Origin of the sequence: Burkholderia sp. Leaf177 (assembly GCF_001424345.1) — a bacterium.
Lineage (GTDB): Bacteria > Pseudomonadota > Gammaproteobacteria > Burkholderiales > Burkholderiaceae > Caballeronia.
Genome location: NZ_LMPF01000004.1, coordinates 57,672 through 114,652, shown reverse-complemented (window position 1 = coordinate 114,652; position 56,981 = coordinate 57,672). Strand labels below are relative to the sequence as shown.

Sequence of the window (56,981 nt, the reverse complement as noted above, 5' to 3'; positions counted from 1 at the left end):
GTTGCAGCCGACCGGCGTTGCGTCGTTCAGTGCGCGGCCTTTTGCTGGATCGAGTGAAGCTCAGGCAGCGTCGAGAGCGGAAAACGGCACGAACTGGTTGCGGCAATCGCGGATGACGCAGGGGAATTTGCCCGTCGCGCAGCCGTTGGCGCTTTACGATGCGTTGTTCGGGCGCAGGGATATCGGCGCGGGGACGGCTGACGGGACGACTTCGCTGGCGTCGTCCGAACGATATTCGCCCGCTGAGCCAAGGCCGCCCGCGTATGCGGAAATGCCCGGCGCGCCGAATATGGCTTCGGATGAACAGCCGCTCGGCTTCGCGCTTGGGCAGATTCACGGCATCTATGTGTTGGCGCAGAACGCGCAGGGCTTGATCATCGTGGATATGCATGCGGCCCACGAGCGCATTCTTTATGAGCAGTTCAAGAACTCGCTCGCCGATCGCGCCATCGCCGTTCAGCCGCTGCTAATCCCGGTGACGATGACCGTCGATGCCGTCGAGATGGGCGTTGTGGAAGAAGAACGCGAAGTGCTCGATGCGCTCGGCTTCGATCTAGCGATTTTGTCGCCGGGATCGATTGCGATTCGCGCCGTTCCCGCCTTGCTTAAAGATGCCGATTTGCAGTCGCTGGCGCGTGCTGTTATCGCCGATTTGCAGGCGTATGGTGGCTCGCGCGTTCTCACCGAACGTCAGCACGAGTTGCTCGGCACGCTGGCTTGCCATCACGCGGTGCGCGCGAATCGTCGCCTGACGCTCGATGAAATGAACGGCCTGCTGCGTCAAATGGAAGCCACCGAGCGCGGCGATCAATGCAATCACGGCCGTCCGACGTGGTTTCAATTGACGCTTGGCGATCTCGATCGACTTTTCATGCGCGGACAATGAGCGCGCAACGCGATGTTCGGCAAGTAGCGTGTTTGCTGGGGCCGACGGCATCGGGGAAAACCGCTGCGGCGCTCGCGTTCGCGCAGCGTTTTCCTGTCGAGATTATCAGCGTGGATTCGGCGCTGGTTTATCGCGGGATGGATATTGGGACTGCAAAGCCGACTGAGGAAGAACGCGCGATTGCGCCGCATCATTTGATCGATATTATCGATCCGACCGAGGCTTATTCCGCCGCGCAGTTTCGGAACGATGCTTTGAAATTGGTGGCCGAGATTGAAGCGCGTGGGCGGATTCCGTTATTGGTCGGCGGAACGATGCTGTATTACATGGCATTGACGCGCGGGTTGAATGAATTGCCTGAAGCGAATCCGGAAATGCGTGCGGCGCTCGATGAAGAAGCCGCGCGCGATGGATGGCCCGCTTTGCATGCGCGATTGGCGGTGGTTGATCCGGAGACAGCGGCAAGGTTGGCGCCGAATGACTCGCAGCGGATTCAGCGCGCGATGGAAGTTTTTATGCTGAGCGGCAGGGCTTTATCGGCGATATTGAAAGACCCGAAGAAGAGCCAGGAGGGCGAACCGGAGTTCGTGCCGATTGCGCTGGAACCATCGGATAGAAGCGTGCTGCATAAGCGGATTGAAAAGCGGTTTGATTCGATGCTCGAGGGTGGGTTTATCGATGAGGTGAAAAGGCTTCGAGCGAGGGGCGATTTGAGCCCGACGATGCCTTCGATGCGATGCGTGGGGTATCGGCAGGTTTGGGAGTTTTTGGATGGGGTGGTTGATTATCCGACCATGCGGGATAAGGGGGTTTTTGCGACCCGGCAACTTTGTAAAAGGCAGTTGACTTGGTTGCGGGGGATTGAGGGGCGGCACGTTGTGGATTGTGCGCGGGAGGATGCGATGGAGATGGCGGTGGGGGAGATTGAGCGGGTAGTTCGGTTCTAACTCTTTAACCGGGTCCGATACCGCGTTACCAAAGCCGTTTGACGCGTCGATTTGGCGCATATCGACCGCGAAGGATCGGTCGCCTTCGTCCTCTTTCGGACCGATACACGTCGGATCCGCGCAGCAAGCGGCCACTCACTTGCCAGGATAAAAGTTGCCGTTCGCCGTTACCGACCGCACTCGTGTCGTCAGTCGTGGTACGCCTCAGCACGGGATGGTGTCCGACGCACGCACTACTCGGTTCATTCATAATAAGCCAACTCGTCGGCAACACGTCGAGCAAAAGCACCGATTTCCTCGCCCTAACATGCAAGACAAAATGACCCGCCCCAAGAGACTACATGCATCTGATCTCGGTTCGCGTAACTGGGACTTGCCGAACGGCTTTGAATTTCTCAAAGGCTTCCGTTTCCATTCTATCGTTGAATACGCGGTAGCTGACCGCCTTCAACGCCGAATCGAAGTGCTCCCCACCACGTTGAGGCGCACGATCGAGCGGGCATCGAAAGTCGACCAATTGGAGCAGAAGTACGCGATGTTGGAACGGGAGTTAATCCAGCAAGGAAAGAAACATAAGAAAATACTAAAGAGACACAACAAAGAGCTAAAAGACGCTCACGCTGCCGCCATGGCATTTGTAGGCGCCGAAAAGCTGCAACTGGAGGCGGAGGTAGCACAGCTAAAATCGGCTCATCGTGAGCTAGCGGAGCTCTGTCAGCAACTGGAAAAAAACAATGCGCAACTGCTCGCCAACAAAATCCACCCGATGCAAGAACAGCCTGAGCAACGTAGCCAAAAAACTTTCTTTAACGTAGTCGATGAAGGCGCCAAGTTTCAAGGCCTGCCAATCTCTGGCGGGTTGCCGAGCCTCGGCAAACATTCACGATAGATCAACGACACGTGGTGTCGCACACACGGCTGGTCGCAATTATCGCAAACCGGCCAGACGCGTGCCGATCTTCTCCGTCAGGAGAAGATCAAGTCAGCATGCCTCAGTAAGTGAGCACGTGAGCGTCGTCAATCAAACCTTTGGGGAGATCATCAATACCCTCGCTACTGAAATGGGCAACAATTGAATCCCCGAACTGCGTCTGAATTGTCGGCGGCACATCGTTGTCGACAACAATAATTTGAGCCGAAACTCCTTTCTTTTCGGCGCGATCTGCTGACGAAAACATATAACTGTACATGTTGAGGTACTTGTTAGGATCGGATACCTCTTCTCGTCGGTCTTCAGTCGTATTTGTTTCAACATATTGCTTTTGCGTTTTTCCCAAATATTTTCCGACGGTATCGACCATTAAGAAGGTCGGTAGATTACAGGATGAATCTATTGCCGTCTCCAATAAGCTTAGGTAGAAACCGATAGAAAGGATCGTTCGAAGGCCTCCGGAAGTTATATCGCTATAGTCTCGTGACCGGAGTACCGGAAGAAGGCTCCGCTTACTGATAGACACGTCTCGCTGATCCTTAATCCTAACTCTATGCAAATATGCACTCAAAAAATCACCAATCTTCGACAAAACGCCTTCCAGAGACGGCGCCGCTGCTCTCAATGTCTCAAGTTTTTCCTGCATTCCCGCGATACGTTCGTCGAGAGTAACAATTTCCGCAAGAATGCCCTTTTGTTGATTCCGCACTTTGATCGCTTGGTGGAGTTGCTTTCGGCTTTCGCCAAGCTTGGCCAATTCCGCTGACAACCCATCACGCTCTGATAGATATGGCGTAATCATTTCCTTCGTTTCGTCATCGAGAAGTCGGCGTGCCCGATCCCGGTCTTCATTCAGCAGTTTCAACTCCGACGTCAGCATGACTTGCTTGTCTTGCTCACGCTGGATAAGATCCTTCAGGTCGCGTACCCGTTTGACAAGCACATTTGCTTCTTGGGCGGCACGATCGCCCCCGTCAATCGAAAACTCCGCCTTAATGTTTTCTAAGTTGACAGTGCTATCGCATAGTGGGCACGAAAATGAATCGGATTGCTCGCCTATTACCGACTTCGAAGTTCGTATCGATTTCAGTTTTTCAATGTCAGTTTGATAATCGTTTCTCAGCCGTACATAGCGATCAACCGCACGTTCGGATGCGGCGCCATCTTTCTCCATTAATGAGATCCTCGCCGAGATCTCAAGGAGAGTTTCTTTTAAAAACGAATAGCTTTCGCTACCAGCAATCATTGCTGCGTTTATCGTGTTCAATTGCTGTCTCAGAGACTCTTCCTGAAGTGCGACTACATCGTGGGCGTCAGCGAGCTCCGATTCCGACTTAAACTCGGTTTCCCTTAAAAAATCAGAGACTACATCGTACTTTTCTTTTTGGCTGTCTCTTCGTTTAACAAGACTTGATAGGTCCCCCTGAGCGTCGGAAACGTTGGTATCCAAAAGGTTAAATAAATATTTGAATGTCTGTTTGTTTTTGGTCGCAACGACATAGTTATTTCCGCCTAATAATGCTTTGCTTCCCACGTCATCTTGTTTGAGATAGCAATATTTAAAAACATCGCGGAAGCTAAGGCGAACCATCGCGGAGTCCACCTTTGACGGAGATTGACGCATCTTAATATTTGGAATATTAAGCGCAGTCATCATGAAGTCTGAAAAGAAGCCGTCCCCGGACTCTGGCAAGCCAAAATTTGGGGTTAATTTTTTGGGGAAAGTCAGCTCAATGGAATTCAGCTCGCCAGTATAGACCTCGATCGGTTCATTTGGCTTAAAGATGTCGCGCTTGATAACGTAGGGTAGACTATTTAATCTGACCTCCATCATAATGAACCGGACCGATAGTTCGATCTCTCTGTCGTACACAAATTTCGATGACCCTAGCAAGTAGTTAATGCATTCAAGCACACTTGACTTTCCGGTTGTTGAATCACCGTAGACGATATTTACCCCTTGAGTAAATCGAATAACGTAGTTCTTCCGTTTCCCGACCAGGACAAGTTGTTCAATAAGAAGGCTAGGCTTATTTTTTTCCACTCACGTCACCTTCTAAAAATATCATTAATAATGTTGTTTAGAGACGACGTAGATTGCGTCTTTGCGGGCTCGAGCGCGCGCAGAAAACGGCGCACCTTATCAAAGTGGTTCCCGACCAACGCATTCGATGCTTGCTCGCCCTTCTCGGTCAGAGAATAAACAAACCCGTCTGCTTTCCGATAACTTGCCGCTATCAAGTTCAAAGATGCTAGATGCCTGAGCAAACCTTTCATCCAATGATGGTCGAACAAAGAATCAACATTGACAGACAAACTGGTGACGGACAGAACGTCTTCCGTCGTTAAGTCGATTTGCGTCGATCCTAACCGCGTTAGAAGCTGCCCCAAGATTATTGGATTTTTAATAAGATACATAAAGATCAACAATCGCTCATTGTTCAGCAATGCTTTCCCTTGTTGACTTTTGCCAAGCATACTTATCGATAGAAGTAAAATTCCAACGTTTAAAAATCTACTGCTATCTGGAACTACGTAGGGCAGAGGTCGCATGATTACCAGTTCTTTTCAAGTTGGACTTTTAAGGTTTCCAGTGCTTCTATCGATTGGTTTTCGCTCCACCACACATCGTCCTGAAGATCATTCGCGATCTGGTGGAGCATCCCCATTTTGTGCAGCCCCTGGAGCATAGGGAAAGCTGTTTTCAAGTAGTTAGCATCCTCCAAAACGATCTTTTGATGGACCTCGTTCACCAACAATGTTGAATCTCCGCCCCTGCTCACAAAGTTTTCATAACAATTCTGATATAGCGTGCGGATTCTGTCATAGATTGTCCGCAGTCTTTCCTGGTCGGCAGCGCTGCTGAATAGTTTTCTTGCGTATTCCGCATTTAAAAAATGCTCTTTTGAATGTTTGACTGCGGCATTGTGGACGTCAGCCAGCATGAGCTTAAGTACGAACGTTTCGTCTCTATATTGACTAGGGTCGACCAAGCGCTTCGGGGTTAATCCGGCTTCCAACTCTCTCTGATGGAGAAAATTATCGAGAAACTGTTTGATCGCAGTAATGGCAATGCTGGAAACTCCGCCAGGTCTGGAGATACTGAGATGGTCGTCATTACAGGCGATTGTATCTTGAGGTAAATTGTCTGTCCCAATGGCGCTCTCTTTAGTGACGATGTCGTCATACATCCCGTAGAAATATTTAATGCCTGGCTTTAAATTATATTTAACCCATTCATTATTCATTGTAGGACATAGTTCACTCAGCGGTGCGAGATCGTTGATCTGTTTGTTATTCGAAAGCAGCTTCCCGTATGTCGCAAGATTTGCCCCGAGATGGGGAACAGCTAAAGAAATGAAAAGTTTTATTTTGCTTGGTTGGCCTTGGCGAAGATCATTCAAAATGCACGCTTTGGTAACTAGTCCACCCATGCTGTGTGCTACTACGATGATATTATCGTAGGCGGCTAGTGCGAATCTAATTTGTGTGCTTAAGAGAGCAGAAATGTCCTCAATACTGATATTTTTCTTCGATTTTGTTTGAATATTTGTAAAAAGAGATTTTAAGCGACCGATATTGGAATTGAATTCGACAAAAAGGCTTGAGAGCTTTGTGAAATATTCGAACGTAGCAATGTCAAAATTTTCTTCAATGGAGGGGAACTGTGATAGCTGATCGAAGAAATAACCGTGTTGCGTATTCATCCATGTTTCTTTTCCACCGGTAAAACCGTGAACAAATAATATAAGTGTGTCCCGCTTGTTGTTTTTTATGAACTCGATCATCATTTCCTCGGAACTAAACGGACGTCATTTTTCGTAAGAATAGCCCAAAATCTAGATTGATACCATGCTCAATGCATGCGTGTTTTGCTCATGCTGCCATTAGCTTCCGCCAACAAAAAGAAACTGCAGAAATTCGGGACCGATCCCCTGAAATTAGTCCTTCAACGACTTGCCTTTGGATTCCCTCGGGCGAACAGCCGTCTTAACGCAAAAGCCGCCGCTCCCTTCGCGCATGCTTGAAAGGCGATCGGTATCAATAACTTCCGATCGCGATGAATCGAACCGACAATGTTTAGCATGCGGCAAATCAACTCACTGCATTAATCGCATCCCTGCCCGCTTTGCCGCTTTAGCCGCGGCATCGGACAAATCCTCGCCTTTACCGGTATAGATAGCCGTGCGCGAAGAACTGATTAACATTCCGGCACTCCTTGACGCACCGCCCCGCACGAACCGTAGCCTGATATCCCTCCCTTGCGCGCCAATTTACTGAATCAAAAGCGGCATCTCGCCAACAATCGACCTTACGACTTCGTTTTCTCTCTCAAACGTATCCCCAACCACCAGCCCAAACTGCCCCCATTCCCCTTCTCGGCCGCAAGCCGCGCCAAAACGTTATACAACAGCGTCAATCGACATAAAGAACTGTAGATCCGATCCCCAGCATTGGACGCCCGGCAAAGCATGATCACGTCCTTCCCTTTGCGCTCCGGATATAGCTGAACGGAATCAAACCCCATATACGGATTAACTAATACGGCATCGGCTTTATATCGATCGAAAGCCTCGGTCGCGTACTGCTCGGCGGTACTTCCAGTATTCCCGCGCTTTGCATCCAGCATCACCGGAAGACCGGATGTTCCGAATGAATTTGCTCGATCAACTGCTCAAACTGATCTCCCGTCTATGGCGGGCGACGCGACCAGTCTGAAGCAGGACAAAGCCGCGCGTCCTGACGCGCACCGTTTCGGTGCAAGCGGGGACGCCGCGGCACGCTCATTGCTGCACAATTGACCAAGCAGACGGCCAACCGTCTGTGCCTTTATTCAAATCCATAGGAGGGACGGATCATGAGTAAGTTAACAAGTACATTGATCGCGGCAGCGGCGGCACTCACGTTATCGGGCGGCGCTTTTGCACAATCTGCCGGCGGCGCGGCTGGCGGTGGTTCATCGGGCAGTACCGCTAGCCCGTCAAACCAGGTCAGCAATTCATCGAATGACTATGGCACGCCGGGCATGACCAATTCCGGCAGCGGCATGGGAACGAAGGCGCCCAACTCGGGCTTGCCCAATGCCAACAACGGCAGTGCGACATCAACCAGCAGCCCTCCGCCGAGCAATAACACCTTGGCAACGCCAAGCGTGAGATCGCCGGCTGCCGGACAGTAATAGTCGAGCAATTTAAACCCGGGCGAAAAGAAACATCGACGTGCTTAGTTTGCATTGCAGTGAACTAACCCTGCAATTTTCACAAACTTGATCGTCGAGTTACTTGTCGCCGTCGTGAAAACAAGGCCGATGTCCTCACGGATATCGGCCTATTTGTTTATCCGCGTTCAATCGAGGTGACTTACAGCAAGCCAACGGATGCATAACCATCGAGTTGTGACCAAGCAGTAATTGGCGATGTGGATTTGCGTCCAAGCGGATGCGTATCCTGCTATCCGCAAGTAATCATTCGCGCTGCCACAAAAAGCCTTCAGTATTCCGGCGACTTGCCGATAACCATAGAAGATGCCGAAATTCCAGCACCTGGTTCAAGGTCGCCGATAGGTCGCGCATCAAACCCGTAGTTATAAACAAGCTTTTATCGGCAATCGCTGAGCCATATGCCATCAAACAGCAAAGCCTATTAACCGATCCGCAAAGTAATCCATAATCCGCCAACAACCGACGACCGCCAAATTCTTACGTAGAATCCAGCCACACGTAACCGCCGCAGGATTCCCCCACACCGATGCACTTCGATCTTCTCACCCTCTATTTCCTCATCATCGGGACGCTTTTCGCCAGTTCCGGGATGACGCTTTGGGAACATCGGACGCATTCGAGGCGCAGCAAGGAACTCAAGATACTCGCAGCCGGATACGCCACGCTTGCCATCGGCTGCGCGGCGGCAACGGTCCGTACCAAATTGCCCGGCGCGACGGGCTCCGCCGTGAGCAATCTGGTTATCGTCACCGGCTATCTGTTGCTTTTGCAAGGCGTCGCATCCCTGAGCGGCCGGCGCTACCGCAACAGTTCCATCGCGTTGCTCATCTTGCTTGCGCTTACGTGGGCGGTGGCCGGCGCGCACTGGATGAATTCAGTCTGGTACTACGCGAGCGCGATCCCAATCGCATTGGCTAGCGGCGCGACATCGTTCGAATTGTTCCGATGCCACGCCATGAAACACATGCAATCGCGCCGAATTGCAGTGTGGGTGACTGGCATCCATACGATCCTTTATGCAGCCAGGGCATCCATTCTCCCGTGGCTGGCGGCGCGATATGGACAGGACGTGGTATCGATTGCCAGCAACATCACGATGTACGAAGGCGTCTTGTATTCGGTCGTTCTGCCGATGACCCTGCTGCGACTAATCCGCGAGGAAACTCACGAAGAGCTTGTGCGAGATTCCCAGACGGACTATCTAACGCGGCTCGGCAATCGCCGATGGTTTTTCGAAGAGAGCGCACGCGTGATCCGAGACGCGGAACCACGCGGGCCGATTTCCCTCCTCGCGTTCGATCTCGACCTGTTCAAGACCATCAATGATCGATACGGCCATAAGACAGGCGATGAAGTGCTGAAAGCGTTCAGCGATATTGCCCGCAGCGTGATGGATTCCGATGCAATCCTTGCGCGCATCGGCGGCGAAGAGTTCGCAGCGCTGCTTCCTCGCCACAACGGCCTTCGCGCGAAGGAAGTGGGCGAGACCGTCGCCAGGCGGTTCGCTGAAACGATCCCTCACAGGATCGACGGGCTTGCGATACAAGCAACGGTCAGCATAGGGCTCGCGCAGTTCGGAGCCGAAGCATCGACGCTTGCCGACCTGCTGGCCGCCGCCGACGCGGCGCTGTACAACGCAAAGTCGCTCGGCGGCAATCAGCTTGTGCTGGCGCCGACTGCCTCACACCCCGCGCTTGCCTGACGATCAAGCAGAGACCTCAACTCACCGCATTAATCGCGTCCCGAGTCCGCTTCGCCGCTTCGGCCGCGGCATCGGCGAAATCATCGCCTTTGCCTGCGTAGATAATCGCGCGCGATGAATTGATCAGCATCCCGGCGTTCCCCGAAGCAACCCGTCCCGCGCGAACCGTCGCCTCGACATCGCCGCCTTGCGCGCCAATGCCGGGAATCAACAGCGGCATATCGCCGACAATCGATCGAACCGCTTCAATCTCTTTCGGAAACGTCGCGCCGACCACCAACCCCAATTGCCCGCTCGCATTCCATTTCTCAGCCGCCAACTTCGCGACAACCTGATAAAGCGGCGTTCCATCGACATCAAGAAACTGCAGATCCGATCCACCCGCATTGGACGTCCGGCAAAGCACGATCACGCCCTTCCCCTTATGCGCCAGGTAAGGCTGAACCGAATCAAAACCCATATACGGATTAACGGTTACGGCGTCGGCTTTATATCTGTCGAAAGCCTCGATTGCATATTGCTCGGCGGTACTTCCAATATCGCCACGCTTTGCATCGAGAATAACCGGCAACCCCGGATGTTCCGAATGAATATGCGCGATCAACTGCTCAAGCTGATCCTCCGCCCGATGCGCCGAAAAATACGCAATCTGCGGTTTGAAAGAACACGCAAACGGCGCGGTGGCATCGACTATCTCGCGGCAGAAATCGAAGATCGAATCAGCGCGGCCATTGAATGCGCTCGGGAACCGCGAAGGTTCGGGATCGAGCCCGACGCAAAGCATTGACTGGGTGCGCGACCACGCGGCGTTGAGCGATTCGATGAAAGACATGGGCATCCGTAAGCGAAATAGGCAGTACCGCATTTTACCGCGCGAGCAAAAGTGCTCCGGCGCGAATGGAACGCTAACGAGCGACCGCCGCCGTCTTTCGCGCCTTCTGCCCGGCCGGTTGCTTCGGCCTTCCGCGTCGCTCGGCTTCGCCGGATCGCTCGACCGTGAAGCTGAACTCGCGCGTGAGACTGTCGCCGGAAGCCAGAACCGTCATTCCGTGTGCCGCGCCGCCGCCCGGCAAATTCACCGCGTTGATCGGATGATCGACGGGTTCGAAGCAGAAAAAGTCCTTGCCGGCCGGCGCGTAGAGCACGTAGTAATCGGTATCGGCGGAAATGGTCAGCGACAAACGGCGCTTCGGCCACATCACGCTCGTGCGCCCGCTCCATCCGGTGAACGCGTTGTTGATCATCGCGGTAGGCATGGGGTACGCCACGCCGAATTGCCACGCGGGCGGCGCAGGAACGTGCCGCACGGGCAGGAAGTCATCGCCGCAAAGCCAGAGGCCATCGGCGGCGGCGGACAGTTCGGTATCGGCTTCGCGCGTCAAAAACGGATGCAGGCCGAGCCCGAACGGCAACGCATCGCGCCCGGTATTTTCAATCGATAAAGTCACCACCAGCGTCGCGCCTTCGAGCATGAACGACTGGCTCGCCTTGTACGAATACGGCTTGCCGTTGCGCCGGTCGAGCGTGAGTCGCACGTGCGTGGAACTTTCCGACGCCACGTCCCACGCGCCGAGCCAGCCATCGCCATGAAGCGGCAAGGGTTCGCCGGGCCGGTTGCACGGGACATCGATACCGCGTCCCAAAAACTGAAAACGCCCTCCGCCGATGCGATTCGAATACGGCAGCAATGGATAACACGCGAGTTCGTTGGGATCCGTGGCGGCGCTGGGTTCAAGGCACGGACGGAAGATGGGCACGAGCGTGCCGTCGCTGCGCCAGTCGAAGCGCGTGATGCCGCCGCCGAGCGCCGGAGCAATATCGAGTCGCAACTGCGCGTTGGCGAGCGTGATGCAGCCGTCGCGGCCTGCGCCGCCCATCGCTACAACTGATGTGGATGGACCCGGCCGGATTGGCGGTTCGGTCGCGGCGGCGAGCTTGGAACGGCGAGTGGGCGCGGCCGGACGAGGTGCAACGGGGAGGGTTTTGGGGCGGGATGCGGAACGGGCAACGGTCATGTCCAAGTCTCCGAGAGGCGAAGGTTCCCGTGATCCTGGCGTGAACCCCAGCATGCCCGGGAGTGTGCGGGCGGCACGTCATGCGCGCCGCCTCAGTTTTTTGCATCTTGGTGCTTGTTGCAAAGCACGGACATCAGTTTCCGCGAAACACCGGTTCAGCGATACCCCTCGCCGCCGGCGTCGCGATAAACACGCCGCCCGCGCGCAAGTCGTTCTGCAACGCGGCATGGTCGAGGCCAATGCGCGCGCTCGTGATGTACAGCGTGCCGAGTTGCGGACCGCCGAACGCGATGCAGCTTGGTTGTGTTGTCGGGACATCGATGCGCGCCGTTTCCCGGCCATCGGCGTCATAACGCACCACGCGCGCGCCGCCCCATTGTGCGTTCCACAAACCGCCATCGCGATCCATGGTGGATCCATCCGGCTCGCCGCTGTCGTCGGAAAGTGTGGCGAACACGCGCTGATTGTCGAAGGAATCGTAATCGCAGGCTTGGATCTGGCGCGTCGGGGAATCGCAGTAATACAGGGTCGATCCGTCCGGGCTGAACGCGATGCTGTTTGGAATCGCGGCGTCGCCGAGCGGCAAACGCTCCAGCGACAAATCCAGATTCAACCGATAAAACCCGCCGACCTTCTCCGCCTTCGCGACATCGTGTTTCGTGCCGAAGACGAAGCGGCCTTGCCGGTCGCATCGGCCGTCGTTCAAGCGCGTCGGCAAGCCGTCTTCGACTCGCATGATCGTTTCGATCGCACCGGTTTCCAGATCGAAGAACGCCAAGCGCGAAGCCAGACCGAGCAACAAGACATCCGGATCCGCGCACAACGCGAAGCACGCGAGACGCTCGGGCATGTCGAAACATTCGCGGCTGGCGTCGCGCGGATCGTAGCGCCACAAGCGCTTGCCTTCAATGTCCGTCCAGTAGAAACGTCCGCTCGCCGCGCACCATGTCGCGCCTTCGCCAAGCGCGCTTTTGCTGTCGATCAGTAATTGCGCGTTCACGCCCAGCCTCCGTCGATCACGACTTCCTGCGCGGTCATCATGCGGCTATCGTCGGCGGCGAGGAACAGCGCGGCGCGCGCGAGATGCTCGGGCAGCAATTCCGCATCGATACATTGCCCTTCCTTGATCGCGCGTTTTCCGGCGTCGTCCAGCCACAAACGTTTTTGCTTGTCCGTCATCACCCAGCCCGGCACGAGCGAATTCACCCGGATATTGAACGGTCCGAGATCGCGCGCGAGACCGTTCGTCATGCCTTGCACGGCCGCTTTCGCCGTGGTGTAGACCGGAAATCCGCCGTTCTTCAGCATCCAGCTGATCGATCCCAAGTTGATGATCGAACCGCCGCCGAGCTGTTTCATATCGTCGATAACCGCCTGCGCCGCGAAGAACTGATGGCGAATATTCACGGCAATTCCCGCGTCGTACGACTCGGGCGTCACGTCTTCGATCTTGTGGCGCTTGTCGTTCGCGGCGTTGTTCACGAGCACGTTCACGGGACCGAGCGTGCTGCGAACATCGGCGATTCCCTGCCGCAACGCGCCGATATCCGTCAGGTCGATACGCAGGAACATCGGCCGGAACTGGCCTTCGTTTAGGTCCGCGCCGAGTTGATCTGCGAGCGCTTCGCCGGCGTTCGTATCGATATCGAAGAACGCGACTTTCGCGCCCTGATCGAAGAAATGCTCGACGAACGCGGCGCCAATTCCGGTCGCGCCGCCGGTGATCAGCACCACCTTGCCGGCGAGGCTCGGATAGCGCGCGAGAGTTTTATCGACTGAACTGGCCATCTTTTGCAAACCTCTTTAGTCGCGCGAACCGCGGTTCTTCAACTGGTCGAGCAGCACGGCGGCAAGCAGGATCGCGCCGCGAACGAGGTACTGATAGAACGCGTCGATGTTCATCAGGTTCATCACGTTCTCGACCGTACCCATGATCAGCACACCGATCACCACGCCCGAAATCGTCGCGCGTCCGCCGAGCAGCGACACGCCGCCGAGCACGCACGCGGAAATGACGTTGAGCTCGAAGCCATCGGCCGCGTTCGGCTGGCCCGACGTAATCCGCGATGCCAGGATCACACCGGCCAGCGCCGCAACCGCGCCCTGAATCAGGAAGATCCAGACACGCGTGCGTTCCACATTGATACCCGCCAAACGTGACGCTTCCGCGTTACCGCCGATCGCGAGCGTATTGCGTCCATACACGGTCTGATTCAGCAGCACGCCGAACACGATAAAACACGCCAGCGTGACCCAGATCGGCAGCGACACGCCGAACATCGTCAAGCCGCCGAGCGCAATGAACGTATCCGACGACACGCCGACCGCCTGACCATGCGACACGATAAACCCAAGCCCGCGCACCACTTCCATGGTGGCCAGCGTGGTGATCAGCGCGTTGATCCGCAAGTACGCGATCACCGCGCCGTTCACGAAGCCGATCGCGGAACCGGCCGCGACCGCCGCGATGATCGCGATGAACGTATTGCCCGTTGCGTTCAACACCATCGCGCAGAGCACGCCGGCGAACGCGACCGTGGACCCGACCGACAAGTCGAAATCGCGCGATGCGAGGCAGAACATCATCGTGCAGGCGACCATGCCGATTTGCGAAATCGACAGCGCGAGGCCGAGCATGTTTTCGATCGAAAAGAAGTGATCGACCGATAGCGACATGGTGATGAACATCACCACGAAGATCACGATCAAGCTGTATTCGGTGATCTGCTGCCACCACTTCTGCTTGTCGTTTTTCGCTGGCACCAGCGTGTTTGCAATGTTTTCCCTGACTTCCATGATGTCCTCCGTCTCCACTTTTTGCTTCAGGCTGCCTGGGCAGTCGGTTCAGATTGCACGGGCAGCGCAAGATTCAGCACTGATTGTTCGGTCGCCTGGCCGCGCGGCAATTCGCCCGCGATCCGTCCTTGCCGCATCACCACGATTCGGTCCGATACGCCCAGCACCTCGGGCAATTCGGACGAAATCATCACGATCGCGCAGCCGCGTTCCGCCAGTTGATAGATCACGTTGTAGATCTCGTGCTTCGCACCCACGTCGATACCGCGCGTGGGTTCATCGAGGATCACGACTTTCAGTTCCGGCTCGGCGAGCCAGCGTGACAGAATGGCTTTTTGCTGATTGCCGCCGGAAAGAAAGCGGATCTTCTGCTTGCGGCTCGGCGTCTTGATCTTCAGCAACTGGATAAAACGGTCAGCCGTCGCGGCTTCTTTTTTCCGGTCGAGGAACAAACCCGCGCGCAGATAATGACGGCGGCACGAGATGTTGATGTTCTCGGAAACCGTCGCCATTGCAACGATGCCTTCTTCCTTCCGGTCTTCCGGACACAGCACAATGCCGTGACGGATTGCTTCGCCGGCGCTGCGGACCTTGATCGGCTGGCCATCGAGTGTGATCGTGCCGGCCTTCTTGCTGTCCGCGCCGTAGACCAGATGCATCAGTTCGCTGCGGCCCGCGCCAACCAGTCCGAAGAAGCCGACGATCTCACCGCGACGCACATCGAAACTCGTCGGTTCGCGCAGCGCGTGGCCTTCAATGTTCTTCACCGAAAAACGCACGTCGCCAAGCGCGCGCGCCTTGTAATCGTAGATATCGGCAATCTCGCGGCCGACCATTTCCTGCACGAGCGTATCGCGCGGCACTTCGGCCAGATTCGGATGCGACGCGATCTTGCGGCCATCGCGGAAAATCGTGCACGTGTTGCACAACTCGTAAATCTCATCCATCCGATGCGAGATGTAGATCAGCGCACGGTTGTCCGCCTTCAGGTCGCGCACGAGCTTGAACAGCACTTCCGTCTCGCGATGCGAAAGCGAAGACGTGGGTTCATCGAGCGCGATCACGCGTGCGTTACGCAGCAACGCCTTGCAGATTTCCACCATCTGCCGTTGCGCGATGGAAAGCTTTTTCAGCTTCGCGTTCGGATCGAGATCCACGCCCATCTGCCGCAAGCGTTCGCTCACATGCTTTTTTGCTTCCCGTTTATGCACCCAGCCGAGCGTGCTCGGCAACGCGCCGAGCAGCAGGTTTTCGGCCACGGTCAGATCCGGCACATACTGCAATTCCTGGTGAATCACCGCGATGCCCGCCGCGATCGATGCCGCCGCACTCGAGAACTTCACCTCGTTGCCATCGATCAGGACACGCCCGGAATCGGGTTGATATTCACCGCCCAGCACTTTCAGCAAGGTCGATTTACCCGCGCCGTTCTCGCCCATCAGACCGTGCACTTCGCCGGCGTTGACGTCGAACGACACGCCGTCGAGCGCGCGCACGCCTGGAAAAACCTTGCCGATATTGTCAAAACGCAGCGTCGCTGACACATCGCCTCCTTGGAATTCGAGCGGACCGCGCGGCTTATCGACCGTGCGGTCCGTGATACAGAAAACTTACTTAGCCGCTTATTTAGCCGATGCCAGACCCATCTTCTCGCGCACGTCGGCCACGTTGTCACGCGTTGCCAGCATGCCGGTCGTGAGCGTCACGAGCGGCGGTTCCTTGCCGTCCTTGATCCACGTGTAGACCAGTTCCGACGTTTCCTCGCCATGGCGCTTCGGGCTGATGATCACCGTGCCGAAGAAGCCGGTCGGCGTCGGTTTCTTGAATTCGTTCAAAGCCGAATCCGATCCGCCAATGCCCACGCCAATCATGTTGTCGGCCTTGAAACCACGGCCTTCCGCAGCACGCACGGCGCCGAGGACGGCTTCGTCGTTAAGACCGAATGCAACCCAATGCTTGAACTTTGTGTTCTTCGTCAACGCAATGTTCGCTGCATTGAACGCGTTTTCCGTGTCGGTCTTGGCTTGCGGCGCCATCACGATGTTCGCCTTCGGAAAGCCCGCGGCAACCAGCGCTTCCACTGCGCCGCCCGTGCGGTCATGCGCCGTCGGCAGTTGTTCATACGTCACGTCGATAGCACCGACGTCCGCCATGTTCCAGCCGCGTTTCTTGATTTCCGCAGCAATGCCGTCGCCTACCTGCTTGCCGATGTTGAACGCCGAAATGCCCATGTAGGGCACGGATTCGATCGGCTTGCCCGAGCCGTCGACCAGGCGGTCATCGACCGTCATCATCTTGAGCCCCGCAGCTTTCGCTTTGGCAACAATGCCCGGTCCGAGCTTGACGTCAGGCGTGCAGATCACGAAACCCTGGGCTTTTTGCGCGGCGAGGTTGTCGATTGCGCTCATGACCTTTTCACCCGACGGCGCGCCGATCTTCACCAGCGTGAAGCCCTTTTCCTTGGCTGCCATCTCGGCGAATTTCCACTCGTCCTGGAACCACGGTTCTTCCGGCTGCTTAACCAGGAAGCCAATCTTGACGGGGTCTGCCGCCTGCGCGATCGGCGCTGCGAACATGGTGGCGCTTGCAGCCGTAGCCGTGGCAACCAGCGTGATGAACATTCTGCGTTTCATGGTCTGTCTCCTGACTTGAATGTCTAGTTGGAACAAAGGTGTTGGCCGCGTCTTGTTGTCATGACGTCGCACCACGGCCAGTGCGTCATCCGATACTGCTGAATTCGCTTATTTCTCTGTCTCAATCGTGATACAGCGCCGAACGCCCGCCATCGACCGTGATGCAACTTGCATTGATGAACGGCGCTTCATCGGATGCCAGAAACACCGCCGTCATTGCCACTTCTTCCGGGCGGCCGATGCGTTTCATCGGCTGGAGATCGAGCGTCGCCTGTTTCGCTTTCGCCGGATCGGCTTGCTCGTTCCACCAGTCGAGCGTCAATTGCGTTTCGATGTAACCCGGCGCAATCGCGTTCACCCGAACCTGCCGCCCCGCGTATTCAATACCCAACGCCCGCGTCAAACCAATCACGCCGTGCTTGGCGACCGGATACGGAAAGCAGCCCGGGATGATCTTGAACGAGTGCGTGGACGCAATATTCACGATGCTGCCGCGCCCGCGTTCCACCATGCCCGGCAACACCGCGCGGCAACCATTCCAGACGCCGTCGAGATCGACTGCAAAACAACGGCGCCAGTCGTCGTCGGTCATGGTCAGCGGATCGCAGAACACGTTGATGCCGGCGTTGTTCACGAGGACATCGACGGGGCCGAACTTCGCTTCTGCTTCCGTGACCGCGTTTTGCACCGATGCGCTTTGCGTCACGTCCGTCTGCACGGCGAGCACGTTCGCGGCTGCGTTTTCCGCCGAGCCGATCCGTTGCGCGGTTTCTTGCGCCAGCGCCAAATCCAGTTCAGCCAACACCACAGCCGCGCCTTCGCGCACGAACGCGGCGGCAATCGCTGCGCCAATGCCACGCCCGGCGCCGGTGATCATCGCGACCTTACCCGCAAGCCGGTTCATTTCTTCTGGCCTCGCGCAACCGCCAATCCATTGATGTACGCCTTCGCATGCGCCAACGTCGTCGCCGCGCTCTGACCCGGCTTGTACAGCGCCGAACCGAGACCGAAACCATTTGCGCCCGCCGTCAAGAACGGCCCCATGTTGTCGGGCGCAATGCCGCCAACCGGCACGAGCGGGACCTTCGCCGAAATCACCGCGCGCCACGCCTTCACCACATGCGCGCCGAGTTGCTCGGCGGGGAACATCTTCAAGACGTCGGCGCCATTCTTCAGCGCGAGAAACGCTTCATTCGGCGTCGCAACGCCGGGCGCGCAGGCCAGACCTTGAGCCTTTGCGGCACGCACCACGTCACCGTCGCTGTGCGGCATCACGATCAGCTCGCCGCCGGCTTTTTTGACTTCATCGACGTAATGCGGATGCAAGACCGTTCCCGCGCCAACGATGGCATCGGCGGGAAGCGCCTGACGGATCGCCGCGATGCTCGCGAACGGTTGCGGCGAATTTAGCGGCACTTCCACGATCCGAAAGCCCGCTTCGTACAGCGCGCGGCCATGTTCGGCGGCGTCGGCCGGCGTCACGCCGCGCAGGATCGCGATCAACGGACACGCGCTGAACGCAGCGGCAAGTCCGGCGTGCGGCGTGTACGGGCCGGGAAGATTGATATCGATATCGCTCATGTTCTGCTCCTGATTAGTTCGCGCCGGCCGTCGAGCGGATCAGCCCGGCTTGCAGCGCGATTTCGTGCAAGCCGCGTTCGGTGGCGTGCGCGACGGTTTTGGCATCGTGGCACCCAAAACGCGCCAAGGCATGCCGATACCGCTCGCACAGCGCGTCGTTGCCAATCAACCTGAGCGTCTTGCCTGAAAGGCTCGCGTGTTCGCGCGCGAGCACTTCATTCAGGCCGCGCAATTCGTGGCCGATCAGCAAGCCCGAAAGGTAATCGGCTTGTTGTTCGGGCTTCAGTTGTCCGGTGAGACCCAGCGTGCGCGTGCTGAAAATCGTTGCGAGCAAACCGGCGTGGCCGGCGTCCTTGGCGGTATCGACGCCGCGAATGAACGCCGGCATGTCGTGCTGATCGGCCGCGCGCATGGTGCGGCCGAGGATAGTGTGATCGCGCAGCGCGCCGAAGGTCTCGCCGGTCATGAACGTATAGAACCGCTCGATTTTTCCCGCCGATACAAACGCCCATTTCGCGTGCGTTCCCGGCAAGCCGATCAGCTCGCTGTGCGTGGCGTCGCCGGAAAGCGCGCCGAAGATCTGCGTTTCCTCGCCGCGCATCACGTTCGGCAACGCGCCGTTTTCCAGCACGCCCGGCACGATATGAACCGTGACGCCCTTGTTCGTCGTCACGCGCACGATACCCGTAACCAGCGCCGCGGAATCCGCGGGCGTTGTCACGTAGGGCGCTTCCACCCAGCCTTGCGCGCTGCCGACCATGCCGGCGGCAATCACAGGAAGTTGCGCATTGGCGGCGAGCCACGCGCCACAGGTTTCGTCGAAGACGATATCGAATCCGCCTTCCGCTGCGGGCCGCGGCAAATTCATGATTCCCGCCGATGACGCGCGCGTGTCCAGCACCGCGCCGTGTGCATCGAGCAGATAGGCGCGCAGCGCCGTGGTGCCCCAGTCGAGGGCAATCAGTGCCGCCGTGGATTGGTCGTGGGCGACGCTCATCGTTTGATCCTGCGTGTTGCGGGCTGCGGCACGCGCCAGCCGAGTTCTTGCGAAATCGCGCGCGCTTCGAGCTGCACGACGGGAATCAGTTCTTCCATGCGCTCGAGCGGCATGTAGGGGATCGTGCTCGCCACCGAAAGCGCCGCGACGATCGCGCCCGATGCATCGCGCACGGGCGCGGCGACGCATCGGATGGACGCTTCGTTTTCTTCCAGATCGAAGGTGAAACCGCCTTGCGCGTAACGCGTCATGCGCTGCACGAAGGTATCGAAATCAGGCTGATGATCGGGCTTGAAACTCACCTTGGCGAGCACGCGATGCGACGCTTCAAGGAGCGTGGACCACTTTTCGGACGGCAGGTCGAGCATCATCGCCTTGCCGATTCCGGTGGACGCCATCGGCATCCGATGACCCACGCGCGAGCGCATTTCAAGGCCGCGCGTGCCGGGGATTTTGTCGATGTAGAGCACGTCGTCGCCATCGCGCACGCCGAGGTGAATGGTGTCGTGCGTGTAGTCGGCGAGCACTTGCAGATGCGGCCGCGCGACGGCGGTCAGCGGCATTTGTTCGAGCGCGATGGTGCCGAGTTCGATCAGCTTCGGGCCCAGCAGATAACCGCCGCCAACCTGGCGCAAGTAGCGCGCTTGGACGAGCGAGCTGACCAGCCGATGCGTCGTGCTGCGCGTGGTGCCGAGCGCCGCGCCGATGCTGCGCAGATCGCGCGCGCCGGTCGCGGCGGCTTCGAGGATCGCGAGGCCGCGCAGCAGCGTTTGCGTGCCTGCTTGCTGCGGCGTGAGATCGAGCAGCGCGGCGGCGGAAGCCTGGGCGTCGTTTGCGACGTTGGCATCCTGCTCGGCGATCACTCGATCCATCGACAATTCGGCATCGATGGCGGAGTTCAGGGTTTTGGTCATGGCGTTCATCAACGCACTGACGCGGAGTGCTGGACGCGCGGATGCTTTGGCAGATGCGATTGCGCTGGCGATTTCATGACTCGTCTCCGATTGCTTTTGTTGTTGCATGGGCCTTCGGGATTACCCGGACGCTCATGTAACTGCCGTTTGGCTGTGATCGGATTTTAGAGCCGTGCGTCTCAATTATTCAATATGTGATTGATGTGTTCACATATTGGGAGATTTGGGTGGTTGAGATTGATAAACAAAAACCCCGGCGAAGCGGGGTTTTTCAGTGCTGCAAGTCTTTGCGCCAAACCACTCACTGCGGCAATTCCGCCGCGCCCATCCGTCTCGCGATAACCCCCGCCCGCTGCGATAAATACGCGGAGCCGCGATGTTCATCGAAATATTTCGGTCTTGGCAGCATTACCGCCAGCCGCGCCGATTGCCACGCGGTCAGCTTCGACGCCGACGTCTTGTAGTAATAATGCGCCGCCGCTTCGGCGCCATACACGCCGTTGCCCCATTCCACCGAGTTCAGGTAGATCTCGAAAATGCGCTCTTTGTCCATCCAGAGCTCGAGCATCGACGTAATCACGAGTTCCTGCGCCTTCCTCACGTAACTTTTTTCCCGCGATAAAAACAGGTTGCGCGCCAGTTGTTGCGAGATGGTCGAACCGCCCGCCACGATCTTCCCGCGCGCCTTGTTCTTCTCCCAGGCTTGCAGGATGGCATCGGTTTCGTAGCCATTGTTGTTGACGAAGTTCGCGTCTTCGGACGCAATGATCGCCCGCTTCAAATTGCGCGAGATCTGGTCGTACGGAACCCACGTGTGTTGAATCGAAAGATCCGGACGATCCTGCGCGAGCCGCCAGGCGTCGGAGCGCATGAACGCCGTCGATGACGGATTCACCACCGTATAAATCCCGACCATCGCGAAGAAGTAGACCTGCGTGGCAATGGCGGCAATGGCCATGACCGAAATGCCGTAGACGATCCACCGAGCCGGCCCGAGACGCACGGGCGATTTTGTTCTTGTCATCGTGCTTGTTCTGTTGGAAATGCCAGCCGCTTTAGATTTACTTCGATAACTCCAGCCGCAACGCCCGCAACACCGCGCCGCTGTCCGGACGCACGCCGCGCCACAGAAGAAACGATTCCGCCGCCTGTTCCACGAGCATCCCCAGTCCGTCCGATGACCGCGCGCCCAGCGTGTCGGCGTGGCGCATGAAGACGGTCGGCTCCGCGCTGTACATCATGTCGTAGGCAAGCGTGCCGGGGCCAATCGAGGTGTCGTCGAAAGTGGGAAGCGCGTCGTCCAGACTTCCGGCCGTCGCGTTGACGATCACATCGTACGGACCCGCTTCCGCGCTATCCGCGCCGCCGCCCGAGAAACGCACGTTCGCGGCGCGGGCGGCATCGGAGAAATGATCGACGAGAATTTGCGCCTTCGATGCCGTCCGGTTCACGATCGTCAACGCCGCCGCGCCGCAATCGAGCATGGGCAACACCACGCCGCGCGCCGCGCCGCCCGCGCCGAGCAACAACACGCGCGCGCCCTTCAATCCAACGCCGAGATTCCCTTCAATGTCACGCACGAGGCCAACGCCGTCGGTGTTGTCGCCAAGGACGCCAGCGGCGCTGAACGCCAGCGTGTTCACCGCGCCGGCTGCCGCTGCACGCGGCGTGAGCGTGTTGGCGAAGGCGTGTGCATCGAGCTTGAACGGCACCGTCACGTTCATGCCGCGACCGCCGGATTCGATGAACGCGCGGACGTCGCCGGCGAATGCACCGATGGTTCCCAGCACGCGACCATATTCGACCGCCTCGCCGGTTTGCTCGGCGAAGCGCGCGTGAATCCACGGGGATTTGCTATGCGCGACCGGGTTGCCGATCACCGCATATCGACCGATGCCATCACGCTGAACGCCCGATATCATTGCGTAGGCTCCGTTGCGTCGGGCGTGCTCTCGCCGGCGGGTTCGCCGGTCGGCGCGGCTTCGGACGTCGCTTCGGACGTCGCTTCCGCCTGCGCCTCGGCTTCGCTCTCGGCGCTGAGATCTTCGGCTTCGACCAGCTCTTCTTCGGCCTCTTCCGTCTCTTCCGGCTGCGGTGCGGCGCTCGAAGGTGCATCGATCACGTGCAGCAAGCGGCACGATGCCTCGACCGTGAGTTCATCGAGATTCATCACTTCCAGCATCACCTTCGTCCCGCGCGCGTGCACGCCGAGGCCGGGAACGTGGAGCATTAGCGGGATTTCATCGAGCCGCACGAGATCGTCCTTCACCACCGCCGCCACGACCTGCTTCTTGTTCTCCTGCTTCAGCCAGCGCAGACACCAGAAGAATTCCATGCGCCGTTGATGATCGGCGTACGCGGAATACTGGTCATCGAAACCCTGAACGACGGCAAACAGATCGGCATCTTTCGGCTTGAACGGCGCGACCAGCGCAGCCGTCACGCCATGGCGCACGCACGCAAGCAATTGCCATTGATTGACCAGATCGACGTAACGACGCAACGGCGACGTGCTCCACGCATATTGCGCAACGCCGAGCCCTTCGTGCGGCGCGGGCGTGGTCTGCATGCGCGTGCGCTTTGGACCCGGCGCGCCAAAACCGCGCTGCGATCGATAAATCCCGGGAACGCTGTGGTCGTTGAGAAACGCGCCCCACGATGAATTCGCGAGAATCGCCAGTTCGGCGACGATCAGGTCGAGCGGCGATCCGCGCCGACGCGGCAGGATCTCGACATGCTCGCCTTCCACGTAAAAATTGAAGTCGTTATTACGCTGAACTTCGCGACGCAAACCGTAACCCGCGCGCGCTTCCTGACGCTTTTCGAACAACGCCTGCGCGAGCGGCCACAGCACCGCGATGTCATCCTTGTGCGGATATTCGCCCGTTCCCGCTGCAAGCGATTCCTCGGTGACGTGTTCATCGAGATAGTTGTGGCGCAGATTGCTTTTCACGAACACGCGTTCGGCGCGCGTTTCGCTGGCAACGATTTCCTGCGTTTCCCGATTCACGATGATGTAAAGCGACAACGCCGGCCGCAGCCCGCCTTCGGCGAGCGTGAACGCTTCCACGACGCTGTCCGGCAGCATCGTGATCTTGTCGCCGGGCATGTAGACCGTTGAAAGACGCGTGCGCGCGATGGCGTCGATCAGGTCGCCGCGCGTGATTCCGAGCGCCGGCGCCGCAATATGCACGCCGATGCGAACCCGGCCATCGGCGAGATGTTCGACGGAAAACGCGTCATCAATTTCAGTTGTCGTGACGTCATCGATGGAAAACGCCTGCACATTCGCTTCCGGCAGATCGTCGGGCAACGGCGGCACCGTGACCGGCGCGAAGCCTGTTCCATGCGGGAAAAACTCGGAGAGAAAGCGCGCTTCGTGCAACGCGCGCGCCGACGGAATGCCGCCGACTTCCAGCATCAACCGCGCTTGCGAAATACCGCGCGTGGCAGCAGCGCCCTCGAGCGCCTTATATTCGATGGAGTTTTTGTCCGGCTTCGTCAGCAAGCCAATTGCCTTGCCAACGAGCGCTTCGGGCAATTTACCCGCAACCAGCTCTTCTTCGTAACCCGCCTGCACGAGCGCGAGTTGACGTTTTTTCTCCAGGCCGGCGAGCGCCATCTGCAACTGTTCTTGCGGCGCGCGCTGATATTGCCCGCGGCCTTTCCGGCGGAAATACACCGGTGATCCATGCATGCGCAAAACGAGCGCGGCGCGTTCAGTTGCGCCGAATTTATCGCCGAAATAATCCGCGCCGAGTTCCGCGAACGGGAATTCTTCTTCCGGCGCGCATTCCCACAGGAAATCCAGATCGATGTCCTTTGCAATGGCGTCGGCCTCTTGCATCAGATCCGCGGCGTTCGGTTTCTCGAACTCGATCAGCACGTCTTTTGCGCGCACCTTCGCGCGCCGTCCGCCCGGCAACTCGACCTGGAAAGCATCGTTTGCCTTCGACAAAACAGCGCCGGCCTTGAAACTACCCGATTCCTCGAAAAAAACGTTCACTCAGTACTCTCGAAAGACAGTTGGTCGGCACGGCGTGCAGGCGGGCGTGTTCCCCGGTTGCCAAGCGCCAGGCCAACGAAAAATGGATGCGCTTGAAAGTTTCAGGCCGCGGCCAGCGGCGGCCGGGCTGCGCAAAACGCCAGTACGTCGTCCATGTAACTGGAAAAGTCGCTGATGGCGTGATTGCTGCCCTGGATCAGCGTGGTTCGCACGCCGGGATAATGCTCGAGCATGGTGCGGTAATCGAGCACTTCGTCGCCCGTGGCCGCTATCAGATAGTAGCGCTCCGGGTGGGTGATCGACGGTACGGAAAGCGCACGCAATTCGTCGATATGACGCGGCTCCACCACGATACTTCCGCCGCCATGCCACAACGGCTGCTCGCCTATATATGCACTCAGATCTTCTTGCGGCACGACTGCCGGATTCAGCAGCACCGCGCGCCAGCCGTGTTGCTCGGCGAGCCACGTTGCGTAGAAACCGCCAAGCGAACTTCCCACCAGCGTGATTTCTTCAGTTGCTTCTGCGGCGAGCGATTCGGCCAGCGCAATTGCATCGCGCGGCGAAACCGGCAGCACGGGACAGCACCATTCGTGGCTGAGTCCGAGCTCCTCCAGCCGCGCGCGCATCAATCGAGCCTTGAACGATTGCGGCGAAGACCGGAAGCCATGCAGATAGAGAATCACACACGCTCCTTCGTGGCAGGACGCGCCGACAATGCATCCAGCAATTTCTGGTGCACGCCGCCAAACCCGCCGTTGCTCATGACAAGCACATGATCGCCCGGTTTTGCCGCCGCGACGACCGACTTCACCAGGAGCGCGAGGTCATCGAACGCGCGGGCTTTATCGCCGAGCGGGCTCAACGCCGCTTGCAGATCCCAGCCGAGTTTGTCACGGCCTTCGTGCGCGCCGTAGCCGAAAATCAGGTCCGCGCCCGCGAGACTGGCGGGTAACTGCGCTTTCATTGTGCCGAGTTTCATGGTGTTCGAACGCGGTTCCAGCACGGCCAGAATCCGGTTCTTCTCGCCGATACGAGTTCGCAATCCCGCCACCGTCGTTTCGATGGCAGTCGGATGGTGCGCAAAGTCATCGTACACGGTCACGCCGTCGACGCTACCCTTCACTTCCATGCGCCGCTTCACGTTGCGAAACGTGGAAAGCGATTGCGTCGCCTGCGCGGGCGGAACGCCGACCGAGCGTGCCGCCGCGATTGCCGCGAGCGCGTTCAGGCGATTGTGTTCGCCCTGCACTTGCCAGTCGACCACGCCCATGCGCTCGCCTTCCCAGTAGACGGCGAATTGTTCGTCGGCGGGAACGCCTTCGGTTGCGGGCTGCGCTTCCCAGCCGCCTTGCACGCCGAAACGCTCGACGCCGGACCAGCAGCCGCGCGTCAGCACGCGTTCGAGCGCGGCCTCGCGCCCGTTCGTCACAATACGGCCGACGCCCGGCACGGTGCGCACAAGATGATGAAATTGGGTTTCGATGGCGCCAAGATCCGGAAAGATATCGGCGTGATCGAATTCGAGATTGTTGAGGAGCGCCGTGCGCGGGCGGTAGTGGACGAACTTGGAGCGTTTATCGAAGAACGCGGTGTCGTATTCATCGGCCTCGATCACGAAGAAACTCGAATCTGTGAGACGTGCCGAGATGCCGAAATTCAGCGGCACCCCGCCGATAAGGAATCCCGGATTGAGGCCTGCATCTTCCAGCAGCCACGCGAGCATGGAACTCGTGGTGGTTTTGCCGTGCGTGCCGGCGACCGCGAGCACCCATTTGCCGTTTAGCACGTGCTCGCCGAGCCATTGCGGGCCGGATGTATAGGGCAGGCCGCGATCGAGGATGGCTTCCATCAGCGGATTGCCGCGCGTGACGACGTTGCCGATTACGTAGAGATCGGGTTCGAGTGATATCTGTTCGACGCCATACCCTTCGATCAACTCGATGCCTTGTGCTTCGAGCTGCGTGCTCATGGGAGGGTAGACGCCGGCGTCGCAACCGGTGACGCGATGCCCGGCTTCGCGCGCGAGGACCGCGAGACCGCCCATGAATGTGCCGCAGATGCCGAGGATGTGGATGTGCATAGAGCTGGGTTTGATGTCCGTTAGCACGGGGGGAATTTGGGAATATTCCTGCGCCCGGAAGGGGGATATTGTAACTGACGGTTTTGAGGGGCTGAACGGTGGTGTGGAGGGTTGGCGCGGTGGTCGGGGATGGGGCTGGGTTGTTGCTGTTAGGCCTTCGCGGGTTCTGTCTTGCTGATCTCTTCAGCACTATTAGCCACTGCCCGTGGCGGGACTTCATTTCACAAGGTTTGACGCTGGCGCTCGGGCGGTTGTTTGTAGTGGTCGGGGTTGGTGCCGGGTTGCTGCTGCTTGGGCCTTCGCGGGTTTGGTTCTAGCTGACCTCTTTAGCACTGTTAGCCACTGTGCGTGGCGGGACTTCATTTCACCGGGTTTGACGCTGACGCTTGGGCGGTTGCTTGTAGTGGTTGGGGTTTGGGCTGGGTTGCTGCTTTTCAGATCTTCGCGGGTTACGTTCTGGCTGATCTCTTTATCACTTTTAGCCACTGTCCGTGGCGGGACTTCATTTCTTTTTCCAACGGCGAAAAAGAAACGAAGCAAAGAAAACGCCTCTCCACCGCTAATTCTTAAGTGTCCACAGCGTGCAGCGGGACTTCATTTCTTTTTCCAACGGCGAAAAAGAAACGAAGCAAAGAAAACGCCTCTCCACCGCTAATTCTTAAGTGTCCACAGCGTGCAGTGAAAACTGTATGGCACGCAAGAAGCACCCTCAGCGCATAACCGCGAACACTTGAAACCCTCCCCCTCCGTTCGCGGATACCCACACGCTTCGCCACCAGTGTGGGAATCCACTAACCAGGCCTCCCCGCTGCGCGCGCTGGCGCCCAAATGGAAAGCCGCGGTACTGGCGGCGAAGTCTGCGGTTCAAGATGCTTGGCCTGTTATGGCTCAACCCTTCGTTATGCGTTAGACGGGTTCCCGTATTGATGGATTCCGACACTGGTGGCGAAGCGTGTGGGTATCTGTTGCCGGAGGGGAAGGGTTTCAGCGGGACGTGGTTATGCGCTGAGGGTGCTTCTTGCGTGCCACACAGTTCTGGCCGCACGCTGTGGACACTTATGAGCTGATTGTGGAGAGGCGTTTTCTTTGCTTCGTTTCTTTGTCGCCGTTTGGACAAAGAAATGAAGTCCCGCCACGGACAGTGGCTAACAGTGATAAAGAGAGCAGCCAACAACGAACCCGCGAAGACCTAAGCAGCAACAACCAAGCCCCAACACCACTCCCAACCACCCAAGCGCCAGCGCCCCCCCCTTCCCCTTCCGGTATCATCCTCATCATGATTCGCAAATCCCATTTCGATCCCCAGCGCGTCCGCGAGGAAATCGCCATCGCGGCGGCGCGAATGATTGCCGAAGACGGCCTCGACTACTCCACCGCCAAGCGCAAGGCCGCTCGCCAGGTCATCGGCGAAACCCGCGTCGCCGGCGAATGGCTCCCCGATAACACGCAAATCGAAGACGAAATCCGCGAGTATCAGGCAATCTTTCAAAGCGAAAGCCAACCCGCAGTACTGCGCCGAATGCGCGAAGTCGCCCTCGAATGGATGCAACGCCTCAAACCCTTCAACCCATACGTCACGGGCGCGGTGCTGAACGGAACCGCCGGCGAACATTCCGATATCCATCTGCAATGTTTCTGCGATAACCCTAAGGAAGTCGCCATCTATCTGCTGAACGCGAACATCCAATACGATGTCTCCGAGACGCGCCACTTCGCCGGACGCGGTTATGTGGAAACCCTGAGCTTCCTCACGCGCCCCTCGCGCGACGAAGAACCCATGGGCTTGCACATCGCGCTCTACGATACCAACGACCTCCGGGGCGCCGTACGCGCAGACGGCCGCGGCAAACTTGCCCGCGCGAACGCCGCCGCCGTCCAGGCGCTGCTCGACGAACCACCCCCAACATCGGCTACATCACTATGAAACCCATGCGCATCGTTGCCGCTCTGATCGTCGCCATCGCGGCAACCGGCGGCGGCTTTTATGCAAGCCATCTGTTCATGGGCGGCACCCCGAGCGAAGCGGCCATGACGACATCGGCGAAAGGCAATGCCGTCGATGACCTCTGGAAACAGCAATTGCAAATGGCCGCCGGCACGCAGCAAAACCTGGCATCGTTTAAAGGCAAACCGGTCGTGGTGAATTTCTGGGCGTCGTGGTGCGGCCCGTGCGTCAAGGAAATGCCGACGCTCGCCGCGTTGCATAAGGAATACGAGAAGAAAGGCATCACGTTCATTGGCCTGGGCGTGGATTCCGAGAAGAACGTGAACGCGTTCCTGCAGAAAGTGCCCGTCGATTACCCTATCTATATTGCGGGATTCGGCGGCGCGGACCTGGCCCGCAGTTTTGGCAATAACGCTGGCGCGCTCCCGTTCACGGTTGTCATCGACGCAAAGGGAAACATTCGGTCGACCAAGCTCGGCGAAGTCGATCCTAAAGAGCTAAAAGAGACCTTGGACGCACTTTAAGACGCTCGTTGATAGCGGTCAAATCGAAACGATTCACGTAAAGTTAACAGCAATTCGGCGAACTTTGCCCGAAAATACGTGCAAAATGCGCGTGTACACACGTAACGCTTCCATACCGGGAGTCTGTGCGGCTTCGTAAAACTAGACAAAATTCTCTAAAGGGCGCTAAAGTGCGCCCAACTCCGCACAAACCAAAGCCCTATGTCACGACTGCTGGTGCTTCACGGCCCTAATCTCAATCTGCTCGGCACCCGCGAGCCGGACGTCTACGGCCGGGTCACGCTCGCTCAGATCGATCAGGCGCTGGCAGAGAAGGCGAAGGCCGCAGGCGCGGAATTGTCGTCATTTCAGAGCAATCACGAAGGCGCGATCGTCGACCGCATTCAGCAGGCGCGGACTGAGCAAGTGGACTTCGTGCTGATCAATCCGGCTGCATACACGCACACGAGCGTCGCGATCCGCGATGCACTCGCGGGCGTCGCGCTGCCGTTCGTCGAGATTCATCTGTCGAACGTCCACAAACGGGAAGCTTTCCGGCATCACTCGTATTTCTCGGATCTCGCCGAAGCCGTGATTTGCGGCCTCGGCTGGAAAGGCTATCTGTATGCGCTCGACTTTGCACTCGAACGCGTTGCACTGAAGACGCGCGCTTGAATCGCGACCTGCACGCAAAGTCTAAATTGCCCGCACACCGTGACGCGGAGTCAGCGTCTGCAGCGCCGGACGATACACCCGTCAGCGGCACCCAAAAACCAAGTCAAGCACCGGAAAACGCTTCCGGTCACCAAGCATTGAAAGGGGAATTTTCGATGGACCTTCGTAAACTCAAAACGCTGATCGACCTCGTCTCGGAATCCGGCATCTCGGAACTCGAAGTGACCGAGGGCGAAGGCAAGGTTCGCATCGTCAAGAATGCCGCGCCGGTCTACATGCAGGCTCCGCAGTACATGCCGCAAGGCCAGATGGGCCAGGCGCCGCAATACAGCCAGCCTGGCGAAGCAGGCAATGGCGGCGCTGCTGGTGCTGGCGCGCCGGCCGCGCCGGCTGCCGTTGTGCAGCAAGGCCACGTGGTGACTTCGCCGATGGTCGGTTCGTTCTACCGCGCGCCGTCGCCGGGCGCCGACGCGTTCGTCCAAGTGGGCGATACGGTCAAGGAAGGGCAGACGCTTTGCATTATTGAAGCAATGAAGCTGCTCAATGAAATCGAGTCGGACAAGTCTGGCGTCGTGAAGGAAATCCTGGTCGAAAACGGCCAGGCCGTCGAGTACGGTCAGCCGCTCTTCGTGATCGGCGATTGATTTCCCGCGCTTCAACCGGGGCGTCGCACGCAGCACGCGCGCCCGGTGAAACGCAGCACTCGGGCACTCGCCGCATCTGTCAGATAGACGACGGGCGAGAAGCGCCGCCGATCTCCCAGGAACGCTTCGGACCTTTGTCCCGGCGCTCCATCGATGAGTCGAAACCTTGCTATGTTTGAAAAAATCCTCATTGCGAACCGTGGTGAAATCGCGCTGCGAATCCAGCGCGCCTGCCGCGAACTCGGCGTCAAGACGGTTATCGTCTATTCGGAAGCCGATAAAGAAGCGAAGTACGTGAAGTTGGCCGACGAAGCCGTGTGTATCGGACCAGCTCCGTCGAACCTCAGTTATCTGAACATGCCGGCGCTGATCAGCGCGGCCGAAGTCACCGACGCCGAAGCAATCCATCCCGGCTACGGTTTCCTGTCCGAGAACGCGGATTTCGCCGAACGTGTCGAGCAATCCGGCTTCACGTTCATTGGCCCGCGCCCGGAAACGATTCGCATGATGGGCGACAAAGTGTCCGCCAAGCAGACGATGATCAAGACCGGCGTGCCGTGCGTGCCGGGCTCGGAAGGCGCGTTGCCCGACGATCCCAAGGAGATCGTGAAGATTGCGCGCTCGATCGGCTATCCCGTGATCATCAAGGCGGCAGGCGGCGGTGGCGGCCGCGGCATGCGCGTGGTGCACACGGAAGCGGCGCTCGTGAATGCGGTGAACATGACCCGCGAAGAAGCTGGCCGCGCGTTCGGCAATCCGCAGGTCTACATGGAAAAATTTCTGGAGAATCCGCGGCACATCGAAATCCAGATCCTTGCGGATTCGTTCCGCAACGCAATCTGGCTCGGCGAGCGCGATTGCTCCATGCAGCGACGTCACCAGAAGGTGATCGAAGAAGCGCCGGCGCCGGGCATTCCGCGCCGCCTGATCGACCGGATTGGCGATCGTTGCGCCGATGCCTGCAAGAAGATGGGTTATCTCGGCGCGGGCACGTTCGAATTCCTGTACGAAAACAACGAGTTTTATTTCATCGAAATGAATACGCGCGTTCAGGTCGAGCATCCGGTGACGGAGCTGATCACGGGCGTGGATATCGTGCAGGAACAGATTCGGATTGCGGCCGGCGAAAAGCTCGCGTTCCGCCAGAAAGATATCCAGTTCCGCGGCCACGCGATCGAATGCCGGATCAACGCGGAAGATCCGTTCAAGTTCACGCCGTCGCCGGGACGTTTGACGTCGTGGCATGCGCCGGGTGGTCCGGGGATTCGCGTCGACTCGCACGTGTACAACGGTTATTTCGTGCCGCCGAATTACGATTCCATGATCGGCAAGCTGATCTCTTACGGCGCGACTCGTGAGCAGGCGATCAACCGCATGCGCATTGCGTTGTCGGAGATGGTCGTGGAAGGCATTTCGACCAACATCCCGCTGCATCGCGAGATGATGATCGACGCCAAGTTCGTCGAAGGCGGCACGAGCATTCACTACCTCGAAAACAAGCTCGCCGCGCGCAAGGCGGCCGCCGCCGTCGCCGCGGAAGACGCAGCACTATAAGTAAGGCAGCACAAGATGAGTTACCGGGAATTGATCGCCGAGCTGGACCGGGAACACGCGGAAGCGTTGTCGGACGCGCTGCTGGAATTGGGCGCGCTGTCGGTATCGGTGGAAGACGCAGACGCCGATACCCCCGACGAGCAGCCCCTGTTCGGCGAGCCCGGCCTCACGCCGGACCAGAAAGCGTGGAATCGCTCGCGCGTGGTCGCGCTGCTTTCCAATGACGCCGATCCCGCCGTTCTGCTCGCCGCCGCAGCCAATGAAATCGGCTTGAAGGACACGCCTTCGTTCACGTTGCGCGATGTAGAAGACCAGGACTGGGTGCGTCTCACGCAATCGCAGTTCGACCCCATTCCCATCGGCAAGCGGATCTGGGTTGTGCCGTCATGGCACGACGCGCCCGAGCCCGACGCACTCGTGCTCGAACTCGATCCAGGTCTTGCGTTCGGCACCGGAAGCCATCCGACCACGCGGCTGTGCATGGAGTGGATCGAGCAATCGGTTTTCCAGAATCAGTCCGTGCTCGACTACGGTTGCGGTTCCGGCATCCTCGCGATCCTTGCGAAAAAATGTGGTGCCAATCCGGTGATTGGTATCGATATCGATCCGCAAGCCGTCGAGTCCGCGCGCCAGAACAGCGAGCGCAATCACGCGGAAGTCACCTACGGTTTGCCCGGCGATCTGCCCGAAGGACAGTTCGATATCGTGGTCGCCAACATCTTGTCGAATCCGCTGAAACTGATGGCGTCGATGCTTTCTGCCCGCGTGAAACCGGGCGGACGCATTGCGCTGTCGGGCATTCTCGCGCGTCAGGCCGACGAAGTTGCGGCCGTGTACGCGCGCTGGATCGATATCAGCGTGTGGCGCGAGCACGAAGGATGGGTATGTCTTGCCGGTACCCGCCGCGAAAGCCTTTAGAATAGCGCCATCGTCCATCTACTGGCCTCTGGCCTTCGGCTAACTATGGCGCTGGCTACCCGCTGTCCCCACTGCGATACGGTTTTCCGCCTTGACCCGCATCTGCTCGCGCCGCACGACGGCCGCGTGCGTTGCGGTCATTGCCAGGAAATTTTCGATGCCGCTCATTATCAGTTCGATCGCGATGCCATCGCGGTAACCGCGCGCGCCGCGGCCACGCCGGTGCACGCGCCCGCGCCCGCGTCCGCTCCGAACTACGGCGCTGACCCGGCGAGTCCGTGGGCAGAAAAGTCGAGCGCGGAAGTTGCCGGCGGCAAGAACGATGCGCTGGGCATTCCGCTGCACCCGTTCATCCCCGATACCGCGCTTGGACCTCAAACAGAGAATGAGATTCCGGGCACGCCGGCGCATCCCAGGCATGTCGAGCCGGTGGAAGAGCCCTTCGCCGGATTGGCGGCGGCGCAAGCCCAGGCGAACTCACGTACCCGCGATGCAAGCGATTTCCCCGGCGACGGTCGTGCCGAATCTCCGTGGCACGAGATCAATCGTCCGGAAGCGCGGGCCGAGGCAAACACGCAGACTCGCAACGATCCGTTTATTGGCCGGACTGAACCGGAGCCGGAACCGGCGAGGCGCGTCGATCCGTTTATTGGCCGTACGGAGCCGTTCGTTGGACGCACCGAACCGCGCACGGCGCCACGTCCTGAACCACGCGCCGTACCGGAAGCGCCTCCGCCAAGACGCGCCGAAGCGCCTCCGTCCGCTGCGTGGGGCGAAGATCCCGACGAGGAAGACGATCACGCCGATCACGCCCATCACGCCGATGCCGAGCCGCGTTTTGGCCGTCCGGCTTCGGCCGTTCCTCCGCCTTCCGAGCCTTTCCCTGTCATCCGCGAAACCCGTCCGGCTGCACGTTCGGGCACGGCGTGGAAGGTCATCGGCTCATTGATCGCGCTCGTGCTGCTGGTCGGGCTCGCCGCGCAAGCCGCGTGGTGGCAACGGGAAACCGTCATGGTCTACTGGCCGGCATCGCAACCGCTGATCGCGCAGGCGTGTGAGCAAGTTGGCTGCGCAGTTGCGCCGCCGCGCGATATCGACGGATTGCAGATCGAAAATTCCGGCCTGCGCCAGGTGGATGGATCGCATAAGCTCGAACTGAAACTGTCGCTGCGCAATCGCTTCGACCTGGCCATTGCGTATCCGGCGCTGGAACTCACGCTCCTCGACGACAAAAACAACGTCGCGATTCGCCGCGTGCTCTGGCCGCAGGATTACGCGCGGCCGGGAACGCAGATTGGCACGGGGCTCGCTGCGCGCAGTACGCAGCCGGTTATCGTCCGGCTCGATACCGGCGACGCCGTCGCGGCGAATTATCGCGTGCAGATTTTCTATCCCTGACGCGCATCAGTCTTAGCTTCACTCTTAGTTAGTCGTTGTCTCCGTGCGCGCCGCCCGTCCGTTCCGGCCGGTTGGCGCGCTCAATCCCTGAACATCAGACCCATTCTGGAGTAGACATGAGCCAAGTTACCCTCGGCGGCAACCCGATCGAAGTTGCCGGCACGTTTCCCGCCGCCGGCGCACAAGCAGCCGATTTCACGCTGGTCGGCAAGGACCTGGGCAACCTGACGCTCGCGAGCTTCGGCGGCAAGCGCAAGGTCCTGAACATTGTCCCGAGCCTGGACACGCCAACATGCGCCACGTCCACACGCAAGTTCAACGAAGCTGCGGCTGGCCTCGACAACACGGTTGTGGTCGTTGTCTCGGGCGACCTGCCGTTTGCCGCGACGCGTTTTTGCACGACGGAAGGCATCGCGAACGTGGTAACGGCATCGACGTTCCGCGGTCATGAATTCGCCAAGGCGTATGGCGTCGATGTCACGAGCGGTCCGCTCACGGGGCTGACGGCGCGCGCGGTTGTGGTTATCGATGAAAACGACAAGGTTCTGTATTCCGAACTCGTGCCGGAAATCAAGAACGAGCCGAACTACGACGCAGCATTGGCCGCGTTGAAGTAAGCAGAAGAATTGCGGGACGCCGGCGAGACGGAAGAATCGCTCGCCGGCAATGCAAAACGCAGCCATGTGCATTCGTGACGTCGAACAATGCGCGATGTGACGAATGCGCAGCGCCATCAACCGGGCATGCACGGTGCTCAGGAACATCCACCTGCGCGCACTTTTACCCATCATTTTCAGGGATTTCGCTAGTGTCTACGCTCATCTGCGGCTCGCTTGCCTACGACAACATCATGACGTTCCAGGGCCGCTTCGGCGACCACATCCTGCCGGACCAGGTACATCAGCTGAACATCAGCTTCCTTGTCCCCACGATGCGCCGCAACTTTGGCGGCTGCGCGGGCAACATTGCCTACGCGCTGCAACTGCTCGGCGGCGACGCGAAGATCATGGCAACGCTCGGTGAAGCCGATGCCCAGCTTTACCTCGATCGTTTCGATGCGCTGGGTTTGTCGCGTGAATACGTGCGTGTCCTGCCCGACCAGCACTCGGCGCAATGCTTCATCACGACCGACCTGGCGAATAACCAGATCACCGCATTCCACCCCGGCGCAATGATGGATTCGCACCTGAATCACGCGGGAGAAACCACGGGCATCACGCTTGGAATCGTCGCTCCGGACGGCGCCGACGGCATGCGCCAGCACGTCGAGGAACTCGCGGCCGCGGGCATTCCGTTCGTTTTCGATCCGGGCCAGGGCTTGCCGATTCTTGAAGGTGTAGAGCTTTGTCGCATGATTGAACTTGCCACATACGTGGCGGTCAACGATTACGAGGCGAAATTGTTGAGCAACAAGACCGGCTGGTCTATCGATGAAATTCTGAGCCGCGTCGACGCGTTGATCATCACGCGTGGCGAACATGGCGCTCAGATCTTGCACGCTGACGGTATCGAGGAGATTCCGGTTGTGAAGGCGGAGAAGATCATCGACCCAACCGGTTGTGGCGACGCATTCCGCGGTGGTCTGCTTTACGGCATCGAAAACAAGCTCGGCTGGGCGAAGACCGGTCGTCTTGCAAGCCTGATGGGATCGCTCAAGATCGAGCATCAGGGACCGCAAACTTACGCGCCCACCCGCGCCGAAATCAACGCCCGTTTTGAGTCGGCATTCGGCATGGCGCTTTGAGAACTTGGCTTGGAGCAGTAAAGCAGCAAAAGTAATGAAGCAGACCAAGTGCTGCTTCAGCAATGACAGGTGCAGCCGGCTGTTGGCGAGAAGTGCCACGGACGGCTGTAATTCAGTGGGAGTAGAGAATGAACATGACAAGTCGAATAGCGCTGGCAGCAGCGCTGATAAGCACCGTCTTTGTGACGGGATGCGCGTATAACAGCAGCTCGCCGGACGTCTACACGGCGTCGCAGGCACAACGCGAAGAAACGGTCCGCATGGGTACTGTCGACAGCGTGCGCGGCGTGAAGATCAGCTCGAACAACGGCCAGCCGAGCGGCCTTGGTGCTATCGGCGGCGGCGCGTTGGGCGCAGTGGCAGGCAGTGCACTGGGCGGCGGACGCGGCTCGATCCTGACGGGTATCGTTGGCGGTATCGCGGGTGCGGTGGCGGGTAACGCGGTTGAGAACGGCGTCGCCACGCAGAACGGATTGGAGATCACGGTGCGGCTGGATAACGGCGACATGCGCGCCATCACCCAAACCGCGACCGGCGAAGTGTTCCAGGCGGGCGAACGTGTTCGCTTATTGTCGAGCGGCGGCGTGACGCGTGTGACGCACTGACTGCTTTGATGCGCCGGTGCGATTCATCAGTCGCGCCGGGCTAAAGAAAAACGCATGTGCCTTAACGGGCACATGCGTTTTTTTCGCTCATGAAAAAACCCGCCGCCGATATAAACCGGACAGCGGGTTTGGACCGCGTAGCACTACGCGGCCGCGAGACACACAAGGTGTGTCGATTTACTGCAGTACATCCTGCGCTTACGGACGGCTGCCCGTCGGGAACGGCCATGCAGCTGCCGGGTTCAACGCCGTCTTGACCGTTGCAGCCGGAGCCGGCGCTGCGGGAGTCGTTGCGGTCGTTGCCGGTGCTACAGCAGTCGTCTTCTTCGCAGCGGCAGCCTTCTTGGCCGGAGCCTTTTTGGCAACCGGCGCCGGTGCTGCAGCGGGAGCTGCGGCAGGAGCAGGCGTTGCAGCTTTCTTCGCGGGCGCAGCCTTCTTCGCAGCAGGGGCAGCCTTCTTGGCGGGCGCAGCCTTTTTGGCGGCCGCCTTTTTGGCAGGTGCCTTCTTAGCAGGCGCCTTTTTGGCAGCAGCCTTTTTAGCAGGCGCCTTCTTGGCAGCGGCTTTCTTCGCAGGAGCCTTCTTGGCAGGCGCCTTTTTAGCAGCAGCCTTCTTCGCCGGCGCCTTCTTGGCAGCAGCTTTCTTCGCCGGAGCCTTCTTCGCCGGAGCCTTCTTCGCTGCGACCTTCTTCACTGCAACTTTCTTGGCTGCAACTTTCTTGGCCGGCGCCTTCTTGGCGGCAACTTTCTTCGCTGCAACCTTCTTCGCCGCGACCTTCTTCACTGCGACTTTCTTGGTCGCGACTTTCTTGGCGGCTACTTTCTTAGCTGCCGGAGCCTTCTTCGCTGCCGTTGCCTTCTTGGCAGCCGTCTTCTTCACGGCCGGTTTTGCTGCAGCCTTCTTTGCGACGGATTTCTTGGCTAATGCCATCATTTTCTCCTTCAGGTTTCAAGATGAGAGTCAGTTCAAACAACACCCTTCGTCAAAACCCGCTTCCCGCGTGGGCTTCTCACGACGCACGCTGCGAAGCGGATTATTCATCGGCGTACGCTGATGGAGCTTGCTTACGCTAATGAATACGGCAAGGCGCGCGATGCCACAAGGCACCGCGCGCCAAATTAAGTCAGCACCAGAAGAAGGTGCCGGCAATCGCTTGATCGGACCATCGGCACTGCCGACGGCATATTTCGGGGGGAAGTTTGCCCGTCCCACTGAAGGGTCCGCAAAACGCCTGTCATCTATATGGGCTGTCAAGCCACAAGGCGCACTTTGCATCAGGCGACCGTTCTCCTAAACCTGTTGGACCGGCGCGCGAACAATCTCGATTGCACGCACAAGCGCCGGTTTGCTAATCACCCGTCTTACTCGGCGCCCTGAAGAGGCGCCCGGTCTGCATCTCATTCGTAGCGGCAATGCGTCCATTGCCGCGGCTGACGCTGATTCGCTTTCCCGTTTATTCCCAGGTCAGCGCGCCGCCAGTTTGATACTCGATTACTCGCGTCTCAAAGAAGTTGCGCTCCTTCTTCAAGTCGATCATCTCGCTCATCCACGGGAACGGATTTTCCTCGTTCGGGAACAGCGTGTCGAGGCCGATCTGCTGGCATCGACGATTACAGATGAAGCGCAAATAGCTCTTGAACATGGATGCATTCAGACCGAGCACGCCGCGCGGCATCGTGTCTTCTGCATACCGGTACTCGAGTTCAACAGCCTGCTGGAAAATCTCGCGGATCTCCGCGCGGAATTCCGGTGTCCACAATTGCGGTTCTTCGAGCTTGATCTGGTTGATCAGGTCGATACCGAAATTGCAGTGCATCGACTCGTCGCGCAGGATGTATTGATACTGCTCCGCCGCGCCCGTCATCTTGTTCTGACGACCCAGCGCCAGAATCTGCGTAAAGCCGACGTAGAAGAACAAGCCTTCCATCACGCAAGCAAACACGATCAACGACTTCAGCAATTTCTGGTCCGCTTCGAGCGTGCCCGTGGTGAAGGCCGGATCAGTCAGCGTGTTGATGAACGGAATCAGGAACTCGTCCTTCGCGCGAATCGAGTCGACCTCGTGATACGCGTTGAAGATTTCGCTCTCGTCCAGACCCAGCGACTCGACGATGTACTGATACGCGTGCGTATGGATTGCTTCCTCGAACGCCTGGCGCAGCAAGAACTGGCGGCACTCCGGCGCGGTGATGTGGCGATACGTGCCGAGCACGATGTTGTTCGCCGCCAGCGAATCCGCCGTCACGAAGAAACCGAGGTTGCGCTTTACGATGCGGCGCTCGTCGTCGGACAGACCGTTCGGATCTTTCCACAACGCGATGTCGCGCGACATGTTCACTTCCTGCGGCATCCAGTGGTTCGCACAACCCGCCAGATACTTTTCCCACGCCCACTTGTACTTGAACGGCACCAACTGGTTCACGTCGGTCTTGCCGTTGATGATGCGCTTGTCCGCTACATTCACCCGCTTTGCACTTGCAGCCTCGATGTCGCTGGCGCTTGGTGCAGCGGGAGCCACGAAGTCGCTCGCAAAAATGTTCGCGCCTGCTGGCGTTTGATGGGCAGCTTGAAGAACGCCATGACCCGCAGCATGCGCAGCGCCCGGAGCAGCTGCGCGTGATGCCTGACTGACGCCGGCAACCTGACCTGCCGGGTTACGCAACGTGTTGTGTTGCGAACCGTTCGAGGGAGTTACGGCAGTGGTCTCGTCATCCCAGTTGAGCATAAATTCTCACCATCAATTTAGATCGGTTTGTACCATCTTTCCATGAGCGATAAAAGAGCTTGCTCATAAAAATCCTGTTTTCGTGTTGACGCTGCTACTTGCATACAACACTTTGCGTTGAGCTCACTGCTTGAAGCTTCATGCAAGACGTTGCTGAACGTGTTCGATGCAGTGCTCTCGCAGTGTTCTTTCACGTTCTTCGCAGCGGTGTGATGCGTTGCTGCGAATCATCTTGCGTGTGTCTTTTGAAGCGTGACGTCCAGTGACTTTCGTTGCATTCGAACTTCAGTTGCCTTCGATGAAATCCTGACTCGCCCGCGTGTTGATGCAAATGAATGTGCTGCAAGTTCGTACGATGCGCGACGCGTTCAATCAAGTTAAGTCGATCTTCGCGATGCACACAAGCAAAGCTTTGAATCTGATCTTCCGCGACACGTTTTTTGATCGCTCGGGCGCTCTCTACAACGCCCTCGAAACCCATCTGTCTCGCAGTGGAAACGAAGCGCTTTCGCGTCGTGTTTCCATGGTGAAAGTGTAGCACCCGATGCCTTCATCGCAAAGGTGAAAAACACAAAATCTTGGGTCCTTCAGGTCAGCACAAACTACCTATAGTACAAGTAGGCGCATCGTGCAAGCGCGAATCCGGGTATCGAAATCACGCGGCGAAGCCTTGCTCAGCATCGCGTTCAAGCGCGTTTGTCACGCAACGGCGCGAGCAGTTCACGCAGATTGTTGTGATCGATTTCGTGCATCAGCAAGAGCAGCCGGCCGAGCTGTCCTGCAGGAAAACCCTCACGCGCAAACCATGCAAGGTAGTGACCCGGCAGGTCCGCGAGTAAGCGGTCCTTGTACTTTCCGTAAGGCATTTTTTGCGTGACGAGACGCTGCAAATCTTCGGGGTCCATCGTCGTGCTCCATGTGTTTTTACTGCGCGAAGTCGCGCTCAATGCGAAAGCCCCGCGGCACTTCGCGATGTCGCTGCCTTGATATCGATGCCATAATCGCAACTCCCGCCGCGAAGAGATCCCCTTCAGTTCTCCATGTCGCTAGCCATCAAAGCTTTCGTTGCCCCTCTCATCGTCGCATGCGCGATGTTCATGGAAAGCGTCGATGCCAATGTCATCGTCACCGCGATCCCCGAAATGGCCAAAGCTTTCGGCCGCGATCCTGTAACACTAAAGATTGCCGTCACGAGTTATGTGCTCGGCCTCGGCGTGTTCATTCCAATCTGCGGCTGGGTCGCCGACCGCTTCGGCGCACGCACCATCTTTCGTCTTGCCATCGGCATCTTCGTGGCCGGTTCGATCCTGTGCGCGGCCTCCACTTCGCTGATTCCCTTCACGCTCGCGCGCTTCGTGCAAGGCGTGGGCGGCGCGATGATGGTGCCGGTCGGGCGGATCATCATCTTCCGCTCGGTGCGCCGCTCCGAATTCATCCGCGCGATGAACTATCTGTCGTTGCCCGCCATGTTCGGTCCCGCAGTCGGCCCGCTGCTCGGCGGTTTCATCACGACCTATCTGCACTGGCGCCTGATTTTCTTCATCAACATCCCGATAGGCATCGCGGGGATCTACCTCACTAACAAATACATTGCGAACGTGCGCGAGGCGCATCCGGGACCGCTCGACTGGCTCGGCTTCTTTTTATCGGCGATGGGCGGAACGCTGTTCCTCCTCGGACTATCGCTGATCGGCGGCGAGCTGGTCACGGATCGCGTTGCGGCGGGCATGGCGCTCGGCGGCGTGGTTTTTCTCGTGCTGTATTTCCTGCACTCGCGGCGCATCAAGCTGCCGCTGCTCGATCTCAGCTTCCTGCGCGTGCCCACGTTCCAGGCAAGCGTGGTCGGCGGTTCGCTGTTTCGCATTGGCCTCGGCGCCGTGCCGTTCCTGCTGCCGCTCGCCATGCAGGAAGGACTGGGTATGAGCGCATTCAAGTCGGGTTCGATCACGTGCGCGTCGGCGGTCGGCGGCATGTTCATGCGCTCGCTGGCCTCGCGCGTGTTGCATCGCTTCGGCTTCCGGCAGACGCTGATGGTGAACGCGGCGCTCTCGGGTATCGCGATCGCGGCGTGCGGCATGTTCTACCCCGGCACGCCGACGTGGCTCATCTGGGCCGTCGTACTGCTCGGCGGATTTTTCCCGGCGTTGCAATTTACGAGCCTCAACTCGCTCACGTATGCGGAGATTGAAAGCCGCGATGTTGGGCGCGCGACCAGTCTCGGCAGTTTTATCCAGCAGGTTTCGCTGGGATTAGGTGTGACCGTCGGCGGGATCGCGCTGCAGATTTCTCACGATCTGCAAGGACATCCGCAAATGGTCTGGTCGGACTTCTGGCCGGCGTTTGTGGTTGTCGGCATGTTTTCATTTCTTTCGATTCCAATTACTGCGCGGCTTTCGCACGATGCCGGACACGAGATATCGCGGGGAACACGAGGGTAAGCGGCGAGTACGAATGGAAAAAGCCGGTATCGAATCCGGTCGCCACTTCCTGACTGGGAAGAACAACCGCTTTCGAACCGGCCTCTGCTATCTGCTAACTACTTGTCAGCGACGGGTGATCTGCACGACCCGTCGCCTGCAGCTTCTTACTGGCAAGCCTCGCATTCGTCAAACCCGGCATCGCCCGGACGCATCATGCAGACCGGACCGTCGGCTTCCTGCTCGGCCGCGGACACCGCCGGCGCCGCGATTGCGGCCGCGTTGAAACCGCCCGTCGATGACCCGTGCGAACCCTGCGTGCCGAAGCCGCTGCCGTTCGTACCGCTTGCACCGCCCGCTCCACCCGCACCGCCGTCCGAGTTGCCCGAGGGCACCGAGTTCAGCTGACCGTGAGCGACCGTCGATTTCTCGACGTGCGTTGCGGCCATCGTGCGGAGGTAATACGTGGTCTTCAGGCCGCGCAGCCACGCCAGCTTGTACACCTCGTCCAGCTTCTTGCCCGACGCGCCCGCCATATAGATGTTCAGCGACTGCGCCTGATCGATCCATTTCTGACGGCGCGATGCCGCTTCCACGACCCAGGTCGCGTCCAGTTCGAACGCGGTGGCGTAGATGGCGCGCAAATCCGCCGGCACCCGGTCGATGCGCGAAAGCGTGCCGTCGAAGTACTTCAGGTCGGAGACCATGACTTCGTCCCACAGTCCGCGTTCCTTCAGGTCACGCACCAGGTATTCGTTCACGACCGTGAATTCACCCGACAGATTCGACTTCACGTACAGGTTCTGGAACGTCGGTTCAATACAAGCCGACACGCCGATGATGTTCGAAATCGTCGCCGTCGGCGCAATTGCCACGCAATTCGAATTGCGCATGCCGTGCGTTGCGATCCGCGAACGCAGCTGGGTCCAGTCCATCGACGCGCTGTCGTCCACTTCCACGTACCCGCCGCGTTCTGCCGCGAGCAGCTTCAGCGAGTCTTGCGGAAGAATGCCGCGATCCCACAGCGAGCCGCGATAGCTCGAGTAACGGCCGCGTTCTTCGGCGAGTTCCGTGGATGCGTAGTACGCGTAGTAGCAGACCGCTTCCATGGAGGTATCGGCGAAATCGACTGCTTCCTTCGACGCATACGGCGTGCGCAGCAAGTGCAGGCAGTCCTGGAATCCCATGATGCCCATGCCGACCGGACGATGCTTCAGGTTCGAATTACGCGCCTTGGCAACGGCGTAGTAATTGATGTCGATGACGTTGTCGAGCATGCGCATGGCGACGCTGACCGTGCGCTTCAACTTCTCGTGGTCGAGCGCCAGCGTGCCGTCGGCTTGCTTCTTCATGTGCGCGACGAGGTTCACCGAGCCGAGATTGCACACGGCGATTTCGGTGTCGCTGGTGTTCAGCGTGATTTCAGTGCACAGGTTCGACGAGTGCACTACGCCAATATGCTGCTGCGGCGAACGAATGTTGCACGGATCCTTGAACGTGATCCACGGGTGGCCCGTTTCGAACAGCATGCCCAGCATCTTGCGCCAGAGTTGCGCGGCAGGAACCTTCTTGAACAGCTTCAGTTCGCCACGCGCCGCTTTTTCTTCATACGCCACGTACGCTTTTTCGAATGCAGCGCCGAACAGATCGTGCAGATCCGGCGTGTTGGCGGGCGAGAACAGCGTCCAGTCGCCGTTTTCGTGAACGCGCTTCATGAACAGATCGGGAATCCAGTTCGCCGTGTTCATGTCGTGCGTGCGGCGACGGTCATCGCCCGTGTTCTTGCGCAGTTCCAGGAATTCTTCGATATCGAGGTGCCACGTTTCCAGATACGCGCACACCGCGCCCTTGCGCTTGCCGCCCTGGTTCACCGCGACGGCAGTGTCGTTCACGACCTTCAGGAACGGCACCACGCCTTGCGACTTGCCGTTCGTGCCCTTGATGTGCGAACCGAGCGCACGCACGCGCGTCCAGTCGTTGCCCAGACCACCGGCGAACTTCGAGAGCAGCGCGTTTTCCTTCAGCGCCTCATAGATGCCGTCGAGGTCGTCGGCAACTGTCGTCAGATAGCACGATGACAATTGCGAACGGCGCGTGCCGGAATTGAACAGTGTCGGCGTGGACGACATGAAGTCGAAGCTCGACAGCACGTTATAGAACTCGATAGCGCGTGCTTCGCGGTCGATTTCGTTGAGCGCCAGGCCCATCGCGACGCGCATGAAAAACGCTTGCGGCAATTCGATGCGCTTGTTTTCGTTGTGCAGGAAGTAGCGGTCGTACAGCGTCTGCAGGCCCAGATAACCGAATTGCAGGTCGCGGTCGGCATCGAGTGCCGCGCCCAAACGCTTCAAATCATATTGCTGGAGTTTTTCGTCGAGCAGTTCCGCTTCCACGCCCTGCTTGATGAAGAGCGGAAAGTATTCGGCGTAACGCGTCGACATTTCGCCTTGCGAGACATCTTCTTCCAAGATTTCGCGGCGAATCGTGTGCAGCAAGATGCGCGCGGTGACCTGGCTGTACGCCGGGTCCTTTTCGATCATGGTGCGCGCGGCGAGAATGGCCGAATCGTAGACTTGCGCCATCGGCACGCCGTCGTACAGGTTCTTCACCGTTTCCGCGACGATCGGGTCCGCGTTCACTTCGCTGCCGAGATTCACGCAGGCTTCGTTGATCCGCGCCTTCAACGCGTCCAGGTCCAGCGGATGCGACACGCCGTTGTCGATCACATTGATGCCGAGCGCGTTCGCACGCGTTTCCGGCGCGTGCGCGCGTTCCTGCGTGCGCTTCTCGCGATACAGCACGTAAGCGCGCGCCACGTTGTGCTCGCCGCCGCGCATCAGCGCGAGTTCGACCTGATCCTGAATATCTTCAATATGGAACGTGCCGCCGTTCGGACGGCTGCGCACAAGCGCGCGCACGACGCTGTGCGTCAGTTGTTCGACAAGCTCGCGCACCCGCGCCGAGCCTGCGCCCTGTCCGCCGTTCACAGCGAGAAATGCCTTCGTCACGGCGATGGAAATCTTCGACGGCTCGAACGACACCACGGTCCCGTTACGGCGGATGACTTTGTAGTCGGCCAATGTAGCGTCCGGAGCGAGCGCGCTCGCGTTCGGCTGCTGACCTTGTGCGCCGATGGGTCGCACAGAAGCGCCTTCGTAGGAAATCGTGGCGTTGTCGGTGGTTTGCATGTGCAAATCTCCTGGTGTTCGATGGTGCGGAACGTCCGCGGATTGAGATGCGTGCCGCGCGTGGCTGGCCAGCTTTTTTGCTGCCGGGTGCTGCTCTTGCCAACCACGCGCGACGATGAAATTGAAAATGGTCAGCCTGGGAATTTGCCGCTGCGATCCGTTCGATCACGATGGCAATTTCACTCACTACGCCTATCTGCCCCCGAGTGTTTCAACCCGACTTGCCGGCGAAATTCACGCGGCGAATCAGTCGCTTATGCGGCGTTTTGTTCTATGGCCGCACAAGCGTGCGGCGCCGGCTCTACGAGCGGGGCGCCGCCTTGACAACACAACATATAGTGCGATTTACGTCTCTGAGCACCAAGTATAGTGACATTCGGCACAGTCTCAAAAACTTTTATTTGCTGAGGATTTCACTAACCGGGCTTGACTTTTGGAATGCCAAAGTCGGACAAGGGATCGCGAGCATGCGAACGCCAAACGCGCTGCAACGCAAAATCGAATCAAGGAATGTCAAGCGTTGAACGGTCGCGGAGACTCGCGGCCTACGCTTTTGCGAAGTAGGGAAAGTACTGAAGAGGAAGTTCACAGTCGTGTTGCAGACGCAACCAGTCGAAGTGAGGACCCGGGTCTGTCTTGCGTCCGGGCGCAATGTCCGAATGGCCGGCTACCGCATCGATTGGATAACGCTGCGTGACCGCACGGACCACCTGGTTAAGCGACACATATTGCGCATCTTCGAACGCGCTTGTGTCGCTGCCTTCCAGTTCGATGCCAACCGAAAAATCGTTACATCGCTCGCGGCCGAAGAAATTCGATAAACCCGCGTGCCACGCACGCTCGTTGCACGACACATATTGCTCAATCACACCGTCACGACGAATCACGAAATGCGACGATACGCGCATGTCGCGCAACTGGTCGTAGTACGGATGAGCGTCGTGATCGAGACGATTCTGGAAGAGCTCGGTGACCGCGCTGCCGCCGAACTCGTCGGGCGGCAAGCTGATGTTGTGAACCACGATCAACGTCGGCTCCATGCCGCCGGGACGCACCTCGAAATTCGGCGACGGCAACCTGCACGCTGACGAATACCATCCATCCTCGCCAATGAAACCTGGTTCGCTCATCGTGCGTCGCGGCCTGTCGGGCGCGCGGCGTGACGTTGGGCGTGATCGACGGAACAAAAGCGATGGCCTGCCGCAACGACCGCTTCGCTGTTCGGCGTATGCACGCCGCATTCAGCGCAGCGTACGAGTGGATCGGGAAGTTGCGGCGTGCTGGATGCAGCAGGACCGCGAGAAGCGCGCGCGGCGCCGGCGTCATTGCCGGCACCGGGGTGAGCGCCGTCCGCGGCGGCCTGGGCGCGCTTGAGCTTTTTGAAAAGCCACTGGCTTGCGAAGAAGATAAAAATCAGCAGGAGAATTTGGCGCATGGCTTACTAATAGTAGAAGCAGTAGAGGCGAAGTCGAGGTGAACGCGTCAGACGACCGCGCGATGCAACAGCACTTCGAACACGAAGCGGCTGCCTACATAGGCCAGCAACAACGCCACGAATGAGGCAAGCACCCAGCGCAACGCAGCGCGGCCGCGCCAGCCGGACACACGGCGCGCGGTGAGCAACGCGCCGAACATGACCCACGACAGAATCGCGAACACCGTCTTGTGGTCGAGCTTGAACGCTTTATCGACGAGTTGTTCGTTGAACGCGACGCCGGAAATAAGCGTGAGCGTCAAGAGCACGAACCCCGCCGAGATCAAGCGGAACAACAATTTTTCGAGCGTGAGCAAAGGCGGCAAGGTATCGAGCCAGCTCGACACCCAGCTATTCGATGTATGCCGCGTCGCCGTGCCGCGCATGTTCTGCAACCGCTTTTCGACCATCAGCATGAGGATGGCGTGAAGCGCCGCGATCGCAAACAATCCATACGCAATGTTGGCGATCAGAAAGTGCAGCTTGAACATGGGCGCGGCCGAATACGACAACACGCGCACGCCGCCGAAAAACAGCGGCATCACGGACGCCACGGCTGCAAGCGGCAAGACGAGCAGGCGCAGGCCGTCGAGCGGGAAGAAGAAACTCTCGATCCAGTAGATTCCCGCGCCCAGCCAAAACATGGCGGAGAGCGCAAACGCGAAGCCAAATATCATCGCGTTTTGCGGAAAGATGGTGGTGTGCAGCAGGACGCCATGCAAAAGCAACGCGACGCCGAGCAGCACGCGTCCCATGGAACTCATGCCCGACGCCTTCGATGTTCGCCCGCTTGGCGCTTGGTCGCCCAGGCGAGTGCCCGCCGGCATGCCCGCGAGCGCCGGTCCGACCGCCGTGTGGCGATGCGCGCGCCAGCCCGCTACGGCAAGTCCGCCGTAGAGAAGCGCAGTGAGGGCATACAGTACAATATCCATGATTGAAGTTTACACCAGGCCTTGGGGCCGCGACGTCTTCCCCTCTTGCAGCAAGGGCCGCAGGGAAGCCGTCATCGCTTAGTTACCGACACTTACCGGCCGCACTCTCACACGCTCCCATGCTAGACACACTCACTACACGGATGGCGCGCGTCGTAAAGACGCTGCGCGGCGAAGCCCGGCTCACCGAGGCTAACACGCAGGAAATGCTGCGCGAAGTCCGCCTGGCGCTGCTCGAGGCCGACGTTGCGCTGCCAGTCGTGCGCGAATTTATCGCCAAGGTGAAGGAAAAGGCGCTCGGCGAAGAAGTGATTTCCAGCCTGTCGCCGGGCCAGGCGTTAGTCGGCGTGGTGCAGCGCGAGCTGACGGCCATTATTGGCGGCGATTACGAGGGCAAGGCGGCCGAGTTGAATCTCGCCGTTACGCCGCCTGCAATCATACTCATGGCCGGCCTGCAAGGTGCGGGTAAGACGACCACCACCGGTAAGCTCGCCAAGCTGCTGCGCGAAAAGTACAAGAAAAAAGTGCTGACGGTGTCTGTCGACGTGTATCGGCCGGCGGCTATTGCGCAGCTGAAAACGGTGACCGAACAGGTCGGCGCGGACTTTTTCCCGTCGGAACCGGATCAGAAACCGGCTGACATCGCGCGGGCCGCGGTGGATTGGGCCAAGCGCCATTTCCATGACGTACTGATTGTCGATACCGCCGGCCGTCTCGGTATCGACGAAGCGATGATGAAGGAAATCGCCGAGCTGCACGGCATCCTGAAACCGGCGGAAACGCTGTTTGTAGTCGACGCCATGCTCGGCCAGGACGCGGTCAACACGGCCAAGGCGTTCAGCGACGCCCTGCCGCTGACCGGCGTGGTGCTCACCAAGCTCGACGGCGATTCACGCGGGGGCGCCGCGCTTTCCGTGCGCCACGTGACCGGCAAGCCGATCAAGTTCGTGGGTGTCGCAGAAAAGCTCGATGGCCTGGAAGTGTTTCACCCGGATCGCATGGCGAACCGGATTCTCGGCATGGGCGACATTCTGGCGCTCGTCGAGGAAGCGCAGAAAGGCGTGGACAGCGCCGCCGCGCAGAAACTCGCCGATAAAGTCAAGAAAGGCGGCGATTTCGACCTGAACGATTTCCGCGCGCAACTCGCGCAGATGAAGAACATGGGCGGTTTGTCGTCGTTGATGGACAAGCTGCCGGCGCAATTCCAGCAGGCCGCAGCGGGCGCGAATATGGGCATTGCTGAAAAGCAGATGCGCCGCATGGAAGGCATCATCAATTCCATGACGCTCGCCGAGCGCGCGAAACCCGATCTCATCAAGGCGCAGCGCAAGCGCCGGATTGCCGCGGGCGCGGGCGTTCAAGTGCAGGAAGTGAACCGCATGCTGAATCAATACGAGCAAATGCGCGGCATGATGAAAAAGCTCAAGGGCGGCAATCTGCAGAAAATGATGCGCGGCATGAAGGGCATGATGCCGGGCATGCGTTGAGCTTCTGTTTCTGTTTCTTTTTGTTGCCGTAGCCTCCTGATTTGGAAGACCCGCGTTCCCGTTCGGGATCGCGGGTTTATTATGTAGCGCTACGTGCCCTGTCTCTTCTAATCTAGTTCCACCCTCCCCGTCTGCCCATATGAACCGCGAAGAAGCACTCCACATTTTCAGCCACTCCGAAGAGATCGTTTCGGCGCAGGACGTGACTGCGTCGATCGTCAATATGGCAAAGGACATTGGCACGAGTACCGGCGAGGAGTTCCCGCTCGTGCTGTCCGTCATGGGCGGCGCGGCGGTGTTCACCGGCATGTTGCTGCCGCATCTCGATTTCCCGCTCGAGTTCGACTACATCCATCTGACGCGCTATCGGAATACGACCAAGGGCGGCGACAAGATGGAATGGCGCGTGGCGCCGGCGGAATCGGTGAAGGATCGCGTGGTGCTCGTGCTCGACGACATCCTGGACGAAGGCGAAACCATGGCTGCCATCCGCGACCGGATCATGGCAATGGGCGCGAAGAAATTCCTCTCGGCGGTGCTCTGCGAGAAGCTCATCAATAAAGCGAAGCCGCTGCGTCCGGATTTTTGCGGCTTTGAAGTGCCCGACCGTTATGTGTTCGGCTGCGGCATGGACGCGAAGGGATATTGGCGCAACCTGCCGACCATCCGGGCGCTGACCGAAGGCGCTTGAGTCCTTTCGCTCCGGCAAAAATAAAGAAGGCCGTTTCAACTTAAGTTGAAACGGCCTTTTGCTTTTTTCGGAGCAGTATGTAAGAAACGTCAGCCGCTGGTCGCCAGTTGATGCACGAAGGTACGAATCCCGGTCAGGATCATTTCGACGGATATGGACACGAGCACCAGTCCCATCAGCCGCTCGAACGCCGTCACCGCACGTTCGCCGAGCCAGTGCTGAATCTTCTCGGCCATCACTAGCACGATCGCGCAGACGAACATGGTCACCGTCAGCGCGCCGACCCATTCCCACATCTGCCCGGGCGCCTGAGATGTCAGCAACATCACCGTCGCCAATGCCGACGGACCGGCGAGCGCCGGAATGGCAAGCGGCACGATCAGCGGTTCGCCGCCGCGCGAATCGCCGCCCATGGGGCCATCGGGATGCGGAAAAATCATTCGCAGCGCGATCAGGAACAACACGATCCCGCCGCCCAGCCGCAACGACAAATCCGTCAGGCTCATCGCGCGAAGAAAGCGATCGCCGACGAGCATGAACATCAGCAAGATCCCGAACGCAATCGCCACTTCACGCAGGATCACGATCCGCCGGCGCTCCTTCGCCACACCACGCAACGCGTTGATGAAGATCGGGATATTGCCCAGCGGATCAGTGATCAGAATCAGCAACACCGTTGCCGAGAGGAAGTTGTACTGCACGTTACTTCGATACTCCGCGACCAAGCGCGGCGCGGACCTTCTCGATCACCACATTCGCAGCGTCTTCGACCGGAAGCAGCGTGGCTTCAGTGTCACGTCGCGCCTGATATTCGAGCTTGCCTTCCTTCAGCCCGCGATCGCCGATCACCAGCCGATGCGGCACGCCGATCAGTTCCCAATCCGCGAACATCACGCCCGGACGCTCACCGCGATCGTCGAGAATCACGTCGATACCCGCATCCTTCAGCGTTGTGTAAAGCTTGTCGGCCTGCTCGCGCACGGCGTCGCTGCGGTCATAGCCCATCGGGCAGAGCACGACTTCGAACGGTGCAATCGATTCCGGCCAGATGATGCCCTTCGCATCGAAGTTCTGTTCGATCGCCGCGCCCAGAACCCGCGTGATCCCGATCCCGTAGCAACCCATCAGCATTTGGGCAGGCTTGCCGTTTTCGTCGAGGAACGTCGCGCCCATGGAATCCGAATACTTCGTGCCGAGCTGGAACACGTGGCCCACTTCAATGCCGCGGCAGATTTCGAGCGTACCGTTGCCGTCCGGCGACGGATCGCCCACGAGCACATTGCGGATGTCCGCCACGACCGGTTCCGGCAGATCGCGGCCCCAGTTCACGCCCATGATGTGATAGTCCACCTCGTTCGCGCCGACCACGAAGTCGCTCATGTTCGCGACCGTGCGATCCGCGATCACCTTGATCGGCTTCTTTGTGTTGATCGGGCCGAGATAACCGGGCGGCGTGCCGAAGGAATCGATGATTTCGGCTTCAGTCGCGAACCGGTAACCCGCGAGACCCGGCAGCTTGCCCGTCTTGATGTCGTTGAGCGAATGATCGCCGCGCAGCATCAACAACCAGATGGTCGCATCGGCGCCTTCGTTTTCGGTCGCGAGAATGATCGACTTGATGGTCCGTTGCAGCGGAATGTTCAGCAACTCGGCAACGGCCTCGCACTTCGCCTTGCCCGGCGTTGCCGTCTTTTTCATCTCTTCGGCGGGCGCCGCGCGCGTGGCGTTCAGCGGCAACGCCTCGGCAGCTTCAACGTTCGCCGCGTAATCCGACGCCGGGTTATATGCGATCGCGTCTTCGCCTGTGTCGGCGATCACGTGGAATTCGTGCGAACCGCTGCCGCCAATCGATCCGTTATCCGCCGCGACCGCACGGAATTCCAGGCCGATGCGCGAAAACACGCGCACGTAGGCATCGAACATTTTCTTGTACGACTCGGCCAGACCCGCCTGATCGCGATCGAATGAATACGCGTCCTTCATGATGAATTCGCGGCCGCGCATCACGCCGAAACGCGGACGGATTTCATCGCGGAACTTCGTCTGGATCTGATAGAAGTTCACCGGCAACTGCCGATAGCTCTTGATCTCGCGGCGCGCAATGTCCGTCACCACTTCTTCGTGCGTCGGCCCGACCACGAAATCGCGATCGTGACGATCCTTGATGCGCAGCAGTTCCGGCCCGTACTGCTCCCAGCGTCCCGATTCCTGCCAGAGTTCCGCGGGCTGCACCGCCGGCATCAGCAGTTCGAGCGCGCCAGCACGATCCATTTCTTCGCGCACGATGTTTTCCACTTTGCGAATGGAACGCAGGCCAATGGGCAGATAGCTATAAATACCACCGGCCACGCGGCGGATCATGCCTGCGCGGACCATGAGCTGATGGCTGACGATTTCTGCGTCGGTGGGGGCTTCTTTCAGGGTGGCGATAAAGAAACGGGATGCTTTCATTCAAAAATCTTCCAAAGCGGAGCGCGTCGATTGAATGGGCAATGAGCGCCCAATCGTGCTGAACGTGCGGAACGAGTGAACGACGGGACCGCGACGCGGGGCACAAACCATCGCGCCGCCCGCCTCGGCGCCCAGGCGAAACGAATGCCCGAATTCGGGTTCGTGCCGGTGCGCCAGGCCCGTTATCTGTTTATAATCAAAGCAATTTTAAAGGATTCGAAGGTGGTTGTATGCTGGATCGTGAAGGCTTTCGCCCGAACGTCGGCATCATCCTCTTGAACGCGCACAACGAAGTGTTTTGGGGCAAGCGGCTGCGTGAACATTCCTGGCAGTTTCCGCAAGGGGGCATCAAGTACGGCGAGACCCCTGTGCAAGCGATGTATCGGGAGTTACACGAAGAAACCGGTTTGCTGCCGGAACACGTCAAGGTCGTGGGTCGAACTCGCGACTGGCTGCGTTATGAGGTGCCGGACAAGTTCATCAAGCGCGAAGTGCGCGGTCATTATCGCGGACAAAAGCAGATTTGGTTTTTGTTACGCATGGTAGGCCGCGACTGTGACATTTGTTTGCGTGCGACTGATCATCCGGAATTCGATGCCTGGCGGTGGAACGAATATTGGGTCCCGCTTGACGCGGTGATCGAGTTCAAGCGTGATGTATATCAGCTTGCGCTCACGGAACTTTCTCGCTTCCTGAGGCGCGCAGCCGTGCGTGCCGAGCGTGCGGAACATTTGGCGCGTCACGCCAACCGATATCCGCGCGTGATCGGGAGCATGACCATGGAAGATGCGACCGTTTCTGCCAACGGTCGGGTCATTCAGGCAGAATGTTCGGTGACCGAAGAGCTGCATATCTACGCACAACGTCCTTCGCGGGATTAGGACGTGTGTCATCCAAAGCGGCGGCGCGGCAACGCTCGCCGCTTTTTTTCGTGCGGCGTCGGAAGCGAGCCTCAAGCAGCGCGAGGCTTAATCCGTTTGCGGTCGCCGTTGCATCAACCTCAGGGATTCAAGAATTGAAAGCCATTGCATTGTTCGCGGCATCCGCGGCAGCCCTTGCCGTGCTCGCCGGTTGCGGCAGCTCGAAGCCGACCAACAAGGACGACAGCGCGTTTGTCTATTTGATGGACCGCAAGCCCAACTGGACCGAAAACAAGGTCGAAACCATTCCGCCTTTGCCGCAGCAGGCCAACCTGATTCCGTTCACGGTTTCGCAAAACACGCCGCTGAGTTTTTTCATCGATAAAAACTCGCTCAGCGTGGGCGATGACGGCGTGATCCGTTATACGGTCGTGGTGCAAAGCCCGGCCGGCGCGCGCAACGTGAACTACGAAGGGATCCGCTGCGACAACTACAACTGGCGCTTGTACGCGAGTATCAACGAAGACCAGAACGGTTGGGATCGGGCGGTGGAGCGCGACTTCGCGCGCATTGAAAACGGCGAGTTGAACGCGTATCACGCAGCGCTTTATCAGGATTATTTCTGCGCGAACAAATTGCCCACGGGGTCGGCGAAGCAAATTCTGTCGAATATTCAGATGAAGCGGACTGCAGTTTCGAATTACCACTAAGTCTGTATTGCAGCGAACTTAGCCGAGAAAGCCGCCAGAAGGCGGCTTTTCAACTAAAGATTACTTAGGCAAGCACCAGATTGTCTCGATGAATCAACTCAGGTTCGAGCATGTAGCCAAGCACCGTCTCGATCTCGCCGCTGGGCTTCCGCTGAATAAGCCGCGCCTCGGAACTGCTGTAATTTGTGATGCCGCGCGCGACTTCGCGTCCATCGGAATTCAAGCAGGCGATCACTTCGCCGCGCGCAAACGCGCCGTGGACATCGATAACACCAATCGGCAGCAGACTCTTACCGCCTGCGGTGAGCTTTTCGACCGCGCCGTTGTCGATCACCACGTGTCCGCGGACCTGCAAATGATCGGCCATCCATTGTTTCCTGGCCGCAATCCGCGCCGTCCGGGCGATGAGTTGCGTGCCGATCAATTCGCCGGAAGCAAGCCGCGTCAGGACATCCGACTCTCGCCCACTTGCAATTACGGTATTTGCGCCGCTATGCGCCGCACGCTTCGCCGCGAGAATCTTGGTCAGCATGCCACCGCGTCCGAGACTCGAACCCGCGCCGCCCGCCATGGCTTCGAGTTCCGGTGTTCCCGCATCCGCCTGTTCCACTAAGGTCGCCGACGGATCGCGGCGGGGATCGGCAGTGAACAAACCGCGTTGATCGGTGAGGATGATCAGCGCGTCGCCTTCAATCAGATTCGCGACAAGCGCGCCGAGTGTGTCGTTATCGCCGAATTTGATTTCGTCGGTGATGACCGTGTCGTTTTCATTGATGATCGGCACGCAGCCCAGGCGCAGCAAGGTCAGAAGCGTTGAGCGCGCATTTAGATAACGTTCGCGGTCAGCCAGATCGGCGTGCGTCAGCAAAATCTGCGCGGTCCGGATGCCATGCTTGCCGAAACTGCTTTCATAAACCTGCGCTAAACCCATTTGCCCGACCGCGGCCGCAGCCTGCAACTCGTCGATTTCGCGCGGCCTTTTTGTCCATCCAAGCCGATGAATCCCTTCGGCAATCGCGCCCGAACTCACCAGCACGACTTCCTTGCCCTGCTCGCGCAAGGCGGCAATTTGCGAGGCCCAGCGTGCGATGGCCGCGTGATCGAGACCGCGACCGTCGTTTGTCACGAGGCTCGATCCTACTTTCACTACGAGTCGCTTCGAAGCGGCTATGACGGAACGCATCTGACGCATTTCTCCTCGAATTTGCCTCAACTCACCACGGGCCTGACTTTTCTTACGCTTCGTCTTCGTCGTCTTCTTCGATTTCCGGCGCAGATCGAGGCGCGACGGCCGCGGGTTCATCGCGGAAACGCACGTCGGCGGCAAGATCCTCAGCTTCCGCCGCGCGTGACGCGTCCGAGTTCTTCGAGATGTAATCGAAGATGGCGTACGTCAGGCCTTCGCAACCCTGGCCGGTCAGCGCCGAGATTTCGAATACCGGACCGTCCCATTCGTAACGCTTGATGAAGTCCGCCACGCGTGCCTTGCGTTCCTCGTCCGGCACCATGTCCAGCTTGTTCAGCACCAACCAGCGCGGCTTTTCATACAGCGCTTCATCGTACTTGCGCAGTTCGTTGACGATCGCACGCGCTTCTTGAACCGGATCGACGGCTTCATCGAACGGGGCCAGATCAACCAGATGAAGCAGCACGCCGGTGCGCTGCAAATGGCGCAGGAAGCGATGACCCAGCCCCGCACCTTCTGCCGCGCCTTCGATCAAACCAGGAATGTCCGCGATCACGAAGCTCTTTTCCGGCCCGACGCGCACCACGCCGAGGTTCGGCGCAAGCGTAGTGAACGGATAATCCGCGATTTTCGGCCGCGCATTCGATACCGACGAGATAAAAGTCGACTTGCCGGCGTTCGGCATGCCGAGCAAACCAACGTCGGCGAGCACTTTCAGCTCGAGCCGCAACATGCGCCGGTCGCCGGGCTTTCCTTCCGTTTTCTGACGCGGCGCACGGTTCGTACTCGACTTGAAATGCAGGTTGCCGAGCCCGCCCGCGCCGCCATGCGCAATCAATACGCTCTGATTGTGCTCGGTCAGATCGGCGATCAGCTCGCCCGTTTCCGTATCCGCGATGATCGTGCCGACCGGCATGCGCAAGATGATGTCGTCGCCGCCCTTGCCGTAGCAGTCCGCGCCGCGGCCATTTTCGCCGTTGCGCGCCTGATGTTTCTTGGCGTATCGGTAATCGATCAACGTATTGATATTGCGGTCGGCGACCGCATACACGCTGCCGCCCCGGCCGCCGTCGCCGCCGTCCGGTCCGCCGAACGGGACGAACTTCTCGCGCCGCATCGACGCGCTGCCATCCCCTCCGTCTCCGGCGATGACTTCAATTCTCGCTTCGTCAATGAACTTCATGAGTTGCTCCGTCCCGTGTTTCAGCGGTGTTCCGCTATTTTGCCGCGACCAGCCGATGCCAGCCACTAGACCATTCGATATACGTCATTAGCCGGGTGGTCAAAAAAACCAGCCAATAAAAAAGGCCCCGCGAACTTCGCGGGGCCTGTTCCGGTCCTGAAGCCCGTGCCTGAATCTTACTTAGGCAGCCGGGACAACGTTGACCAGATGCTTCTTTGCTGCGCCCTTCGTCGTGAACGTGACGTGGCCGTCAGTCAACGCGAACAAGGTGTGATCCTTGCCAATGCCGACGTTGTCGCCCGGGTGCATGCGCGTGCCGCGCTGGCGAACGATGATGCCGCCTGCGTTGATTGCCTGGCCGCCATAAACCTTCACGCCGAGGCGCTTCGATTCTGAGTCGCGACCATTGCGGGATGACCCGCCTGCTTTTTTGTGTGCCATTTAATAGCTCCTTGACCGTTTAGCTTATTGACTCAGCGCTTATGCAGCGTTGATAGCGTCAATACGCAATTCGGTGTAGTTCTGGCGATGGCCAGCGTGCTTTTGGTAGTGCTTCCGGCGACGCATCTTGAAGATCGTGACCTTCTTGTGACGACCTTGCGACACGACGGTACATGTGACGGAAGCCCCACTGACCAGCGGTGCACCGAACTGAATCGATTCACCTTCGCCTACTGCGAGAACCTGGTCGAGCGTGATTTCAGCGTCAATGTCTGCCGGTATCTGTTCTACTTTCAATTTTTCGCCGACAGCAACTTTATACTGCTTGCCACCGGTTTTTATGACCGCGTACATTGAGAACCTCACTCTGAATTCATTTTTCCGCACACCGTGCGCGAAAACGCGTGATTATACAGAGAGTTACGCTCTCCGTCAAAACCCTTGTTGATGCCAAATTCATCGGCGCGACGCTCGAATCCGGACAAAGCTGCGCAACATTATCCTGATTAATATCGCTGCATGGTTCAGTTGGGGCCGCGCG

General features: G+C 58.7%; 55 protein-coding genes (1 of these 55 only partly in view). 21 read left to right on the top strand and 34 right to left on the bottom strand.

Annotation, left to right across the window (positions count from 1 at the left end):
* The 3 genes from mutL to ASG35_RS07360 all read left to right on the top strand — a co-directional run.
* Window positions 1-886, top strand: partial view of a DNA mismatch repair endonuclease MutL gene (mutL, locus tag ASG35_RS07370; protein ID WP_056354908.1) — the final stretch only. 1,094 nt of this gene lie to the left of the window's left edge; 886 of the gene's 1,980 nt are visible here — the last part of the coding sequence; its start codon lies off the left edge, out of view; it ends in the stop codon at window positions 884-886.
* Window positions 883-1,833, top strand: coding sequence for a tRNA (adenosine(37)-N6)-dimethylallyltransferase MiaA (gene miaA, locus ASG35_RS07365; protein ID WP_056354906.1), 951 nt, complete (start codon window positions 883-885; stop codon window positions 1,831-1,833). The genes mutL and miaA overlap by 4 nt, the downstream gene beginning before the upstream one ends.
* A gap of 319 nt (window positions 1,834-2,152) precedes the next feature.
* Window positions 2,153-2,722: a hypothetical protein gene (locus tag ASG35_RS07360; protein ID WP_156393037.1), complete on the top strand. Its 570-nt coding sequence runs from the start codon at window positions 2,153-2,155 to the stop codon at window positions 2,720-2,722.
* 103 nt (window positions 2,723-2,825) lie between these two features.
* Here the strand turns inward: ASG35_RS07360 and ASG35_RS07355 are convergent, their stop codons facing one another.
* The 4 genes from ASG35_RS07355 to ASG35_RS32570 form a co-directional block, all read right to left on the bottom strand.
* Window positions 2,826-4,808, bottom strand: a complete 1,983-nt coding sequence (locus ASG35_RS07355) for a hypothetical protein (protein ID WP_056354899.1) — start codon at window positions 4,806-4,808, stop codon at window positions 2,826-2,828.
* A gap of 5 nt (window positions 4,809-4,813) precedes the next feature.
* Window positions 4,814-5,317, bottom strand: a complete 504-nt coding sequence (locus ASG35_RS07350; RefSeq protein WP_156393035.1) for an ABC-three component system middle component 4 — start codon at window positions 5,315-5,317, stop codon at window positions 4,814-4,816.
* 2 nt (window positions 5,318-5,319) lie between these two features.
* Window positions 5,320-6,552 carry an ABC-three component system protein gene (locus tag ASG35_RS07345; protein ID WP_162244388.1) on the bottom strand — a complete coding sequence of 411 codons (1,233 nt, stop codon included), beginning with the start codon at window positions 6,550-6,552 and terminating at the stop codon, window positions 5,320-5,322.
* A gap of 524 nt (window positions 6,553-7,076) precedes the next feature.
* A complete protein-coding gene (locus tag ASG35_RS32570; RefSeq protein WP_056354889.1) occupies window positions 7,077-7,394 on the bottom strand; it encodes an orotidine 5'-phosphate decarboxylase / HUMPS family protein in 318 nt (105 codons plus the stop codon).
* A 228-nt stretch (window positions 7,395-7,622) separates the two neighbouring features.
* On the opposite strand from ASG35_RS32570, the gene ASG35_RS30695 reads away from it, so the two are divergent.
* A complete protein-coding gene (locus tag ASG35_RS30695; protein ID WP_082508270.1) occupies window positions 7,623-7,943 on the top strand; it encodes a hypothetical protein in 321 nt (106 codons plus the stop codon).
* A gap of 568 nt (window positions 7,944-8,511) precedes the next feature.
* Window positions 8,512-9,687 carry a GGDEF domain-containing protein gene (locus ASG35_RS07330; protein WP_056354883.1) on the top strand — a complete coding sequence of 392 codons (1,176 nt, stop codon included), beginning with the start codon at window positions 8,512-8,514 and terminating at the stop codon, window positions 9,685-9,687.
* 16 nt (window positions 9,688-9,703) lie between these two features.
* Here the strand turns inward: ASG35_RS07330 and pyrF are convergent, their stop codons facing one another.
* From pyrF to mpl, 16 genes are all read right to left on the bottom strand, one after another.
* Complete coding sequence (gene pyrF, locus ASG35_RS07325; protein WP_056354879.1) at window positions 9,704-10,519, bottom strand: orotidine-5'-phosphate decarboxylase; 816 nt, start codon at window positions 10,517-10,519, stop codon at window positions 9,704-9,706.
* 73 nt (window positions 10,520-10,592) lie between these two features.
* Window positions 10,593-11,702 (bottom strand): aldose 1-epimerase, encoded by a 1,110-nt coding sequence (locus ASG35_RS07320; protein WP_056354876.1) that lies wholly within the window; start codon window positions 11,700-11,702, stop codon window positions 10,593-10,595.
* A 133-nt stretch (window positions 11,703-11,835) separates the two neighbouring features.
* On the bottom strand, window positions 11,836-12,702 hold the full coding sequence (locus ASG35_RS07315) for an SMP-30/gluconolactonase/LRE family protein (RefSeq protein ID WP_235527478.1): 867 nt from the start codon (window positions 12,700-12,702) through the stop codon (window positions 11,836-11,838).
* A complete protein-coding gene (locus tag ASG35_RS07310) occupies window positions 12,699-13,490 on the bottom strand; it encodes an SDR family NAD(P)-dependent oxidoreductase (RefSeq protein ID WP_056354872.1) in 792 nt (263 codons plus the stop codon). The genes ASG35_RS07315 and ASG35_RS07310 overlap by 4 nt, the downstream gene beginning before the upstream one ends.
* Before the next feature lie 15 nt (window positions 13,491-13,505).
* Window positions 13,506-14,498: an L-arabinose ABC transporter permease AraH gene (gene araH, locus ASG35_RS07305; RefSeq protein ID WP_056355316.1), complete on the bottom strand. Its 993-nt coding sequence runs from the start codon at window positions 14,496-14,498 to the stop codon at window positions 13,506-13,508.
* A gap of 26 nt (window positions 14,499-14,524) precedes the next feature.
* The gene (araG, locus tag ASG35_RS07300) at window positions 14,525-16,042 is read right to left on the bottom strand and encodes an L-arabinose ABC transporter ATP-binding protein AraG (RefSeq protein ID WP_056354869.1); all 1,518 of its coding nucleotides are present in this window, start codon (window positions 16,040-16,042) and stop codon (window positions 14,525-14,527) included.
* A gap of 78 nt (window positions 16,043-16,120) precedes the next feature.
* On the bottom strand, window positions 16,121-17,131 hold the full coding sequence (locus ASG35_RS07295) for an arabinose ABC transporter substrate-binding protein (RefSeq protein WP_056354866.1): 1,011 nt from the start codon (window positions 17,129-17,131) through the stop codon (window positions 16,121-16,123).
* Window positions 17,132-17,252: 121 nt separating this feature from the next.
* Window positions 17,253-18,035, bottom strand: coding sequence for an SDR family oxidoreductase (locus ASG35_RS07290; protein WP_056354863.1), 783 nt, complete (start codon window positions 18,033-18,035; stop codon window positions 17,253-17,255).
* A complete protein-coding gene (locus ASG35_RS07285; RefSeq protein WP_056354860.1) occupies window positions 18,032-18,712 on the bottom strand; it encodes a 2-dehydro-3-deoxy-6-phosphogalactonate aldolase in 681 nt (226 codons plus the stop codon). Before ASG35_RS07285 ends, ASG35_RS07290 begins: the two co-directional genes overlap by 4 nt.
* Before the next feature lie 13 nt (window positions 18,713-18,725).
* Entirely contained in the window at window positions 18,726-19,709 is a 984-nt protein-coding gene (locus ASG35_RS07280; protein WP_056354855.1) for a 2-dehydro-3-deoxygalactonokinase, read from the bottom strand.
* Window positions 19,706-20,581 carry an IclR family transcriptional regulator gene (locus tag ASG35_RS07275; protein WP_235527487.1) on the bottom strand — a complete coding sequence of 292 codons (876 nt, stop codon included), beginning with the start codon at window positions 20,579-20,581 and terminating at the stop codon, window positions 19,706-19,708. Before ASG35_RS07275 ends, ASG35_RS07280 begins: the two co-directional genes overlap by 4 nt.
* Window positions 20,582-20,924: 343 nt before the next feature.
* A complete protein-coding gene (gene mtgA / locus ASG35_RS07270; protein ID WP_056354852.1) occupies window positions 20,925-21,647 on the bottom strand; it encodes a monofunctional biosynthetic peptidoglycan transglycosylase in 723 nt (240 codons plus the stop codon).
* A gap of 37 nt (window positions 21,648-21,684) precedes the next feature.
* Complete coding sequence (gene aroE / locus ASG35_RS07265; protein WP_056354849.1) at window positions 21,685-22,545, bottom strand: shikimate dehydrogenase; 861 nt, start codon at window positions 22,543-22,545, stop codon at window positions 21,685-21,687.
* A complete protein-coding gene (locus tag ASG35_RS07260; protein ID WP_056354845.1) occupies window positions 22,542-24,629 on the bottom strand; it encodes a ribonuclease catalytic domain-containing protein in 2,088 nt (695 codons plus the stop codon). Before ASG35_RS07260 ends, aroE begins: the two co-directional genes overlap by 4 nt.
* A gap of 101 nt (window positions 24,630-24,730) precedes the next feature.
* Window positions 24,731-25,315, bottom strand: coding sequence for a YqiA/YcfP family alpha/beta fold hydrolase (locus ASG35_RS07255; protein ID WP_056354842.1), 585 nt, complete (start codon window positions 25,313-25,315; stop codon window positions 24,731-24,733).
* Complete coding sequence (gene mpl / locus ASG35_RS07250) at window positions 25,312-26,712, bottom strand: UDP-N-acetylmuramate:L-alanyl-gamma-D-glutamyl-meso-diaminopimelate ligase (RefSeq protein WP_056354839.1); 1,401 nt, start codon at window positions 26,710-26,712, stop codon at window positions 25,312-25,314. The genes ASG35_RS07255 and mpl overlap by 4 nt, the downstream gene beginning before the upstream one ends.
* A 1,276-nt stretch (window positions 26,713-27,988) precedes the next feature.
* Here mpl and ASG35_RS07240 point away from each other — a divergent pair.
* The 10 genes from ASG35_RS07240 (at window position 27,989) to ASG35_RS07195 (ending at window position 36,698) form a co-directional block, all read left to right on the top strand.
* Window positions 27,989-28,636 (top strand): hypothetical protein, encoded by a 648-nt coding sequence (locus tag ASG35_RS07240; RefSeq protein ID WP_056354833.1) that lies wholly within the window; start codon window positions 27,989-27,991, stop codon window positions 28,634-28,636.
* Window positions 28,633-29,181: a TlpA family protein disulfide reductase gene (locus ASG35_RS07235; RefSeq protein WP_056354829.1), complete on the top strand. Its 549-nt coding sequence runs from the start codon at window positions 28,633-28,635 to the stop codon at window positions 29,179-29,181. The genes ASG35_RS07240 and ASG35_RS07235 overlap by 4 nt, the downstream gene beginning before the upstream one ends.
* A 201-nt stretch (window positions 29,182-29,382) precedes the next feature.
* Window positions 29,383-29,835 (top strand): type II 3-dehydroquinate dehydratase, encoded by a 453-nt coding sequence (gene aroQ / locus ASG35_RS07230; protein ID WP_056354826.1) that lies wholly within the window; start codon window positions 29,383-29,385, stop codon window positions 29,833-29,835.
* Between the two features lie 155 nt (window positions 29,836-29,990).
* Complete coding sequence (gene accB, locus ASG35_RS07225) at window positions 29,991-30,479, top strand: acetyl-CoA carboxylase biotin carboxyl carrier protein (RefSeq protein WP_056354823.1); 489 nt, start codon at window positions 29,991-29,993, stop codon at window positions 30,477-30,479.
* Between the two features lie 171 nt (window positions 30,480-30,650).
* Window positions 30,651-32,033 carry an acetyl-CoA carboxylase biotin carboxylase subunit gene (accC, locus tag ASG35_RS07220; RefSeq protein ID WP_056354819.1) on the top strand — a complete coding sequence of 461 codons (1,383 nt, stop codon included), beginning with the start codon at window positions 30,651-30,653 and terminating at the stop codon, window positions 32,031-32,033.
* A 15-nt stretch (window positions 32,034-32,048) separates the two neighbouring features.
* Window positions 32,049-32,951 (top strand): 50S ribosomal protein L11 methyltransferase, encoded by a 903-nt coding sequence (gene prmA / locus ASG35_RS07215; RefSeq protein WP_056354816.1) that lies wholly within the window; start codon window positions 32,049-32,051, stop codon window positions 32,949-32,951.
* Window positions 32,952-32,996: 45 nt separating this feature from the next.
* Window positions 32,997-34,349, top strand: coding sequence for a zinc-ribbon and DUF3426 domain-containing protein (locus ASG35_RS07210; RefSeq protein WP_056354814.1), 1,353 nt, complete (start codon window positions 32,997-32,999; stop codon window positions 34,347-34,349).
* 116 nt (window positions 34,350-34,465) lie between these two features.
* Complete coding sequence (gene tpx, locus ASG35_RS07205) at window positions 34,466-34,966, top strand: thiol peroxidase (protein WP_056354811.1); 501 nt, start codon at window positions 34,466-34,468, stop codon at window positions 34,964-34,966.
* 191 nt (window positions 34,967-35,157) lie between these two features.
* Window positions 35,158-36,093, top strand: a complete 936-nt coding sequence (locus ASG35_RS07200; protein ID WP_056354808.1) for a carbohydrate kinase family protein — start codon at window positions 35,158-35,160, stop codon at window positions 36,091-36,093.
* 128 nt (window positions 36,094-36,221) lie between these two features.
* Window positions 36,222-36,698 carry a glycine zipper 2TM domain-containing protein gene (locus ASG35_RS07195; RefSeq protein ID WP_056354805.1) on the top strand — a complete coding sequence of 159 codons (477 nt, stop codon included), beginning with the start codon at window positions 36,222-36,224 and terminating at the stop codon, window positions 36,696-36,698.
* A 198-nt stretch (window positions 36,699-36,896) separates the two neighbouring features.
* On the opposite strand, the gene ASG35_RS07190 is transcribed toward ASG35_RS07195, so the two are convergent.
* The 3 genes from ASG35_RS07190 to ASG35_RS07185 all read right to left on the bottom strand — a co-directional run bounded on the left by ASG35_RS07190 (window position 36,897) and on the right by ASG35_RS07185 (window position 39,420).
* Window positions 36,897-37,625, bottom strand: a complete 729-nt coding sequence (locus ASG35_RS07190; protein ID WP_056355309.1) for a histone H1-like repetitive region-containing protein — start codon at window positions 37,623-37,625, stop codon at window positions 36,897-36,899.
* Window positions 37,626-37,655: 30 nt separating this feature from the next.
* Window positions 37,656-37,970: a hypothetical protein gene (locus ASG35_RS32070; RefSeq protein WP_082508269.1), complete on the bottom strand. Its 315-nt coding sequence runs from the start codon at window positions 37,968-37,970 to the stop codon at window positions 37,656-37,658.
* 178 nt (window positions 37,971-38,148) lie between these two features.
* Window positions 38,149-39,420 (bottom strand): ribonucleotide-diphosphate reductase subunit beta, encoded by a 1,272-nt coding sequence (locus ASG35_RS07185; protein WP_056354802.1) that lies wholly within the window; start codon window positions 39,418-39,420, stop codon window positions 38,149-38,151.
* A 331-nt stretch (window positions 39,421-39,751) separates the two neighbouring features.
* Here ASG35_RS07185 and ASG35_RS07180 point away from each other — a divergent pair, with 331 nt between their 5' ends.
* The gene (locus ASG35_RS07180; protein ID WP_156393033.1) at window positions 39,752-39,958 is read left to right on the top strand and encodes a hypothetical protein; all 207 of its coding nucleotides are present in this window, start codon (window positions 39,752-39,754) and stop codon (window positions 39,956-39,958) included.
* A 148-nt stretch (window positions 39,959-40,106) separates the two neighbouring features.
* Here the strand turns inward: ASG35_RS07180 and ASG35_RS07175 are convergent, their stop codons facing one another.
* Complete coding sequence (locus ASG35_RS07175; RefSeq protein ID WP_056354796.1) at window positions 40,107-40,325, bottom strand: DUF3820 family protein; 219 nt, start codon at window positions 40,323-40,325, stop codon at window positions 40,107-40,109.
* Between the two features lie 135 nt (window positions 40,326-40,460).
* Here ASG35_RS07175 and ASG35_RS07170 point away from each other — a divergent pair, with 135 nt between their 5' ends.
* Window positions 40,461-41,858, top strand: coding sequence for an MFS transporter (locus ASG35_RS07170; RefSeq protein WP_056354793.1), 1,398 nt, complete (start codon window positions 40,461-40,463; stop codon window positions 41,856-41,858).
* 146 nt (window positions 41,859-42,004) lie between these two features.
* On the opposite strand, the gene ASG35_RS07165 is transcribed toward ASG35_RS07170, so the two are convergent.
* The 4 genes from ASG35_RS07165 to ASG35_RS07150 form a co-directional block, all read right to left on the bottom strand.
* Window positions 42,005-45,025, bottom strand: a complete 3,021-nt coding sequence (locus ASG35_RS07165; protein WP_056354791.1) for a ribonucleoside-diphosphate reductase subunit alpha — start codon at window positions 45,023-45,025, stop codon at window positions 42,005-42,007.
* A gap of 545 nt (window positions 45,026-45,570) precedes the next feature.
* Window positions 45,571-46,155: a 1,6-anhydro-N-acetylmuramyl-L-alanine amidase AmpD gene (gene ampD, locus ASG35_RS07160; protein WP_056354788.1), complete on the bottom strand. Its 585-nt coding sequence runs from the start codon at window positions 46,153-46,155 to the stop codon at window positions 45,571-45,573.
* The gene (locus ASG35_RS07155; RefSeq protein ID WP_056354783.1) at window positions 46,152-46,460 is read right to left on the bottom strand and encodes a PP0621 family protein; all 309 of its coding nucleotides are present in this window, start codon (window positions 46,458-46,460) and stop codon (window positions 46,152-46,154) included. Before ASG35_RS07155 ends, ampD begins: the two co-directional genes overlap by 4 nt.
* Window positions 46,461-46,507: 47 nt before the next feature.
* A complete protein-coding gene (locus ASG35_RS07150; protein WP_056354780.1) occupies window positions 46,508-47,431 on the bottom strand; it encodes a cytochrome C assembly family protein in 924 nt (307 codons plus the stop codon).
* 119 nt (window positions 47,432-47,550) lie between these two features.
* Here ASG35_RS07150 and ffh point away from each other — a divergent pair, with 119 nt between their 5' ends.
* Both ffh and ASG35_RS07140 read left to right on the top strand, forming a co-directional pair.
* Window positions 47,551-48,918, top strand: a complete 1,368-nt coding sequence (ffh, locus tag ASG35_RS07145; protein WP_056354777.1) for a signal recognition particle protein — start codon at window positions 47,551-47,553, stop codon at window positions 48,916-48,918.
* Between the two features lie 139 nt (window positions 48,919-49,057).
* The gene (locus tag ASG35_RS07140; protein ID WP_056354773.1) at window positions 49,058-49,609 is read left to right on the top strand and encodes a hypoxanthine-guanine phosphoribosyltransferase; all 552 of its coding nucleotides are present in this window, start codon (window positions 49,058-49,060) and stop codon (window positions 49,607-49,609) included.
* Window positions 49,610-49,698: 89 nt separating this feature from the next.
* Here the strand turns inward: ASG35_RS07140 and ASG35_RS07135 are convergent, their stop codons facing one another.
* Entirely contained in the window at window positions 49,699-50,310 is a 612-nt protein-coding gene (locus ASG35_RS07135; RefSeq protein ID WP_056354770.1) for a MarC family protein, read from the bottom strand.
* A gap of 1 nt (window position 50,311) precedes the next feature.
* Window positions 50,312-52,060 (bottom strand): proline--tRNA ligase, encoded by a 1,749-nt coding sequence (locus ASG35_RS07130; RefSeq protein WP_056354768.1) that lies wholly within the window; start codon window positions 52,058-52,060, stop codon window positions 50,312-50,314.
* Between the two features lie 230 nt (window positions 52,061-52,290).
* On the opposite strand from ASG35_RS07130, the gene ASG35_RS07125 reads away from it, so the two are divergent.
* Window positions 52,291-52,941: an RNA pyrophosphohydrolase gene (locus ASG35_RS07125; protein ID WP_056354763.1), complete on the top strand. Its 651-nt coding sequence runs from the start codon at window positions 52,291-52,293 to the stop codon at window positions 52,939-52,941.
* Between the two features lie 134 nt (window positions 52,942-53,075).
* A complete protein-coding gene (locus tag ASG35_RS07120; protein WP_056355306.1) occupies window positions 53,076-53,630 on the top strand; it encodes a CNP1-like family protein in 555 nt (184 codons plus the stop codon).
* Between the two features lie 64 nt (window positions 53,631-53,694).
* On the opposite strand, the gene proB is transcribed toward ASG35_RS07120, so the two are convergent.
* From proB to rplU, 4 genes are all read right to left on the bottom strand, one after another.
* Window positions 53,695-54,813, bottom strand: a complete 1,119-nt coding sequence (gene proB, locus ASG35_RS07115; RefSeq protein WP_056355303.1) for a glutamate 5-kinase — start codon at window positions 54,811-54,813, stop codon at window positions 53,695-53,697.
* A 52-nt stretch (window positions 54,814-54,865) separates the two neighbouring features.
* Entirely contained in the window at window positions 54,866-55,999 is a 1,134-nt protein-coding gene (gene cgtA, locus ASG35_RS07110) for an Obg family GTPase CgtA (RefSeq protein WP_056355300.1), read from the bottom strand.
* A gap of 180 nt (window positions 56,000-56,179) precedes the next feature.
* Window positions 56,180-56,440: a 50S ribosomal protein L27 gene (gene rpmA / locus ASG35_RS07105; RefSeq protein ID WP_056354760.1), complete on the bottom strand. Its 261-nt coding sequence runs from the start codon at window positions 56,438-56,440 to the stop codon at window positions 56,180-56,182.
* A gap of 39 nt (window positions 56,441-56,479) precedes the next feature.
* On the bottom strand, window positions 56,480-56,794 hold the full coding sequence (gene rplU, locus ASG35_RS07100; protein ID WP_056354755.1) for a 50S ribosomal protein L21: 315 nt from the start codon (window positions 56,792-56,794) through the stop codon (window positions 56,480-56,482).
* Window positions 56,795-56,981: the final 187 nt, after the last annotated feature.

Excerpts from the sequence above, each read along its gene's own strand:
- rpmA (WP_056354760.1), bottom strand. The coding sequence starts at position 56,440 with ATGGCACACAAAAAAGCAGGCGGGTCATCCCGCAATGGTCGCGACTCA.
- tpx (WP_056354811.1), top strand. The coding sequence starts at position 34,466 with ATGAGCCAAGTTACCCTCGGCGGCAACCCGATCGAAGTTGCCGGCACG.
- ASG35_RS32070 (WP_082508269.1), bottom strand. The coding sequence starts at position 37,970 with ATGCAAAGTGCGCCTTGTGGCTTGACAGCCCATATAGATGACAGGCGT.
- ASG35_RS07180 (WP_156393033.1), top strand. The coding sequence starts at position 39,752 with ATGAATGTGCTGCAAGTTCGTACGATGCGCGACGCGTTCAATCAAGTT.
- ASG35_RS07175 (WP_056354796.1), bottom strand. The coding sequence starts at position 40,325 with ATGGACCCCGAAGATTTGCAGCGTCTCGTCACGCAAAAAATGCCTTAC.
- mpl (WP_056354839.1), bottom strand. The coding sequence starts at position 26,712 with ATGCACATCCACATCCTCGGCATCTGCGGCACATTCATGGGCGGTCTC.
- ASG35_RS07290 (WP_056354863.1), bottom strand. The coding sequence starts at position 18,035 with ATGAACCGGCTTGCGGGTAAGGTCGCGATGATCACCGGCGCCGGGCGT.
- ASG35_RS07285 (WP_056354860.1), bottom strand. The coding sequence starts at position 18,712 with ATGAGCGATATCGATATCAATCTTCCCGGCCCGTACACGCCGCACGCC.
- ASG35_RS07345 (WP_162244388.1), bottom strand. The coding sequence starts at position 6,552 with ATGATCGAGTTCATAAAAAACAACAAGCGGGACACACTTATATTATTT.
- ASG35_RS07130 (WP_056354768.1), bottom strand. The coding sequence starts at position 52,060 with ATGAAAGCATCCCGTTTCTTTATCGCCACCCTGAAAGAAGCCCCCACC.
- ASG35_RS07165 (WP_056354791.1), bottom strand. The coding sequence starts at position 45,025 with ATGCAAACCACCGACAACGCCACGATTTCCTACGAAGGCGCTTCTGTG.
- ampD (WP_056354788.1), bottom strand. The coding sequence starts at position 46,155 with ATGAGCGAACCAGGTTTCATTGGCGAGGATGGATGGTATTCGTCAGCG.
- ffh (WP_056354777.1), top strand. The coding sequence starts at position 47,551 with ATGCTAGACACACTCACTACACGGATGGCGCGCGTCGTAAAGACGCTG.
- ASG35_RS07275 (WP_235527487.1), bottom strand. The coding sequence starts at position 20,581 with ATGGATCGAGTGATCGCCGAGCAGGATGCCAACGTCGCAAACGACGCC.
- ASG35_RS07210 (WP_056354814.1), top strand. The coding sequence starts at position 32,997 with ATGGCGCTGGCTACCCGCTGTCCCCACTGCGATACGGTTTTCCGCCTT.
- ASG35_RS07195 (WP_056354805.1), top strand. The coding sequence starts at position 36,222 with ATGAACATGACAAGTCGAATAGCGCTGGCAGCAGCGCTGATAAGCACC.
- rplU (WP_056354755.1), bottom strand. The coding sequence starts at position 56,794 with ATGTACGCGGTCATAAAAACCGGTGGCAAGCAGTATAAAGTTGCTGTC.
- ASG35_RS07185 (WP_056354802.1), bottom strand. The coding sequence starts at position 39,420 with ATGCTCAACTGGGATGACGAGACCACTGCCGTAACTCCCTCGAACGGT.
- ASG35_RS07310 (WP_056354872.1), bottom strand. The coding sequence starts at position 13,490 with ATGGCCAGTTCAGTCGATAAAACTCTCGCGCGCTATCCGAGCCTCGCC.
- proB (WP_056355303.1), bottom strand. The coding sequence starts at position 54,813 with ATGCGTTCCGTCATAGCCGCTTCGAAGCGACTCGTAGTGAAAGTAGGA.
- aroQ (WP_056354826.1), top strand. The coding sequence starts at position 29,383 with ATGTCACGACTGCTGGTGCTTCACGGCCCTAATCTCAATCTGCTCGGC.
- miaA (WP_056354906.1), top strand. The coding sequence starts at position 883 with ATGAGCGCGCAACGCGATGTTCGGCAAGTAGCGTGTTTGCTGGGGCCG.
- ASG35_RS07360 (WP_156393037.1), top strand. The coding sequence starts at position 2,153 with ATGACCCGCCCCAAGAGACTACATGCATCTGATCTCGGTTCGCGTAAC.
- ASG35_RS07155 (WP_056354783.1), bottom strand. The coding sequence starts at position 46,460 with ATGCGCCAAATTCTCCTGCTGATTTTTATCTTCTTCGCAAGCCAGTGG.
- aroE (WP_056354849.1), bottom strand. The coding sequence starts at position 22,545 with ATGATATCGGGCGTTCAGCGTGATGGCATCGGTCGATATGCGGTGATC.
- ASG35_RS07330 (WP_056354883.1), top strand. The coding sequence starts at position 8,512 with ATGCACTTCGATCTTCTCACCCTCTATTTCCTCATCATCGGGACGCTT.
- ASG35_RS07320 (WP_056354876.1), bottom strand. The coding sequence starts at position 11,702 with ATGACCGTTGCCCGTTCCGCATCCCGCCCCAAAACCCTCCCCGTTGCA.
- ASG35_RS07280 (WP_056354855.1), bottom strand. The coding sequence starts at position 19,709 with ATGAGCGTCGCCCACGACCAATCCACGGCGGCACTGATTGCCCTCGAC.
- mtgA (WP_056354852.1), bottom strand. The coding sequence starts at position 21,647 with ATGACAAGAACAAAATCGCCCGTGCGTCTCGGGCCGGCTCGGTGGATC.
- ASG35_RS32570 (WP_056354889.1), bottom strand. The coding sequence starts at position 7,394 with ATGCTGGATGCAAAGCGCGGGAATACTGGAAGTACCGCCGAGCAGTAC.
- ASG35_RS07190 (WP_056355309.1), bottom strand. The coding sequence starts at position 37,625 with ATGGCATTAGCCAAGAAATCCGTCGCAAAGAAGGCTGCAGCAAAACCG.
- ASG35_RS07140 (WP_056354773.1), top strand. The coding sequence starts at position 49,058 with ATGAACCGCGAAGAAGCACTCCACATTTTCAGCCACTCCGAAGAGATC.
- ASG35_RS07240 (WP_056354833.1), top strand. The coding sequence starts at position 27,989 with ATGATTCGCAAATCCCATTTCGATCCCCAGCGCGTCCGCGAGGAAATC.
- ASG35_RS07170 (WP_056354793.1), top strand. The coding sequence starts at position 40,461 with ATGTCGCTAGCCATCAAAGCTTTCGTTGCCCCTCTCATCGTCGCATGC.
- pyrF (WP_056354879.1), bottom strand. The coding sequence starts at position 10,519 with ATGTCTTTCATCGAATCGCTCAACGCCGCGTGGTCGCGCACCCAGTCA.
- ASG35_RS07295 (WP_056354866.1), bottom strand. The coding sequence starts at position 17,131 with ATGAAACGCAGAATGTTCATCACGCTGGTTGCCACGGCTACGGCTGCA.
- accC (WP_056354819.1), top strand. The coding sequence starts at position 30,651 with ATGTTTGAAAAAATCCTCATTGCGAACCGTGGTGAAATCGCGCTGCGA.
- ASG35_RS07150 (WP_056354780.1), bottom strand. The coding sequence starts at position 47,431 with ATGGATATTGTACTGTATGCCCTCACTGCGCTTCTCTACGGCGGACTT.
- ASG35_RS07350 (WP_156393035.1), bottom strand. The coding sequence starts at position 5,317 with ATGCGACCTCTGCCCTACGTAGTTCCAGATAGCAGTAGATTTTTAAAC.
- ASG35_RS07125 (WP_056354763.1), top strand. The coding sequence starts at position 52,291 with ATGCTGGATCGTGAAGGCTTTCGCCCGAACGTCGGCATCATCCTCTTG.
- ASG35_RS30695 (WP_082508270.1), top strand. The coding sequence starts at position 7,623 with ATGAGTAAGTTAACAAGTACATTGATCGCGGCAGCGGCGGCACTCACG.
- ASG35_RS07235 (WP_056354829.1), top strand. The coding sequence starts at position 28,633 with ATGAAACCCATGCGCATCGTTGCCGCTCTGATCGTCGCCATCGCGGCA.
- cgtA (WP_056355300.1), bottom strand. The coding sequence starts at position 55,999 with ATGAAGTTCATTGACGAAGCGAGAATTGAAGTCATCGCCGGAGACGGA.
- araH (WP_056355316.1), bottom strand. The coding sequence starts at position 14,498 with ATGGAAGTCAGGGAAAACATTGCAAACACGCTGGTGCCAGCGAAAAAC.
- accB (WP_056354823.1), top strand. The coding sequence starts at position 29,991 with ATGGACCTTCGTAAACTCAAAACGCTGATCGACCTCGTCTCGGAATCC.
- prmA (WP_056354816.1), top strand. The coding sequence starts at position 32,049 with ATGAGTTACCGGGAATTGATCGCCGAGCTGGACCGGGAACACGCGGAA.